Source organism: Pyxidicoccus trucidator (assembly GCF_010894435.1).
GTDB classification, from domain to species: domain Bacteria; phylum Myxococcota; class Myxococcia; order Myxococcales; family Myxococcaceae; genus Myxococcus; species Myxococcus trucidator.
On the sequence record NZ_JAAIXZ010000007.1, the window covers coordinates 215,010 to 272,680 of the forward strand.

At 72.4% G+C, this 57,671-nt stretch carries 39 protein-coding genes (2 of these 39 cut by a window edge); 20 read left to right on the forward strand and 19 right to left on the reverse strand.

Annotated features, from left to right (window positions below):
• The 3 genes in view from G4D85_RS21120 to G4D85_RS21130 are tightly spaced (at most 58 nt apart) and all read right to left on the reverse strand, a layout consistent with a single transcriptional unit that may run on beyond the window.
• A protein-coding gene (locus G4D85_RS21120; protein ID WP_164014714.1) for a type I polyketide synthase crosses the window boundary here: on the reverse strand, window position 1 shows a 1-nt sliver of it. 4,652 nt of this gene lie to the left of the window's left edge; only 1 of the gene's 4,653 nt is visible here; its start codon straddles the left edge of the window (only 1 of its three bases is visible, at window position 1); its stop codon lies beyond the left edge, outside the window.
• Window positions 2-59: 58 nt separating this feature from the next.
• A complete protein-coding gene (locus G4D85_RS21125) occupies window positions 60-4,778 on the reverse strand; it encodes a type I polyketide synthase (RefSeq protein WP_164014716.1) in 4,719 nt (1,572 codons plus the stop codon).
• Window positions 4,779-4,834: 56 nt separating this feature from the next.
• A complete protein-coding gene (locus tag G4D85_RS21130; RefSeq protein ID WP_164014718.1) occupies window positions 4,835-10,303 on the reverse strand; it encodes a non-ribosomal peptide synthetase in 5,469 nt (1,822 codons plus the stop codon).
• Between the two features lie 474 nt (window positions 10,304-10,777).
• Here G4D85_RS21130 and G4D85_RS21135 point away from each other — a divergent pair, with 474 nt between their 5' ends.
• Complete coding sequence (locus G4D85_RS21135; protein WP_164014720.1) at window positions 10,778-11,215, forward strand: DUF2383 domain-containing protein; 438 nt, start codon at window positions 10,778-10,780, stop codon at window positions 11,213-11,215.
• 370 nt (window positions 11,216-11,585) lie between these two features.
• On the forward strand, window positions 11,586-12,281 hold the full coding sequence (locus tag G4D85_RS21140) for a hypothetical protein (RefSeq protein ID WP_240359416.1): 696 nt from the start codon (window positions 11,586-11,588) through the stop codon (window positions 12,279-12,281).
• A 21-nt stretch (window positions 12,282-12,302) separates the two neighbouring features.
• Here the strand turns inward: G4D85_RS21140 and G4D85_RS21145 are convergent, their stop codons facing one another.
• Genes G4D85_RS21145 through G4D85_RS21155 form a run of 3 tightly spaced genes read right to left on the reverse strand, consistent with a single transcriptional unit; the run spans window position 12,303 to window position 14,641 of the window.
• Entirely contained in the window at window positions 12,303-13,397 is a 1,095-nt protein-coding gene (locus G4D85_RS21145; protein WP_164014724.1) for a hypothetical protein, read from the reverse strand.
• A gap of 10 nt (window positions 13,398-13,407) precedes the next feature.
• Complete coding sequence (locus G4D85_RS21150; protein ID WP_164014726.1) at window positions 13,408-13,968, reverse strand: DUF2378 family protein; 561 nt, start codon at window positions 13,966-13,968, stop codon at window positions 13,408-13,410.
• Between the two features lie 58 nt (window positions 13,969-14,026).
• Complete coding sequence (locus G4D85_RS21155) at window positions 14,027-14,641, reverse strand: hypothetical protein (RefSeq protein ID WP_164014728.1); 615 nt, start codon at window positions 14,639-14,641, stop codon at window positions 14,027-14,029.
• 982 nt (window positions 14,642-15,623) lie between these two features.
• Between G4D85_RS21155 and G4D85_RS21160 the strand changes: the two genes are divergently transcribed.
• The 7 genes from G4D85_RS21160 (at window position 15,624) to G4D85_RS21190 (ending at window position 24,716) form a co-directional block, all read left to right on the forward strand.
• Window positions 15,624-16,199, forward strand: coding sequence for a hypothetical protein (locus G4D85_RS21160; protein ID WP_164014730.1), 576 nt, complete (start codon window positions 15,624-15,626; stop codon window positions 16,197-16,199).
• 351 nt (window positions 16,200-16,550) lie between these two features.
• Window positions 16,551-17,804, forward strand: coding sequence for a hypothetical protein (locus G4D85_RS21165; RefSeq protein ID WP_164014732.1), 1,254 nt, complete (start codon window positions 16,551-16,553; stop codon window positions 17,802-17,804).
• The gene (locus tag G4D85_RS21170; protein WP_164014733.1) at window positions 17,794-19,401 is read left to right on the forward strand and encodes a Tox-REase-5 domain-containing protein; all 1,608 of its coding nucleotides are present in this window, start codon (window positions 17,794-17,796) and stop codon (window positions 19,399-19,401) included. Before G4D85_RS21165 ends, G4D85_RS21170 begins: the two co-directional genes overlap by 11 nt.
• Window positions 19,402-19,413: 12 nt before the next feature.
• Window positions 19,414-20,163 carry an immunity 52 family protein gene (locus G4D85_RS21175; protein ID WP_164014734.1) on the forward strand — a complete coding sequence of 250 codons (750 nt, stop codon included), beginning with the start codon at window positions 19,414-19,416 and terminating at the stop codon, window positions 20,161-20,163.
• A 384-nt stretch (window positions 20,164-20,547) separates the two neighbouring features.
• Window positions 20,548-21,987: a DUF2079 domain-containing protein gene (locus G4D85_RS21180; RefSeq protein WP_164014735.1), complete on the forward strand. Its 1,440-nt coding sequence runs from the start codon at window positions 20,548-20,550 to the stop codon at window positions 21,985-21,987.
• 112 nt (window positions 21,988-22,099) lie between these two features.
• Entirely contained in the window at window positions 22,100-23,398 is a 1,299-nt protein-coding gene (locus G4D85_RS21185) for a phospholipase C/P1 nuclease family protein (protein ID WP_240359417.1), read from the forward strand.
• Between the two features lie 106 nt (window positions 23,399-23,504).
• A complete protein-coding gene (locus G4D85_RS21190; RefSeq protein WP_164014737.1) occupies window positions 23,505-24,716 on the forward strand; it encodes an NAD-dependent epimerase/dehydratase family protein in 1,212 nt (403 codons plus the stop codon).
• 87 nt (window positions 24,717-24,803) lie between these two features.
• Here the strand turns inward: G4D85_RS21190 and G4D85_RS50335 are convergent, their stop codons facing one another.
• Both G4D85_RS50335 and G4D85_RS21200 read right to left on the reverse strand, forming a co-directional pair.
• Window positions 24,804-27,818 (reverse strand): serine/threonine-protein kinase, encoded by a 3,015-nt coding sequence (locus G4D85_RS50335; protein WP_164014738.1) that lies wholly within the window; start codon window positions 27,816-27,818, stop codon window positions 24,804-24,806.
• The gene (locus G4D85_RS21200; RefSeq protein WP_240359418.1) at window positions 27,815-29,290 is read right to left on the reverse strand and encodes an aminotransferase-like domain-containing protein; all 1,476 of its coding nucleotides are present in this window, start codon (window positions 29,288-29,290) and stop codon (window positions 27,815-27,817) included. Before G4D85_RS21200 ends, G4D85_RS50335 begins: the two co-directional genes overlap by 4 nt.
• A 425-nt stretch (window positions 29,291-29,715) precedes the next feature.
• On the opposite strand from G4D85_RS21200, the gene G4D85_RS21205 reads away from it, so the two are divergent.
• Window positions 29,716-31,512, forward strand: a complete 1,797-nt coding sequence (locus tag G4D85_RS21205) for a fibronectin type III domain-containing protein (protein ID WP_205525639.1) — start codon at window positions 29,716-29,718, stop codon at window positions 31,510-31,512.
• Window positions 31,513-31,542: 30 nt separating this feature from the next.
• Here G4D85_RS21205 and G4D85_RS21210 read toward each other — a convergent pair whose 3' ends face one another.
• The gene (locus G4D85_RS21210) at window positions 31,543-31,947 is read right to left on the reverse strand and encodes a hypothetical protein (protein ID WP_164014740.1); all 405 of its coding nucleotides are present in this window, start codon (window positions 31,945-31,947) and stop codon (window positions 31,543-31,545) included.
• A 339-nt stretch (window positions 31,948-32,286) separates the two neighbouring features.
• On the opposite strand from G4D85_RS21210, the gene G4D85_RS21215 reads away from it, so the two are divergent.
• The 4 genes from G4D85_RS21215 (at window position 32,287) to purL (ending at window position 39,174) form a co-directional block, all read left to right on the forward strand.
• The gene (locus G4D85_RS21215) at window positions 32,287-32,634 is read left to right on the forward strand and encodes a YciI family protein (protein ID WP_164014742.1); all 348 of its coding nucleotides are present in this window, start codon (window positions 32,287-32,289) and stop codon (window positions 32,632-32,634) included.
• Window positions 32,627-33,904 (forward strand): RNA polymerase sigma factor, encoded by a 1,278-nt coding sequence (locus G4D85_RS21220; protein WP_164014744.1) that lies wholly within the window; start codon window positions 32,627-32,629, stop codon window positions 33,902-33,904. Before G4D85_RS21215 ends, G4D85_RS21220 begins: the two co-directional genes overlap by 8 nt.
• 12 nt (window positions 33,905-33,916) lie before the next feature.
• Window positions 33,917-35,134 (forward strand): glycosyl transferase family 39, encoded by a 1,218-nt coding sequence (locus tag G4D85_RS21225; protein ID WP_240359419.1) that lies wholly within the window; start codon window positions 33,917-33,919, stop codon window positions 35,132-35,134.
• A gap of 131 nt (window positions 35,135-35,265) precedes the next feature.
• Complete coding sequence (purL, locus tag G4D85_RS21230; RefSeq protein ID WP_164014746.1) at window positions 35,266-39,174, forward strand: phosphoribosylformylglycinamidine synthase; 3,909 nt, start codon at window positions 35,266-35,268, stop codon at window positions 39,172-39,174.
• A 54-nt stretch (window positions 39,175-39,228) separates the two neighbouring features.
• Here purL and msrB read toward each other — a convergent pair whose 3' ends face one another.
• Window positions 39,229-39,651, reverse strand: coding sequence for a peptide-methionine (R)-S-oxide reductase MsrB (msrB, locus tag G4D85_RS21235; protein ID WP_164014748.1), 423 nt, complete (start codon window positions 39,649-39,651; stop codon window positions 39,229-39,231).
• A gap of 208 nt (window positions 39,652-39,859) precedes the next feature.
• Between msrB and G4D85_RS21240 the strand changes: the two genes are divergently transcribed.
• Both G4D85_RS21240 and G4D85_RS50340 read left to right on the forward strand, forming a co-directional pair.
• Window positions 39,860-40,276 (forward strand): CBS domain-containing protein, encoded by a 417-nt coding sequence (locus G4D85_RS21240; protein ID WP_164014750.1) that lies wholly within the window; start codon window positions 39,860-39,862, stop codon window positions 40,274-40,276.
• 447 nt (window positions 40,277-40,723) lie between these two features.
• Window positions 40,724-42,208 (forward strand): DUF7151 family protein, encoded by a 1,485-nt coding sequence (locus G4D85_RS50340; RefSeq protein ID WP_275900308.1) that lies wholly within the window; start codon window positions 40,724-40,726, stop codon window positions 42,206-42,208.
• 143 nt (window positions 42,209-42,351) lie between these two features.
• Here G4D85_RS50340 and thrS read toward each other — a convergent pair whose 3' ends face one another.
• The 4 genes from thrS to G4D85_RS21265 all read right to left on the reverse strand — a co-directional run bounded on the left by thrS (window position 42,352) and on the right by G4D85_RS21265 (window position 46,643).
• Complete coding sequence (gene thrS, locus G4D85_RS21250) at window positions 42,352-43,554, reverse strand: threonine--tRNA ligase (RefSeq protein ID WP_164014752.1); 1,203 nt, start codon at window positions 43,552-43,554, stop codon at window positions 42,352-42,354.
• A 277-nt stretch (window positions 43,555-43,831) separates the two neighbouring features.
• On the reverse strand, window positions 43,832-44,227 hold the full coding sequence (locus G4D85_RS21255) for a hypothetical protein (RefSeq protein WP_164014754.1): 396 nt from the start codon (window positions 44,225-44,227) through the stop codon (window positions 43,832-43,834).
• Between the two features lie 182 nt (window positions 44,228-44,409).
• Entirely contained in the window at window positions 44,410-44,658 is a 249-nt protein-coding gene (locus tag G4D85_RS21260; RefSeq protein WP_164014756.1) for a hypothetical protein, read from the reverse strand.
• Between the two features lie 122 nt (window positions 44,659-44,780).
• The gene (locus tag G4D85_RS21265; protein WP_164014758.1) at window positions 44,781-46,643 is read right to left on the reverse strand and encodes an OPT/YSL family transporter; all 1,863 of its coding nucleotides are present in this window, start codon (window positions 46,641-46,643) and stop codon (window positions 44,781-44,783) included.
• Between the two features lie 116 nt (window positions 46,644-46,759).
• Here G4D85_RS21265 and G4D85_RS21270 point away from each other — a divergent pair, with 116 nt between their 5' ends.
• On the forward strand, window positions 46,760-48,298 hold the full coding sequence (locus G4D85_RS21270; protein ID WP_164014760.1) for an MBL fold metallo-hydrolase: 1,539 nt from the start codon (window positions 46,760-46,762) through the stop codon (window positions 48,296-48,298).
• On the opposite strand, the gene G4D85_RS21275 is transcribed toward G4D85_RS21270, so the two are convergent.
• Complete coding sequence (locus G4D85_RS21275) at window positions 48,270-49,277, reverse strand: hypothetical protein (RefSeq protein ID WP_164014762.1); 1,008 nt, start codon at window positions 49,275-49,277, stop codon at window positions 48,270-48,272. The two genes, G4D85_RS21270 and G4D85_RS21275, sit on opposite strands and share 29 nt — an antisense overlap.
• Before the next feature lie 101 nt (window positions 49,278-49,378).
• Here G4D85_RS21275 and G4D85_RS21280 point away from each other — a divergent pair, with 101 nt between their 5' ends.
• The gene (locus tag G4D85_RS21280; RefSeq protein WP_164014764.1) at window positions 49,379-50,194 is read left to right on the forward strand and encodes a methylase; all 816 of its coding nucleotides are present in this window, start codon (window positions 49,379-49,381) and stop codon (window positions 50,192-50,194) included.
• Window positions 50,195-50,557: 363 nt separating this feature from the next.
• Complete coding sequence (locus G4D85_RS21285; protein WP_164015193.1) at window positions 50,558-51,856, forward strand: carboxylate--amine ligase; 1,299 nt, start codon at window positions 50,558-50,560, stop codon at window positions 51,854-51,856.
• Here G4D85_RS21285 and G4D85_RS21290 read toward each other — a convergent pair.
• The 3 genes from G4D85_RS21290 to G4D85_RS21300 form a co-directional block, all read right to left on the reverse strand.
• Entirely contained in the window at window positions 51,846-53,291 is a 1,446-nt protein-coding gene (locus G4D85_RS21290; RefSeq protein WP_164014766.1) for a type III PLP-dependent enzyme domain-containing protein, read from the reverse strand. The two genes, G4D85_RS21285 and G4D85_RS21290, sit on opposite strands and share 11 nt — an antisense overlap.
• Window positions 53,288-54,139, reverse strand: coding sequence for a glycosyltransferase family 2 protein (locus G4D85_RS21295; RefSeq protein WP_164014768.1), 852 nt, complete (start codon window positions 54,137-54,139; stop codon window positions 53,288-53,290). The genes G4D85_RS21290 and G4D85_RS21295 overlap by 4 nt, the downstream gene beginning before the upstream one ends.
• A gap of 213 nt (window positions 54,140-54,352) precedes the next feature.
• Window positions 54,353-54,577 (reverse strand): hypothetical protein, encoded by a 225-nt coding sequence (locus G4D85_RS21300; RefSeq protein WP_164014770.1) that lies wholly within the window; start codon window positions 54,575-54,577, stop codon window positions 54,353-54,355.
• A 204-nt stretch (window positions 54,578-54,781) separates the two neighbouring features.
• Between G4D85_RS21300 and G4D85_RS21305 the strand changes: the two genes are divergently transcribed.
• Entirely contained in the window at window positions 54,782-55,531 is a 750-nt protein-coding gene (locus G4D85_RS21305; RefSeq protein WP_164014772.1) for an arginyltransferase, read from the forward strand.
• Window positions 55,532-55,549: 18 nt separating this feature from the next.
• Here G4D85_RS21305 and G4D85_RS21310 read toward each other — a convergent pair whose 3' ends face one another.
• On the reverse strand, window positions 55,550-57,671 hold the 3' portion of the coding sequence (locus G4D85_RS21310) for a non-ribosomal peptide synthase/polyketide synthase (protein WP_164014774.1). The gene runs 14,843 nt beyond the window's last position; only the last 2,122 of its 16,965 coding nucleotides appear in the window; its start codon lies beyond the right edge, outside the window; it ends in the stop codon at window positions 55,550-55,552.

Here is a 57,671-nt window from a genome sequence, read left to right on the forward strand (position 1 = left end):
TGGCGACTTCCTGAGGGGGGACAGCGGGTTCCGCGGGGGGACGGCTCAGTTGCTACGGCTCAGCTCTCTTCTTCGGAGGTGTCGTCGGACGCCCCGCCCTGGCGCGCGGCCCGGCGGGCGCGACGGCGCGCACCCCGGTCCAGGCTGGCGTCCTCGTCCTCGGCGGGCGCCGCGTCGGGCGGCAGGGTGGCGGCCTTGATGAGCTTCGCCAGCGCCTGCACCGTGGGGCCCTCGTAGAGGCTGACGGCGGGGATGGAGACCTGGAACTGCTCGCGCACCCGGGCGATGAGCTTGATGCCCACCAGCGAGTTGCCGCCCAGCTCGAAGAAGCTGTCGTGGACGCCCACCTGGGAGATGCCCAGCGTGGACTCCCACAGGCGCGCAATCGACTCCTCCAGCGCGTCGCGGGGCGCCACGTACGGGTTCTGCAGCGTGGGGCGCGGGGTGCGGTCCGCCGCTCCGGCGTCCACCTGCACCATCGCGGCGCGGGCGCCTTCCGGCTTCGCCTGCTCCTGCTCCGGACGCGTCCAGCGCGCGGCGCGGGCGGACAGGGAGCTGGTGGCCACGGCCACCTGGCCCACCACGCCCAGCCCGAGCAGGTGCTCGAAGGCGCGGGCGCCCTCGTCCGCGGAGATGGCCAGCGCGCCGAACGGGGTGGTCGCCGCCAGCGGCGAGGCCGAGCCCTCCTCGAAGCGCCACGCGTCCCAGCCCACGCTCGTCCACGGCACCGGCGACTGCTGCGTGTGCCTCGCGGCGAACGCGTCCATGAAGCCCGTGGCCGCCGTGTACGAGGCCAGCCCCAGGCCGCCCAGCACCGCCGCCAGCGACGAGGCCAGGTGGCAGAAGTCGAGCTGCCGGCCCGCCAGCGCCTCCTCCAGCGCGTACAGGCCCTGGATGCGGCTCTGGAAGTGGTGGCGCACGTCCTCCGGGCGCGTGTCGGGGATGACGCGGAAGAGCGCCGGGTCCACGTCACCCGCCGCGTACACCACGCCGTGCAGCGCGCCGAAGCGCGACACCGCCGCGTCCACGGCCGCGCCGAGCTGCGCGCGGTCCGCCACGTCGGCGGCCACCGTGTGCACCTCGGAGCCCAGCGCCTCCAGCTCCCGCACCTTGTGGATGCGGCGGCTGATGGCGTCCGTGGCTCCGTGCGACGTCAGCCAGTCGTCCCAGCCGGAGCGCTCGGGCAGGGCGGTGCGGCCGGCGAGGACGAGCTTCGCCTTCACCTTCCGGGCGATGGCCCGTGCGTGCGCGGTGCCCAGGGTTCCGAAGCCGCCCAGCAGCAGGTACACGCCGCCCTCGCGCAGGGGCGTGGACTCCGGGCGGTGCGCGTCCTGGGGCACGGGCTCGAAGGCCTGCACGTGGCGCTGGCCGCCCCGGTACGCGACGGCGGCCTCCGCGCGGGAGGCGGCGGCGCACTCGGCGAGCAGCGCGTCCGCCAGCGCGGCCTCCTGCCAGCTCCCCGCCAGCGGGAGGACGACGTCCACCGAGCGGCAGGCGAGGTGCGGATACTCCTGGGGGATGACGCGGCAGGGGCCCAGCACCGTGGCCCACTCCGGACGGGGCAGCTCGTCCGCGAGCGCCTGCATGCGGTGGGTGACGGCCACCAGCGACACGGGCGCCGCGCCATCGCGACGGCCGAGCGCCTGCGCCAGGAACAGGAGGCTGGAGAAGCCCCGCTCCAGCGCCAGGTCGAGCATCGCCGCGCCGGAGGACTCCTCCGGCACCGCGCCCCAGAGGTGGAGGATGCGGTCCGGCGCGAAGCCGTCCGCGGTGAGGGACTCCAGCAGCGACGCGTAGCCCGCGGCGTCGCGAGGGTCCACCGTCCACTGGCGCGAGGCGACCTGCGCGGTGCGCGGGCCCGGCGTGAAGAGGATGACCTCCTGGCCCGCCTCGGCGAGCCGCTTCGCCACCCGGGCGCCCAGGCTGTCCTCGGTGCCCGGCGTGAAGAGCCACCAGCAGGACTTCGTTCGCGCCCACGGGCCCGAGGCCAGCGGCACCGTGCGCTTCCACGTGGGGAGGTAGAACCAGCGCGAGACGTCCTGCTTCGGGTCCGCTCCGGCGGTGGCGTCGGCGAGGGCCCGGCCCGCGTCGGGCGAGGGCTTCTTCGGCTCCACCCAGAACTTCTGGCGCTCGAAGGGCGCGGTGGGCAGGGGGATGCGGCGGCGGCGCTCACCGTCGAGGAAGGCGTCCCAGTCCGCCTCCACGCCCGCCAGCCACAGCCGGCCCAGGGCGCCGAGGAGGACCTCCATGTCCGGCTGCGACTCCTTCGGGTGGCGCAGCGAGGTGATGAAGGCGTGCCGCGCGCCCTTCGCCGGGTGCTGGCGCGACAGCGTGGCCAGCGTGTTGCCGGGGCCCACCTCCAGGAGGATGGCGTCCGCGTCCTTCAGCAATTCGCCCACGCCGTCCGCGAAGCGCACCGCGCCGCGCAGGTGCTTCGCCCAGTAGTCCGGGCTGGTGGCCTCCTCGGTGGTAATCCACTTGCCGGTGACGTTGGACAGGTACGGCACCTGGGGCGCGTGGCGCTTCACCTTCCGCACCGCGTCGCGGAAGGCGTCCAGGATGGGGTCCATCATCGCCGAGTGGAACGCGTGCGACGTGTGCAGCGGCGTGGTGGGCACCTTCCGGAAGGCGAGCTGCTCTTCGAAGGAGGACACCGCCGCCGCCGGCCCCGCCACCACGCAGGTGGTGGGGCTGTTCACCGAGGCAATCGACAGCTCCGGGGGCAGCAGGCCCGCCACCTCGGACTCGGGCAGGGACACGGCCAGCATGGCGCCCGCGGGCATGCCCTGCATCAGCCGGCCGCGCGCGGCCACCAGCGCCAGCGCGTCGTCCAGCGAGAAGACGCCCGCGAGGCAGGCCGCGACGTACTCGCCGATGCTGTGGCCCAGCATGGCGCGCGGCTTCACGCCCCAGGACATCCACAGCTTCGCCAGCGCGTACTCGACGACGAAGAGGGCCGGCTGGGTGAGGGCCGTCTGCTTCAGGCGCTCCGTCGCGGCCTCCCGCTGCGCCGCGGGCGGGTACAGCACCGTGCGCAAATCCAGGCCCAGGTGCGGCTGCAGCTTCTCCGCGCACGCGTCCACGTCGGCGCGGAAGGAGGCCTCCGTCTCGTAGAGCTGCCGGCCCATGTCCACGTACTGCGAGCCCTGGCCGGAGAAGAGGAACATCACCGGGCGGCCCGAGGACTCCTGCGCGCCGGTGAGGACGCGCTGCGGCTCGCGCGAGGCCAGCGCCTCCACCGCGTCCGCCACCGTGCGGCACACCACCGCGCGCCGCTTGCCGAAGCGCTTGCGGCCCACCTGGAGCGTGAAGGCCACGTCCGCCAGGGACGCCTCCGGGTTGTCGCGCAGGTGCGAGACGAGCCGGTCCGTCGCCAGCTCCAGCGCGGTGTCCGTGCGGGCCGACAGCAGCAGCAGCTGCGCGGGCCGGCGCGGCGCGTCCGTGGGGGCCAGCGGCGGGGCCTCTTCCAGGATGGCGTGGGCGTTGGTGCCGCCCATGCCCAGCGAGCAGACGCCCGCGCGCCGGGGCGTGGGGCCCTCCGGCCAGTCGCGCAGCTCCGTATTCACGAAGAAGGGGCTGTTGGCGAAGTCGATGGACGGGTTGGGCGTGTCGTAGTTGAGGCTGGGCACCAGCTTCTTGTGGTGCAGCGACAGCGCCGTCTTCATGAAGCCCACCGCGCCCGCCGCCGAGTCCAGGTGGCCGAGGTTCGTCTTCGCCGAGCCCAGCGCGCAGAACTGCTTTGCGTCCGTGCCCTGGCGGAAGGCCTGCGTCAGCGCCGCGACTTCAATCGGGTCTCCCATCTGCGTGGCGGTGCCGTGCGCCTCCACGTAGCTGATGGAGTCCGGCGTCACGCCCGCCACCGCCTGCGCGAGGGCAATCGCCTCGGCATGACCCTCCACGCTGGGGGCCATGTAGCTGACCTTGTTGGAGCCGTCGTTGTTGCACGCCGAGCCCTTCACCACCGCGTAGATGGTGTCGCCGTCGCGCACCGCATCGTCCAGGCGCTTGAGCATGAGGACGGCCGCGCCGTGGCCGGCGACGAAGCCCTGGGCCTTGGCGTCGAAGGTGTGGCAGTGCCCGTCCGGCGCCGTGGTGCCGCCCTCGTAGTAGAGGTAGCCCGCCTTCTCCGGGAAGTGGATGGAGACGCCGCCCGCCAGCGCCGCGTCACACTCGTACGCCAGCAGGCTCTGGCAGGCGAAGTGGATGCAGGTGAGCGAGGTGGACGAGGAGGACTGCACCGTGACGGCCGGGCCCTTGAGGTCGAGCCGGTACGCCACCTCCGTGGTGAGGCTGTCCTTGTCGTTGCCGATGGACGCCTGGAGGCTCTCCAGCGACGCCACGTGGGCCAGGTGCGCGTAGATGTTGTTGAGCAGGTACGTGTTCATGCTCATGCCGCCGAACACGCCCACGCGGCCGGGCTGCCGCTCGGGGCTGTAGCCCGCGCCCTCGAAGGCCTCCCACGCGCACTCCAGGAAGACGCGGTGCTGCGGGTCCATCAGCGCCGCCTCGCGGGGGTTGAGCCCGAAGAAGGCCGCGTCGAACATCTCCGCGTCGCCGAGGACGCCGCCCGCCTTCACATAGTTGGGCGCCCGCACCAGCGCCGGGTCGATGCCCTCGGCGATGAGCTCCTCTTCGGTGAAGAAGGAGATGCTCTCCACGCCGCCGCTGAGGTTCTTCCAGAACTCCGCCACCGTCTTCGCGCCCGGAAGCCGGGCCCCCATGCCGATGACGGCGATGCCTTCCAGCCCGCCGCCCGCTGTCTCAGTCTCGGTGCTCATGAAGCCGTCCCTGCTGTGGCCGCCCCGAGCGGCCTGGAAGTCATCGTCCTGATGCGCTACTTGCCGCGAGGCCCGCGTCCCCGCGCGGCCTGCTGCCGCCGGCCCATGGCCGCCCTGCGCCGCTCCGCCTCGTCCTTGATGGACCGGGCCTGCTCCTTCGCGGCCACGGAGTCCTCCCCAGATGCGTCCCCGGAGCCGGCTCCGCCGCTGCCCAGGTGTCGGGCCAGCGCGCTGACGGTGGTGAGCTTGAAGAGGTCCACCAGCGTGAGGTTCGCCCCCAGCTCGTCGCGCAGGCGGCGGTGCGCCTGGGCGATGAGCATGGAGTTGCCGCCCAGCTCGAAGAAGTTGTCGTGCAGGCCCACGTCGCTCACCTTGAGCACTTCCTGCCAGACGGTGGCGATGCGCCGCTCCAGCTCGCTCTGCGGCGGGGCGTAGGCGGCGGCCAGGGTGGGGCGCTCGCCCTCCGGCACCGGCAGGGCGCGCGTGTCCACCTTGCCGTTGGGCGACAGCGGCAGCGCCGGCAGCACCAGGAAGGCGGACGGCACCATGTACGGCGGCAGCGACTCCGCGAGGAAGCCGTGCAAGTCACCGTGGGTGGGCGCGGGCTCGGAGAGCACCACGTAGGCCACGAGGCGCCGGTCACCCGGGTTGTCCTCGCGCGCCATGACGCAGGCGTCGCGCACGGCCGGGTGGCGGCGGACGGCGGCCTCCACTTCGCCCAGCTCGATGCGGAAGCCGCGAAGCTTCACCTGGTTGTCCGCGCGGTGCAGGTACTCCAGCACGCCGTCCGGCAGCCACCGGGCCACGTCGCCGGTGCGGTACATGCGCTCGCCGGGACGAAAGGGGTTGGCCACGAAGCGCTCCGCCGTCAGCTCCGGCTGGCGCCAGTAGCCGCGCGCCACGCCCAGGCCGCCCACGTACAGCTCGCCCGCACAGCCCACGGGCAGCGGCTGGCGCCGCGCGTCCAGCACGTACACGTCCGTGTTGATGATGGGACGGCCAATGGGCATCCACGCGCGCCCCTTCAGGTCCTCGGGGCGCAGGGGGTGGTACGTGCTGCACACCGTGGTCTCCGTCAGGCCGTAGCCGTTGACCACCAGGGTGGTGCCCAGCAGCGCCTCCACGTCGCCGGCCACCAGCGCCTCACCGCCGCTGAGCACCAGCCGCACCGAGGGCAGCGTGTCCTTGCGCGCGTTGAGCCCGGCGATGACCGCGGGCACGGTGCTGACGATGCTGACCTCGTGCCGGGCGATGAGTCCGAGCAGCAGCTCCGCGTCCAGCACCTCCTCCTCGGTGGGCAGGACGAGCGCCGCGCCGGTGCACAGCGACGGGAGCACCTCGCCCACGAAGCTGGCGGAGGCCACGGACGTGAGCGGCAGCACCCTGTCTTTGGCGCCCGGCGCGTAGGACTCCACGAACGAGCGGACCAGGTTGGCCAGCCCGCCGTGCTCCATCATCACCCCCTTGGGCTGGCCCGTGGAGCCGGACGTGTACACGAGGCACGCCAGGTCTTCCGCGCGCACCGCCACCGGCTCGGGCGGAGTCACGGACGCCGCCGCGCCCCAGTCCAGCTCGCGGTCCAGGCTGACCACCCGCACCCGCTCGGTGCGCACGTGCGCGGCGAGCGGCGCGTGCAGGCGGGACTGGGTGAGCAGCAGCGGGACGCCCGCGTCGTCGAGGAGGAAGGTCAGCCGCTCCACCGGGTACGCCGGGTCGAGGGGCACGTAGGCCGCGCCCGTGGAGAGCACGCCCAGCACCGCGGCCACCATCTCCACCGAGCGCTCCAGGTGCAGGCCCACCACCCGGCCCGGCCCCACCCCCTGCTGGCGCAGCCACGCGGCGAGGAAGCCGGCGCGCTGGTGCAGCTCGCGGTAGGTGAGCCGCTCGTCGCGGAACATGACGGCGGCGGCGTCCGGCGTGCGCGCGGCCTGCGCGGCGAAGAGGGCCGGCAGCAGCGCGCCGTCCAGCGGCACGCGGGGCCCGGACTGCATGGCGACCAGCTGCTGGCGCTCCGCGGGCGGGAGCAGCGGCAGGTCCGCCAGCGCGCGGCGCGGGTCCGCCACGAGGCCGGCGAGCAGCGTGCGCAGGTGCCCGGCCAGACGGGCGATGGTGCCCGCGTCGAAGAGGTCGGTGTTGTACTCGAAGGAGGCCACCAGCGCGGCGCCGGCCTCGCCCATGGTGAGGGTGAGGTCGAACTGGGCGCCGCCGTGGTCCAGCGGGAGCGACTCCAGGGGGAGCCCGGCCAGCTCGGCGCGCGCGCCCGGCATGTCCAGCGCGAAGGCGGTGAGGCCGCGCTCGTCCAGGCGGGCCGCGCGCTGGTACACGAACATCACCTGGAACAGCGGCGAGCGGCTGTGGTCCCGCCCCGGCTGGAGCCGGTCCACCAGCACGTTGAAGGGCTGGTCCTGGTGCTCCAGCGCCTCCAGCACCGTGCGCCGCGTGGCGGCGAGGTAGTCGGTGAAGGACTGCGCTGCGGTGGGCCGCGTGCGCACCACCAGCGGGTTGACGAAGTAGCCCGCCACGGACGCCAGCTCGGGCCGGTGGCGGCCGGCGCTCACCACGCCCACCGTGAAGTCCTCCTGCCCGGTGTAGCGGTGCAGCAGCACCTGGAAGGCCGCCTGCAACAGCATGTTCAGCGTGGCGCCCTGCTCGCGCGCCAGCGCCTTGAGGGCCGCGGTGAGCGCGGCGTCCAGCGGCTCGGTGTGGACGCGGCCGGCGTAGGTCTGCACGGGCGGCCGGGGCCGGTCCGTGGGCAAATCGAGCACCGGCGGCGGCCCGGCGAGCTGCTCGCGCCAGTAGCGCTCCAGCGCCGCGCCGCGAGGGCTGGCCAGCAGCTCCGCCTGCCAGCGCGCGAAGTCCGCGTAGGTACGCGCGGGCTTCGGCAGCGCGAAGGGCTTCCCGGCGCGCAGGGCGGGGTAGAGCACCTCCAGCTCCTCCGCGAGGACGGCCAGCGTGCCGAAGTCGGTGACGATGTGGTGCATCGCCAGCAGCAGCGCGTGGTCGTCCGGAGCGCGCGAGTACAGGCGCACGCGCAGCAGCGGCCCGGTCTCCAAATCAAACGGACGGCGGGCTTCGGCGGACAGGCGCTCGCGCAGGGCGGCGTCGTCCCAGCCGCGGGCGTCCACCGGCTCGAAGTCCAGCGCAAGCCCCTCATGGATGCGCTGCACCGGGCCGGCCGCCGTCATGGCGAAGGTGGTGCGCAGCGCGGGGTGGCGGGCGACGAGTGTTTCGAACGCGCGCCGCAGGGCGTCCACGTCCAGCGCGGCCTTCACGCGCACGGCGACGGGGACGTGGTACGCGGCGCTGGCGGGCGCGAGCTGGTGCAGGAACCACAGCGCCTGCTGGCCGCCGGACAGCGGCGCGTCACCGGTGCCCTCGTGCGCCGCCACGGCGGGCCCGGAGGCCGGGGCCGGGGGCGCGGCGAGCAGCGCCAGCACGGTGTCCGCCAGCTTCTCCAGCGAGTCGCCCTGGAGGATTCCGCCCAGCGGCACGTCCACGCCGAGGCCCGAGTCGAGCGCGCTCTTGAAGTCGATGGCCATCAGCGAGTCCACGCCGTACGCGTGGAGCGGACTCTTCGGGTCCACCTGGGACGCGGGCAGGCGCAGCACCGCGGCGGCCTGCTCCTGGAGGAACACGGACAGCAGCGCGCGGCGCGCCGCCGGGTCCGTCACCGCCGTCAGCGCCTTCTGGATGAAGCTCGGCTCGCGCGCGGCGGGGGCCGTGCGCTCCGTCGGGGACGGCGGGGCCGTGGGCGCGGCCTGCGTGTCGAGCACGCTCTGGTGCAGGACCTCCAGCCCGCCGGAGAGGAAGTCGGCGCGGGTGGCGAAGCGCTGAATCTTGCCGCTGGACGTCTTGGGCAGGCTGCCGCCCTGGATGAGCACCACCGCGTACACCTGGAGCTCGTGCGCGTCCGAGACGGCCTGACGGATGGAGCGCGAGACGTCCTCCAGGTCCACGCCGCCCGACTCCACGGCGCGGCGGTCCACCTCCTGCACCACCACCAGCCGCTCCTCGCCGTCCTTGTCCACGGAGAAGGCGGCGCCACAGCCCGGCCGCAGCGCCGGGTGGACCGGCTCCACCGTGCGCTCGAGGTCGTGCGGGTAGTGGTTGCGGCCCCGGATGATGATGAGGTCCTTCAGCCGGCCGGTGACGTACAGCTCGCCGCCGTCCAGGAAGCCCAGGTCTCCCGTGCGCAGGAAGCGCGCGTCGTCCCCGGGCACCTTCGCGCCGAAGGCCGCCGCCGTCTGCTCCGGGCGGTTCCAGTAGCCCTGCGCCACGCTGGGGCCGGCCACCCAGACCTCGCCCACCTGTCCCGGCGGCAGCGGCGCCCCCGTCTCCGGGTGGGCGATGACGAGCCGCTGGCCGTCCAGGTTGCGCCCCGAGCCCACCAGCGTCTGCGCGCCCGGGCGCTCCGGGACGGACGGCTCCACGCGGTGGCCCTTCAGCGCGGCGGCGTCCACCGTGCGCAGCACCGGCGCCTCCGCCTTGAGCCCACCGGAGGCGATGAGCGTGCCCTCCGCCAGCCCGTAGCAGGGGTAGAAGGCCTCCATCTTGAAGCCGCACGGGCCGAACACGTCCGCGAAGCGGCGCAGCGTGTGTGGCTGGAGCGGCTCGGCGCCGTTGAAGGCCAGGCTCCACCGGCTCAAGTCGAGCGTGTCGCGCTCCTCCGGCGTCACCTTCCGGGCGCACAAGTCGTAGGCGAAGTTGGGCCCGCCGCTGGTGGTGGCCCCGTAGCGCGAGACGGCCTTCAGCCAGCGCAGCGGGCGCTTGAGGAAGTCCACCGGCGACAGCAGCACCACCGGGAAGCCCCCGTAGAGCGGCTGGAGGATGCCGCCGATGAGGCCCATGTCGTGGTACGGCGGCAGCCAGATGACACCCTGGCTGTCCTTCGAGTGCCCGAAGCACCCGTGGATGAGCGCCGAGTTGTGCATCAGGTTGGCGTGCGAGAGCACCACGCCCTTGGGCGAGGAGGTGGAGCCGGAGGTGTACTGGAGGAAGACGGTGGTGCTGGCGTCCGCGCCCGGGTGCTTCCACGCCTCGCCCATGGCCGTGTCCAGCGTGTCGGTGGCCAGCCAGTGCAGCGCGCGCAGCTCCGGCGCCTGCTCGAAGAGCATCTCCCCCAGGCCGAGGATGAAGTCGGTGGTGAGGGCGATGGTGGCCTGCGCGTCCTGGCAGATGGCCATCAGCCGGGGCAGGGTGCGCCCCAGCCGCATCGGGTCCGGCGGGTAGATGGGCACCGCGATGACGCCCGCGTAGAGGCAGCCGAAGAAGCCGGCGATGTAGTCCAGCCCCGGGGGGTACAGCAGCAGGGCCCGCTGCCCCCGCGCGCCCCGCGCCTGCAACGCCGCGGCGATGGCGCGCGCCTTGCGGTCCAGCTCCCCGTACGACAGGTGCGCCTCTTCCTCCTCGCCATCCACGAGGAAGGTGAAGCCGCGCTGCTCCGGCTGCCGCTCCGCGCGGACGCGAAGCAGCTCCAGCAACGTGTCACAGCGGGGGTCCAGGTCCGAGGGAAGACCGGTGGGCATGACGCCTCCTGAAGATGTATCGCGGTGTCAGCGTCGTGTTTCCCGTGAGGACACGTGCTGCTCGAGGGCCCTGGTGACGGGCCGGTTAAAACAAATGACACAAGCTCAAGGGAGTGACGACGGGTGAAGACTCCGGCTCACTTCGCCGCGCCCACGCGCCGATGCGCCCGTGGGAGGGACTCAGAAGGGGCGCGGAGTGAAGGGCAAGGGGCACGGTGCCGGGCCGTGGAGGGGGGGAGTCCGGGCTGTGGAGTCATGCCTGATGGAGGGGGGGCACGTGACGTCGTGTGCGACGCATCTTCACAGCCCGAACGCAGTCTTGCAAACAGAGCGACCTGGCGTTCGAGGTACCCGTCCCACGAGGGGGGGACGGCCGGGGGGGCAGGCTCTCGCTGACGGGGGGAGGGCCCTCGTTGACGGCGGGGGAGCAGGCATCACCTTTGCGCCAGACAGCTCTCACGAAGGAGTCCGTCCATGGCGAACATTGGCAAGGATGTCGACACGCTCAATTCCTTCCTCCGCGGGGAGATTTCCGCCGTGGAGACGTATCGCAAGGCGCTCGGGCACGTGTCGGATGACCGGGCGCGGGGCGCGCTGGAGGACTGCCAGCATGACCACGAGCACCGCGTGGAGGAGCTGCGCGAGCGCATCCGGAAGATGGGGGGCGAGCCCGCGGAGGGCTCGGGCGTCTGGGGCACCTTCGCGAAGGTGGTGCAGGGCGGCGCGGACGCGCTCGGCGAGAAGGCCGCCATCCTGGCCCTGGAGGAAGGTGAGGACCACGGGCTCCACGACTACCAACGGGACGCGGACCAGGTGCACGGCGACGCCCGCCGCTTCGTGAAGATGGAGCTGCTGCCCGCCCAGAAGCGGACCCATGAGCGGATGAGCCGCCTCAAGCGCACCCTGCACTGAGGGACGACCTGCCACGTCGGGTGGTGCCCCCTCCGGGCTCCCTCGCACGGAGGGGGACGGTCGTCCCCTCTCCCGGCCCCGGGCTCGGGTGAGCCCGGGGCCGGCGTTGAATGCGGCGCCGCACGGTGCGTCAGGACTCCACACGTCCCCCGCCGCCGAGGCGTGTCCCAGGGGCTCCGCCCCTTCCAGGCCGCCCGGGGACTCGGGTGGGTCTGGAGGTTGTGGGGGCGGCATGCGATAAACCGAGGTCCCCCAGGTGAGCTCCGGGAGGCGACACATGTGGCTGGGCAGCGGTTCATCGGAACGTGATTCGAGCTCCGGGACTGAGACCGCCAGCACGCCCTCACGGGCCGAGCTCGCGCAGTCGCCCGTGCTCGCGTCGTCGTCCGTGGACACCAGCCACGCGGGCGCCCTCAGCACCGGCTGCGAGGGGCTGTTCCGCTCCACCGAGCGCGCCCTGGACTGGGCGTGGCGCCTGTTGCAGCTGACGAAGAGCGGCTCCGAGGCGGGCCCCCTGGTGGGCGCGGCCCGGACGTGCGCGCTCGACTTCCTCGACCGCGTCCCCCCGCATGTGCGCCGCGGCGTCGCGGAGCTGCTGGGCTACAGCAACCTGTGGCAGGCCGTCTGCACCCGCCTGGGCCGCCCCGTGGCCCGCTCCCACGAGGAGCTGATGCACGAGGTGGGCGCGGACCTCCAGCTGCTGCTGCGCGGCGCGCAGGCCCGTCTGGGCACCGCCGCCGCCCTGGAGCAGGGCCTGCTGGTCCACGTGGGCCGGCTGCGCGAGTCGCGCGGCGCAGAGCCCGGCGCGCCCCTGGAGCTGCGGGCCGCGCTGGATGCCTTCACCCACGCCGTGTCCGAGGTCATGGCCGCGGCCAGCGCCTACCGCCGCGCCTGGGAGTCCGCCGAGGCCGAGCTGTCCGAGTGGGCCGCGTGGCTCGGCGCCGGAGACCCGGGCTTCTGCACCTGGCTGGCCGAGCACCTCTCCGGCACCGTCTTCGCCTGGCGCCAGGCCCACGCCGCCGTGCGCCTGCTGCGAGAGCTGGGCGCGCTGGCCGGACAGCCGTAGCGGCGGGCGGCCCCGGTCGGCTCACGCCTCCACGAGGATGCGGTGGCGGTACAGCTCCAGCAGCACGTCCTCGGACAGGTCCGCCTGCTTGGCGTCCCGGAGGTGCTGGCGCACCGCCTCCACGGGCTGGCGGCCGGTGAACTCCACCAGCAGGCCGTAGGCCTCGCCGGGCAGGGCCACCGCGTCGTACTCGTTGTACGCACCCAGCGCGACGCTGCCGTCCGGCATCCACTGCACCGTGGCGTCCGCGTTGAACTTGAGCGTGCGCGGCAGCTTCGGCGACACGGCGGTGTCGTGGAGCTTCTCCAGCGTCTTCAGCTCAATGGTGCCGTCCAGGCCGAGCAGCTTCTCCAGCCCGTCCCCGGGCAGCTCGCGCACGAGCTTGAAGCAGGCGCGGTAGTAGTCCGCCTCGCGGCCCGCGTACTCCTTCCACAGCTCCGCGTACGCCTTCGCGGGCGGCGCGGTGTCGTCCAGGTCCTCCACGCTGAGCGGGACGGCCTGCGTCTCCGCGCGGTCTCTCCCGGACAGCACGTAGTCCGGCAGCAGCTGGAGCGCCGTCCAGCGCGAGAGCTGGATTTCCGCCAGCGTGAGGTACGTCTTCATCGACATGTAGAACTTGCGGCCGTCCGCGCCCGCCACGTACTTGCAGAAGAAGGTGGAGCAGACCGCCTCGCGGTAGGGCCAGATGGTGCAGCCGCCCGTCTCCACCGCGAAGTAGGGACAGCGCAGCGACGCGGCCCGGCCGAAGAACTGGTGCCCGTTCTTGTAGAGGAAGTGGAACTTCGCCGGAGGCCGCACCCACTGCGGCGTCACGCCGATGCGGCTGGCGAGCTTCTCCTCCATGCGGCGCCGGCCCTCGGCCAGCTCCGGGCGCGTGTCGGAGAGCAGCGCCCCCACCAGGTAGTTGGGCAGGCGCGGCGAGTACGTGCAGCACTTGGTGTCCGGGCGGAAGAAGCGGCTCACCCCGTCCACGGAGTCCACGGCGCCCCGCGCGTTGTCCTTGCACATGGCGCAGTTCGAGCAGGTGGCCTTGGTCTCCTCGGGGACGTCCTGACGGAAGAAGTCGGGGAGGAGGTCCCGGTAGAGGGCGGGGAGGGTGTCGAGGAGGCGGGGCATGGGGGGAGGGTCAGCGCGTCGAGGCGTCGTCCCACTGGACGCGGTAGGTGCAGGAGTCGGGGCCGTGGCGGGTGCAGGTGAGGGTGAGCCCCTGCACGCCGATGCGGCGGAGGCCCTCCTCGAGCACGCCCTCGACGAAGCCCTCGGTGACCTCGGGCTCGTTGAACCAGAGGTCCGCGGCGGAGGGGCCCACCACCGTGAGGCGCGTCTCGGTGAAGTTGTTGCCGCTGCGGAAGTTGTGCGTCATCCGGCCCAGGGAGCGCATGGGGCCGAGCACCCGCGCCATGGCCAGCACGGCCGCGCCCATCAGCGTCTGGGCGTAGCCCTCAATCATCCGCCGGGCGAGCCGGCGGCGCGCCTCGACCAGGGGCACTTCCGGGTGGAGCGCGCGGCCCACCTCGTCCAGACAGCGGACCCAGACACCGTGGGGATAGGCGGCGAGCAGCGGCGCGTCCAGGTCCATGCCGAGCTCCTTGAGCCGCGCGCGGAGCTCCGGAAGCAGGTCGCCGTCGAGCGTCCTGCGGTACAGGCTGTCCACCGTGTTGCCGAAGATGACGCGCTCGTTGCTCATGGGGGGCGCATTCTTCCCAGACCCCACCTCGCGAGGCCAGTTCCCTGGTGCTGCCGTGTCAGGTGGGTGGACTGTGCGGGGCACGCCCCGGTTCTTGGGGGGAGGGGGGAGGCGGTGCTGGGGCCGGGTCGGACGCGGGTGGTGCGTCGGGAGCGGGAATGGGTGCGGGTGGGGTGGCCGCCGGCTGCGAGGGCTCCACGGTGGGAGGCGGTGTCTGGTCGGGCTGTGGTGGTGGACCAGGGGGAAGCGGCGGGGGCGCGAGGGTGTCCTCCGCGGGCGGCGGCGGTGCCTTCCCGATGACCTCTCCCTGGGGCGTGACGGCGTATTCGTACCAGCCATCGAGGACGCGCACGCTGGGCCCGCCGCATCGGTCGAAGCGTTGGTCGACCAGCACGTAGTACACGCCTGGCGTGGGGCCGGTGAAGACGGCGACATCCAGTCCCTGCTCCGGGCTGGCACAGCCCGAGAACAGGTCTGGATAGGGATTCTGTTTCACCATTTCCCGAACAGCGGCGGCCGCGGCGAGCGCCGTCCCTGCCTCGGTGAAGGGAACGATGTTCTTGCGCGCCGCCCCGGTATCCGGCCACTCGACCTTGCCCTTCCACGTGGCGGAGGGCGCGGTACACCCGCTGAGCAGCATCACCAGCACCGCGTGCAGACACGCCTTGAGCATCTTTCTCTCCTGAAGCATCCGGAGGCGCACCGCGCCTACTCGCTCAGCAGCCGCAGCGGTTGATCGCATTGTGGCGCGCGGTGGGTTCTCAGAGGTGAGCAACGGCCGAGGGTCACCCAGCCGTCCTGGCGGATACTCCATTGTTGGATCTCCCCCGTGGGGAAATAGCGCAGGAAGACGCGCACTCCATCCTGCCGCTCAGCAACCAGGGCCGATGCCATCTCGATGCTCGTCCCTTTGTAGACCGCCGGAGCGGGGTTGCCTGGAATGAGGCGAACCTCCGCCATGGCTACATGGGGTTTGAACGTGTCCGTTGGCCACGCCCTGAGGTCCAGCGAGGAGGGTGGGGCGCCACACGGGTGGTTGTGAATGTACCCCACGACCCAAACCCGGGCGGCCGGGTAGTCGTCGTCCTGAACCTCGGAGTACGGGCGGCAGGACTCATGGTTCCCCCGAGAGGGTTCAGACACCCGCCATGACATCGTGTCGTGGTCTCCCGCGACGTAGACCGTCGCGCAGTACTCCGTGGACAGGCCCGCGATGGGCCGCTTCGACATTGGATCGCACACCCTGGCGCCTGGGCGCTTGAGGAGTGCATCGGCCACGTCCCGAAGCAGGTGGATTGGAATGGAGGCATCCCCGGTGGGCATTTCCACGGCCGGCACTTCCGCCCATGGGCCTCGCGCGATGCTGGCGTCCTGTGCGGTGGTGCCCGCAAGGGGTGGGCTGGCGCAACCCACCAGCACGCAGCTCGCGAGCAGGTGAAGGCGAAACGCGTGCCTCATGGGCCCGCTTCCGAGTGAAGGTGTCCTCGTTCGGTGGATGTCGGCAAGGTTTCTAAAGCTACCAGGGATGCAGATGCACAGTGTTGCCTCGGGCGATGGATGAGGGGCACCGACTGGACAGGGCCCCGGCGCGCGTGCTCGGCTTCCGGGTGAGGTCGACCCTTCACTCCCCCCGAAGTCCGAGGAGGCGCCGCCCCATGCGATTCTTCGAGGTGAACACCGAGGCTCCGCCAGGTGTCGACATGGGCAGCCACCTTCCGCTGCGCTTCACCTGGCGGCCCCTGCTCGGTGACGTGGTCTACGCGCTCCTCCTCGGCACGTGGTTCTGTGTGCTTCCCGCGGCGTACCTGCTGGACCAGGGGCTGACCCTCTCCTTCATCCTGGAGAACTGGTGGTGGGCCCTCCTGTTCGTCCTGGGCGGGACGTTCAGCGTGGTGGCCACCCTGCGGGGCGTCCTGACACGGCTGGAGGTCGAGGTGACGGACTCCCAGGTCCGCCAGCGCGGTGGCGGGACGCTCCGTGACAAGACGTGGAGCGAGCCCCTGGAGCGCTACACCGCCCTGCGCGTCGAACACCGCCACCACCCGGACTGGCTTGGCGCCCGGGACGAGTTCGGCATCCACCTCTGCCATGGCGAGGATGACTCGCGCTCCGTCGTCCTGCACTGGGGGCGCAGCCGGCGCCACTTCCAGGCGCGACTGGCGCGGTACTCGGAGTTGCTGGGCCTGAGCGTCGAAGAAGAGGCGCGCGCCGCACGTCGCCTCGCGGGGTGAGCCAAGCGAGGTGCAGGCGGTGCAGTCCCCTGGAGGTACCTGGGTTATCAGCCCGCTGTCCCATGAAGGTTGCGGCAGGGGGGCAATGGACTACTGCTGCCATTCGCGCAACAACATCCCGTCTACCGGGGCGCCTCAGTGCCGCATGGGGGCCATGGGCACGCGCTCAGCAGGGATCGGCCACCGATTCAAGAACACGCGAGTCCTGGAGACCATCACCAGCGCCGGTTGGAGGTAGCACGCACACAGGCTCTTGGAAGGGCCTCAACGTATCGGTTTGGCGCCTTCGCGTCGGACCGGGAGGGGATGCTGTGTCCTCTCCTCGCTTGAGGGTTTGTCCAGGGGACGTGGATGCTCGCGAAGCAATCCGGGGCCGTGCTGCTGTGGCTGGTGTTTCTCCTGCAACCAGGTCGGGCATTGGCGGAGGTGCCGCGCGCGGAGGTGGGCTCGGACGGTCCTGCCGCTGCCGTGCCGCCGGATGCAGGGGTGAACCCGCCTGCCCTCGGGCCGAGCCCTCGGTGGGGCTACCTGATGCGGCTGGAGGGCGCCACGCTGGCACTGCTGCCTCGGCCGGGCGCGGGCGAAGACGCCGGGTATTTGCAGGTGACGCCCATGTTGGTGGCGGAGCTGGGCGAGGACTTCGGCGTCAATCTGGGCGCGCCGCTGCGGGTACGGCTGTGGGGCGGGGACGGCGGCTGGGTGCGGCGGGAGGGCTGGGACAGCCTCTCGGACTTCGGGCAGGTGGTGCGCGCCCTCAAGCTGGGCTCCGACAACGCGCCGCTGGGGGTCTGGTTGGGCGCGTTGGAGCGCTACAGCCTTCTCTCCGCGCATCTGGTGCGGCGCTACTCCAACCGGGCGAATCCCGACTACCACCCGGCGGGCGCCCTGCTGACGGGCTGGTGGGCGCCCCTGTACGTGGAAGCCTTCACCTCGGACATGCTGGGCGCGCGCCTCATGGGCGCCGAAGTCGAAGTGGACGTGGAGCACGTCCTTTTCGGCCGGCCGAAGCAACGTCAGCACTACACGCTGTCCCTCTCCGCCGTGCATGAGTGGGGCAAGACCGGGGGCGCCTCGCCCGCGATGACGCTGGCGCACCTGGACACCGCGGCGGTGGTGCTGGTGCGCCCGGGCTACGAGCTGCACGTCCTGGCGGGCTGGGGTGGCAGGCCGGGAGACGGCGGCGCCTGGGGCGCGGTGGCGGGCGTGGGCGCGGACTCGCACACGCCCACACGGGTCATGACGCTCCGGCTGGAAGCGCGGCGGCAACACGGCGGCTTCCGTCAAGCCTTCTTCGGTCCGGACTACGAGGTGGGGCGCTTCCTGGCGGCGGGCTCCGCTGTCGTGCCGCTGGCCTTGGCGCCCTTCCCGGACGGTTATTCAGCGTATGGAGAAGCGGCGGTGACCTGGGACGCGGAAGCGTTGGGGGGCGTGCTCCAACGTCACCTGGGTCCGCGCTACCTCGTCTCCGGTGAGGCGCGCTGGCGGTTCGCCGGGAAGCTCTACGCGCTGGCCAGCGGTGGCACGCTGCTGTTTCCGGAGGCCGGCGGCACGCTGCGCCCGGGTGCGTTCGCCTCCTTCGGCCTGGGGGTGGACCATGCCCGCTAAGGCCCTGCTGCTGGGCGTGGTGCTGCTGGCCACCGGCTGCGCCTCGCGGCCTCCGCCCTCCGGCCGTGCGGGCCTGATGATTCCGCGCCAGCTCGCCGCCGCGCCTGGGCTGCAGGACAACGGGCACGGCTCCCCCGCTTCACCACCGACCCACACGGCGACAGGTGAGGAAGCGCGCAGCCGCCACCGCCGGCCCGTGCGCCTGCCCAGCACGGCGGTGCTCACCTTCAGCGCGGAGGAGCGGACGCGGCGGGCGGTGGAGCTGGGCCTGCTTGACGTGGACGCCTTCGAGGCCTTGCTGGTGCGCGCGGGCCTGGAGGACAGGGACACACTGCTCCCGCGAAACGGGCCGCTGACGCCCGAGGACGCGGCGCGGCTGCTGATGCTGCTGGGGCAACGCCCCGTGACGCCAGGCACCTTCCCGCCGCGCATGGCGGCCGGCCACCTCTTGCGCGAGGTGCTGGAGGGCGGTGCATCCTCACGCGGGGAACTCCTGCGCCGGGTGGAGCGCTTCACGCTGGTGGCGGTGCTGCGCCCGGACGGCTGCCTCGCCTGGACTCGTAGTGGGCGCACCCAGCAGCGCGTGGGCCCGGTGGAGTGGAGAGACGGTGCCCTGCGCGCGGGCCCCTTCGAGCTGGGACGCTTCTACTCCGGCCGGGGCGGCGCCTTCCGCGCCCTGGACGCGCGGTTGGGGGCGGCGGACGGAGGCGTGCTGGCGGAGGTGTACGACGACGCGGATTACCTCTCGCGCACGCTGGACGGCGCCGAGGAGGCATTCGTGGGGCTGGCCGTGGCCGTGGGCCAGCTTCTCACCACCCATCCTGCTGACACGTTGGCCGCATTGCGCCAGTTGCCCTCGGGACTGGCCGCCCTGGTGGCTTCCTCGCCGGAGTACCTGGAGCGCTTCCGGTACATGACGGAGGGCGAGCAGGTGAGGGAAGTTTCCCGCCTGCTCACCAACCTGATTGCCACCTGGGGAGCCGCATCAGCCACCACGCGCACGCTCATGGGGGCCCTGGCGGGCGCGGAGGCCACGGTGCCCGCGCTGTCGCTCACGGCTGAAGGCGCACTGGTGCTGGAGCGCGTCGCGGTGCCTGTGGGCCGAGCGGCGGCGGTGCTGGGCGGCGGGCCCGGGGCCGTCGTCATCCTCCACCGCGCCAACACGGCGGCCAAGGCCCCCGCGCCCTCCGGCGGCCCGGGAAAATGGGGACCGGCGAAGGAATCCATGAAGCCACGCTCCCGCGCCTACCAGGAGCAGATTACGGGGCACTCGGCCGATGACGCCTACTGGGTCGGCGGCATGAGCACGAAGGAAGGAGGCGTGAAGTTCGATGGCTTCAAGAACGACGTGCTCCTGGAGGCCAAGGGCCTCGGCTATGCGAAGTTCTTCGAGGGGCTGGAACCCAAGACGTGGTTCCAGAACTCGGGAGCCAAGGCACTCATTGAACAGGCCGACCGTCAGCAGAAGAAAATAAAGGGCATGAAGTTCCGCATCGAGTGGCACGTGGCCGAAGCTGATGCAGCGAGGGCCATTCAGAAGCTATTGAGCGAAGCCAGGATTGGGGAAATCAAGGTCGTCTACACCCCGATGAAGTAAGGAGCGCACAGCGTGAGCGACAAGCCCTACCCGGAAACCTACTACGCGGGTGCCTATTGGGGACCTCGTAAGGAGTCTCCCGAGGCGTGCGCCCAGCGTGCGGCGGACTTCCTCAACCTGTTGGCCCCGGCCGACCCCTTCCTGGCTCACTGGTACAAGCCCGCGAAGTCCCAGAAGGATGCGCGCAAGCACCCGCTCATGCCGCCCGACTTGACCACCCTCACCGAGTTGTTCCGGCGCGGCGTCAACCGCGAGAAGGGAGGACCCGTCTTCGCGGACCTGGGCTTCACGTTCTGGTTCGACAACGGCGGGCCGACTGGTGACTGTGCGGCCCTGCGCATCAAATGCGGTGATTACTGTGGGACCAGCCCGAACTCCTGTGTCCTCAAACTGCCCTGGCGCGGGCCGAACGCCGACCGGGTGCTCACCGCTACCGTACTGGTCCATGCGATGCGCAGCATGGCCCTCGCCTGGGAGCCGGATTGGGCGCTCGCAACGTCGTCTGCATACGAGAACGAGTACCCAGAGCCTGACTCGGCACCTTTCTCTCTCGGCTGGGTGACGTACCTGTCACATCGCTTCGGCAGAGTGCCACCGCTCCCTGCTCCGGTGCGAATCGAGCCGGTGGACGACAAGGGCATGCTCATCGTTCTCACCCCTGAGCGCTTCACGATGACCAACGCGGACCATGTGATGCTGGCGCGGCGCGTGCGCGAACTGTTGGCCAGAGCCGGGCTCATGCCGTCTGTCATCCCTAAGTGACAGCGGAGCCCGACGCCGTTGCGCTCCAGGAGAGAACCACCGAGCCGGGCCGCCACGGGCGCCAGCGGGCTCCAGGCGGGCGCAACCGGCCCGGGCCGCCCTCGCTTTCCATTGACCCGCAGGCCGGCAGGCATGCTCCAGGCGAGCACTGCCGACCCGGGCGCCTCCTCCCGCGCGCTCCGGCTCGCTGGACGCGGATGCCGCTGCGTAACGGCTGGACGCGCTCCCGTCCCCCATGCCGAAGCCGTGAGCCTCGCGGGCCCCTGAGGTCCGGTGTCGCTGGCCCACGCCGCCCTGCTATCTTCGCGCGCCCCGAAGCAGGGGACCGGACACGGCTCACGCAGTCTCGCGTGGACGCGGTCTGGCTCGCGGAGCCGTGGAACGATGACCCCGACTGTCGTTGAACCCGGAGCCAGCCGCTCGCGCCGAATCCTGGGGGCGCTCGGGCTGGCCCTGCCCTTCGTCGTGTGGATGGGACTCGTCGTCCTTCCCATCTGGCTCCAGTCCGTGCACGGCTGCTTCTCCCACTATGACCTGGGCATCTACACCCAGGCCCTGGCGCGGCTGTCCCTGGATGACCCCAACCCGTGGCTCAGCGCGCGGCAGATTCGCATCTTCAATGACCACTTCGACCCCGTGCTCTGGCTGGCACGGCCGCTCGTCGGAGTGCTCTCGCCCATGTGGGCCGCCCTCGTCGCGGAGGCGCTCCTCGTCCTGCTCTCCACCGCGCCCCTGCTGTGGCTCCACGCGAAGGGCCGGTTGGACCGCACCTCCACCGCCCTGCTGTGCGCGCTGCTCCTGCTGAGCCCCAGCGCCGTGGACGCGGTGATGTTCCCCATCCACCCCACCACGTGGGCCATGCCGGCGTTCGTCCTCCTGGGCCTCGCCTTCCACTTCCGGAAGGACGGCCTGCTGGTGGCCTCGCTGCTCCTGCTGTTCGCCTGCAAGGAGGAGTTCCCCTACGTGGGCCTCATGCTCGCGCTGGCCCTGTGGCTTCGGGGGGACCGCCGGCTGGCCGTGGGCGTGCTGGTGCTCTCCGTGGCGTGGCTCGCCTTCGTCATCGGCGTGCGGCCGAAGTTCGGCTTCGTGGAGGACTACGGCGAGCGCCTCAAGCGCGGGCTGCAAGCGGGCGTCGTGCCGTTCCTCGTCGAGCGCCTGTCGCCGCGCCAGCTCTCGCGGGTGGGCACCCTGCTGCTGCTGCTGTCCCCCCTGGGCTTCTGGGCCTGGCGCGAGCGCCTGAGGCCCGACTGGAAGTGGCTGCTGGTCCTGCTGCCCATGCTCGGCATCCGCTTCCTCGGCATGGCGTGGCGTCACCAGTACGGCGCGCCCCTCATCGCCGCCATCGTCGTCGCCCTGGTGCCGATGCTGTTCTTCCGCCGCCTCCCCCCGTGGGTGCTGGCCACCACCGGCCTGCTGCTCGTCACCACCAATCAGACCAACCTGCGCCAGTTGGTGCGCACGCTCGCGTCCCCGTCGACGTACCCGCCCAACTGCCCGGGGAACGCCGCCCGCCTCGCCAGCGTGAGCCGCGCCGTCGACTTCCTCTCCACGCACCGCGAGGGCAAGGCGCTGTTGGGCGGCAACTTCGTCACGCCCCTGGCCTCGCGTGACGAGGTGTACGCCATCGGCGGGCCCCAGTCCGACCTCCACCTCGTCTACGACTGGGTGCTGGTGGAGAAGCCGCCCATGGGCAACATCGAGCCCGTGCCCTACGCGTACGTCGCGGCGCTCGTCGCCCGGTGGCGCACCCAGGAGGGGGCCGAAATCATCATCGACGACGCCCACGTCTTCCTCGCGCGGGGCCGTTTCACCGACAGTCCCTGAGCTGGAAGAGGCGGAGGCGGCGTAGGGCCCGGTGGCAGGGACGGGGTGCGAGCAGCCACCCCGGGGAACGCGCGGAGCCCACCGCGCGTTCCCGTGCCCTACGATGCGTGGTGTGACTCGGGCCCTGCTTGCCTCCTTGCTGCTCCTGGCCGTGGGGCTCTCCCCGCGCGCGGAGGCCTTCTCCGTCGAGGACCACCGCGCGCTCACCCAGGCGGCCCTCGACTCGGCTGCCGCGGCGGGTGGGGCGGCGGGGCTCGCGGAGCACCGGGAGTCCGTGCTGCACGGGGCCACCGCGGAGGACCTCAACCTCCACGTGAAGTGGACCGGCTGGCACCACTTCTACCGGCCGGAGGGGCACGTCTACTCGTCCCTGCGCGAGGGCTCGGACGCGCGCGTGCGGGACTTGTGGGACGAGGCGCTGGATGCGGCCCGTTACGGAGACATGGCCCGCGCGTGGGACAGGGCGGGGCACCTCGCTCACCACCTGCAGGACATGGCGTCGCCGCCGCACGTGGTGCCGGTGATGCACGGCCTGGGGGACGGCTTCGAGGACATTGGCGCTCGCGCCGCGCTGGGACGGCGGCCCCAGCGCGAGGTGGCTCCCCTCTCCGGTGCCGAGGCGCAGCTCGCCCTGGCTCGCGAGACGCTGGAGGCGGTGCGCTCGCAGACCCTGTCCACCCGGGAGGGCGCGGTGATTCCGTGGAGCGCCTTCTGGGCCGAGCCGGAGGCCGGGACGCCGGGCGCCTTCGGGGCCTATGGCGCCGTGGGCAATGCGTTCGGCCAGTCCGAGGTTCGCTGGCGGGGGCGCCTGCACCCGGTGGACTCCGCCAGCGTCGACGCCTTCATGGATGCCCGCGTCGCCTCCGCCGTCGCGTACACCCGGGCCTTCCTCGAGTGGGCCGCCGCGCGGTTCGAGGCCGTGTCGGCGCCGGACTCGCCGGGCCTGTTGCTCCGGGGCTTCCGGCCTCCTCCCGAGCTGTCGCTGCAGGGGCTGGGGGGACTGTCGCGGGACTCGCGCGGCACGGCCCCCGTCGCGGGCCTGCGGGCCACGCTGCCGATGCCCCATGCGCTGACGCTGTCGGTGGACTGGACGCGGGGGCTGGAGGGGGGCGCACGGCCCCGGCCTTCGGGCGGGTGGGCGCTGGCCGTGCAGTCTCCGCCGCTGCTGGCGTGGCGGCCCGGGTACCGGTTTGGCGTGGACCTGCGGGCCTCCCTGGGTGTGGGCCTGGTCTCTTGGGAGGGGGGCTCGCGCCTCGGCGTGCCCGTGGGGCTGCGCGCCCATGTGTCCCTGGGCGGCCCCTTCGTCGCCAGCACCGAGGTGCTCTACCAGGGGGTGCGCCCTCCCGGCGCGGCCTGGGGCCATGGCGTGTCGTGGACGGTGGGCTTCGGGGTGGCGCTGGGCGACAGGTGAGGCCCGCCGCCGGGCCCCGGTGCCCCGCCCGGGAATGGAAATTCCGCCGCGCGGTTCCCTGCCTGCTCCCCCCCGAGCGCTCCAAGTCCCCCTGGAGCCGCCACTCATGTCCTCCTCTCGCAGGAAGTTCCTGCAGTACTCCCTCGCGGGCGCGTCACTGCTCGCGCTCGGCCCTACGGCCCTGGCCGCTCCCTCCAACAAGGGCGCCGCGCCGAAGAAGGGCGCGAAGAAGAAGATTCTCATCCTCGGAGGCACCGGCTTCCTCGGCCCCGCCGTGGTGCAGGCGGCCCAGGCTCGCGGGCACTCGCTGACGCTCTTCAACCGCGGCAAGACGCGCCCGGAGTTGTTCCCCAACGTGGAGAAGCTGCGCGGGGACAGGGACCCGGCCAAGGGCGAGGGCCTCAAGGCACTCAAGGGCCGCAAGTTCGACGCCGTGGTGGACACGTCCGGCTACTACCCGCGCATCGTCCGCGCCTCCGCGGAGCTGCTGGCGCCCAACGTGAAGCAGTACCTCTTCATCTCCAGCGTCTCCGCCTACGCCAGCGACAAGACGGCCGGCGAGGACGAGAGCGGCCCCACCGCGAAGATGGCCGACCCCACGCTGGAGACGATGGGCAAGGACTACGAGTTCTACGGCGCCCTCAAGCGACTGTGCGAGGAGGCCGCCGAGGCCGCGCTCCCGGGCCGCGTCGCCAACGTGCGGCCGGGCTACATCGTCGGCCCCGAGGACCGCTCGGACCGCTTCACGTACTGGCCGGTGCGCTTCGACCGGGGCGGGGAGATGCTCGCTCCGGGCACGCCGAATGACCCGCTGCAAATCATCGACGTGCGCGACCTGGCCGAGTGGCTGGTGCTGCTCATCGAAGGCAACACGAATGGCGTCTTCAACGCCGTGGGGCCGGGGCACGCGTGGACGATGGGCGCCATGCTCGACACGTGCCGGCAGGTGTCCGGGAAGGACACGAAGGTGACGTGGATGCCCGCGGACTGGCTGGAGAAGCAGGGGGAGACGGGCGATGTCAGCCTCCCCATCTACATGCCGCCTGCGGGCAACAGCGCGGGCACGCACCTGCGCAGCAATGCGAAGGCGGTGAAGACGGGGCTCAAGTTCCGCCCCGTGGACGTCACCGTCCGCGACACGCTGGCGTACTTCAAGAGCCTGCCCGAGGAGCGCCGGAACAAGATGCGCGCGGGGCTGACTCCGGAGCGCGAGGCGGAGCTGCTCACGCTGTGGGCGAAGGCGCTGGCCGACGGGAAGAACACGCCCGCGACTCCCTCGGCGCCTGCCGCTCCGGCGGCTTCCGGCAAGGGCGGGTAGGGGAGGTGTCGTCGCGACGGGCGGCCGGGCCCCTGGCATCGGGGGCCCCTGCCTGGCGGCCGGGCGCGCGGGGCCCCCCGAGACGCGCTAATGCAACCGGGCTTGCAGCGACTTGACCCACGCCATCCGGCCGTTCCGCGTCCGGGCCTGCTCGAGTGTGGCGCGTGCGCCTGCGAGGTCCCCCGACGCGGCGAGCACGTGGCCGCGGAGGGCGAGGAGGCGCGGGTCCTCCGGCATGAAGGTCAGGGACTTGTCGATGGCGGCGCGCGCCCGGGCGAGGTCGGCCGCCAGCGGCGAGGGCCGCGCGAGCACGACCTCCGTCTCGAGGCGCCAGCCGTCGGGGCTGCTCGCATCCTCCGCCTTCATGAGCTGCGCGTACCGGTCGGCGGCGGTGAGCGCCGGGAGGGGGTCGAGGCCGCGGCCGGCCAGCCACGCCGCGCGGTGCAGCTCGACCTCCGCCATCCGGCCCCGCATCGCCGGGTAGACCCCGGCCTTCACCACCTTCTCGAGCAGCGGCCAGGCCCGGGCGAGCTCAGGCCCGGGGTCCCGTCCCGCCAGCACCGCGGCCTGGACCTCGAGCACCTCGAGCTCGGCGAGCTGGGCGGCGGCGATGATGTCGGTGTCGAGGCGCGTCCGCAGCATCGCGGCCCAGGGAGCCACCGCGGCCAGCGCGGCGTCTGGCCCCCGTCCCTCGAGGAGCACGGACTCGGCCCAGAGGACTGCAACCTGCACGCCGAAGCCGGCGAGCGCCGACTGGCCCTCGCCCCTCGAGAAGGCCTCGCCGATGATGAGGGCCGCCTCCGCGAAGCGCGCGTCGGCCGCCTCGCCGGCCGCCCAGCGCCGGGTGGCGTCCTCGCGGATTGCCTGGGCGAGCATGATGCGCGACACGATGGGGCGGTCTCCAATCTCCGCCACCCGGCGCGCCGCGACGAGCGCCGCCTCGATGTCCTTGGTCGAGTCGCCGCCGCGGATGCCGGTGGTCTCGGCGCGGTCCGTGTACATCTGCGAGAGCAGCGAGGGGGGGATGCTCGACTCGGGAGAGAGCTCGCCCGCGCGCGTCGCCGCCGCGATGCCCTTCTCCCAGGCCCAGCCCACCTCGTAATGGGCATCGCGCAGCTCGCGAGCGTAATTGAGGCACGCCCAGGCGAGCCGCTCCCATGCGGAGCGGTTCGCCGGCGCGGCCCGCGTCGCGGCGTCAGCGGAGGTGACCGCGGCGAGCAGGCCCGGGCCCGGGTCGGTGCCGAGCATGCGTGCGAGCCGCCCCTTCTCCGCGAAAATCTCGGAGCGAACGACCAGCAGGTCCGGGTCCCTCGGGTCCAGGGCGAGCCCCTCGGCGAGGACCGCGAGCGCCGGTTCGAAGCGGTCGGCGCGGATCGGCTCGCGCTGCTGGCGGACCATGCCCTCGTGCAAGAGCGCCTGGGCGAGCAGGAGGCGGGGGCGGGGGGCGCTGCGTCCAATCTCCGCCGCGCGCCGGAGCGCCGGGAGGGCCTCGGCGAGGGGCGTGAGCGTCCCGTCATGGTCTCGCGTCTCGTAGACCTCGAGGGAGCGGCGCAGCCAGGCCTCGCCCTCGAGGGTGCTCGCCTCGAGCGGGTCGGCCCCGGCCTCGCGCGCCCGCCGGGCGAGCGCGGCGGCGTCGGCATGGCGCTCCTCCACGAGCGCGATGCGGGCCTCGAGGAGGTCGCGGTCGGCGTCAGTCGTGCCGGGGACGAGTCGCAGGCGCGCGACGGCGGGCTCGCGGAAGCGCGCCCGGAGCGCGGCGATGCGGCCTTCCTTCCGCTTCGGGTCGTCGATGCGCGGGAGCTGCGCGCGCTCGCGCGCGTAGCGCTCGCCGTCCAGCAGGCCGAGCGCGAGCGCCGCCTCGGGGTGATGGAACCCGAGCGTCCACGCCCGCTCGAGCGCCTCGCGGGCCGGGTCGGCGTCATGGAGGAGCTGGAGGCCGCGCCCGATGGCGAAGGCCCGCGCGGCCGCTCCGGCGCTGCCGTCCGCGCGCCGCAGCCCGTCCACGGTGGAGCGGATGGCCGCGTACACCGGCGAGAGGTCGTGCGCGGGCGACAGGTGCGCGATGCGCATCGCGCTCTCCATTCGCTGCGCCTCGGCGCCCAGCCGCGCGGCCTCGAGCGCGTCCAGGCCCGCCCGCCGCTCTGCGAACGCGGCCCACGCCACGCCGAGCACCACCGCCGCCGCCGCCACGGCGGCGGCGCGCGCCGCCACCGGGTTGCGCCGCGCCCACTTGGTGGCGCGGTAGGCGAGCGTCGGCGGCCGCGCCAGCACCGGCTCGCTGCGCTGGAAGCGGCCGAGGTCCTCGGCGAACGCGAGCGCCGAGGGGTAGCGCGCGGCCGGTTCCCGCTCCATCGCGCACGCGGCCACGAGCGCCAGCTCGCGGGGGACCGCGGCGCCGAGGGCCGGCGGCTCATCGGCGAGGATGCGGCGGAGCAGGCTCGCTGGCTCGGAGCGCCCCGTCGCCTCGGCGAGCCCGTGGAACGGCGGGTGCCCGGCGAGCACCGCGTAGAGGGTGGCGCCGAGCGCATAGACGTCGGCGCGGAAGTCCACCGGGCCCGCGCTGGCGAGCTGCTCGGGGGCCATGTACTCGAGCGTGCCCGCCGGAAAGCCGGAGTGGGTGAGCCCGCCCTCCTCACCGCGGGCGAGGCCGAAGTCACCGAGCCTCGCCAGCGGCACGCCCGGCCCCTCCTCCACCAGCACGTTGTCGGGCTTCACGTCGCGGTGCACGAGCCCCTGGCGGTGGGCGGCGTCGAGCCCGAGGGCCGCCTGGCGCACCAGCTCGACCCGGGTGGCGAGCGTGAGGCCCGCGGCGAGGTCCGCGAGCGTCTTCCCCTCGACGAGCTGGAGCACGAGGCACGCGCGGCCCTCCAGCGAGCCGACCGCGTGCACGCGGACCACGTTCTCGTGCTCCACCCGCGCCTGCAGCCGCGCCTCGAGGACGAGCCGCTCAGTCTCGCGAGGGTCGTCGCCGCGCAGGAACTTCACCGCCACCGCGCGCTCAAGCGTGGAGTCAAAGGCGCGGTGGACGTGGCCCATCCCGCCCTCCCCGAGCAGCCCCTTGAGCACGACGCGTCCGTCCAGCGGCTGCAGCTCCACCGTCATCGCCCCTCCGGGAGGGCCTCGCCCATACGCCGCGCGACCTCGACCAGCTCCGCGTCGCCGTAGTTGGAGAACCCGATGCGCAGCCCCGGGACGGCGCCGCCGTCGAAGGCGAACTGCCGGCCGGCCTGGAAGGCGACCCCGCGCTCGAGGCCGCGCCGCGCCCAGGCGTCCACGTCGAGCCCCTCTCGCGTGCGGGCCCACAGGGCGAGGCCGCCCGTGGGCGGGTCGAAGGTGAGCGCGGCGCCGAGGTGCTCCGAGAGCGCGTTCGCGAGCACGTCGCGGCGGTGGCGGTAGACGGGGTGCATGCGGTTGAGGTGGCGCTCAATCTCGCCGTCCTCGAGCAGCTCCGCCATCGCCCGCTCGAGCGCGGGGTCACCGTGGCGGTCGAGGGCGTCGCGGGCGGAGCGCAGCTGCGCCACGAGCGGCGCGGGCGCGTGGACGAAGCCGAGGCGGAGCCCGGGGCTGAAGATTTTCGAGAGGGAGCCCACCAGCACCACCACGCCCGCGCGGTCCTCCGCGGCGAGCGGCAGGGGCAGCGTTCCTTCGAACTGGAACTCGGCGTCGTGCTCGGACTCCAGCACGGCGAATCGGTGGCGCGCCGCGAGGGCGAGCAGCCGCGCCCGGCGCTCCGGCGAGAGCGCGACCACCGAGGGGTATTGGCGCACCGGGGTGATGAGCACCGCGCGCAGCTGCTCCGTCGAGAGGAGCCGCTCGAGGGCGTCCACGTCAAGCCCCTGGGCGTCCACCGGCACCGGCAGGCAGCGCGCGCCGGCGCGGGCGCACGCCTCCCACGCGTCCCGCGCGCCGAGCGCCTCGACCGCCACCGCGTCGCCTGGCCCGAGCAGGGCGTGGGCAACGAGGGCCAGCGGCAGCTGCCCGCCGCGGGTGACCACCAGGCGCTCAGGCGCGGCGGCGACGCCGCGGGCCGCGCGCAGCGTGCGCGCGAGCGCCTCGCGCAGGGCGGGGTGGCCCTGCGGGTCGTCCACCGCGAGCGTGCCGCGCGGGTTCACCGTGAGCGCGCGGCGGTAGGCCCGCGCGAGCGCGGCGCCAGGCAGGAGGCGCGGGTCGGGGTTGCCGGTGGCGACGCGGAGCAGATTGCGGGCGGCGTCGGGCACCGCGGCGTCGGCGGGCCGGCGGAGGTCGAAGCCCATGCCGGCGCCCGTGAGCTCCGCCGCGGGCCCGGGCGGAGTCTCTGAGGCGCCCGGAAGGCGCCGCGGCGGCGTGGGTGCGACGGTGCTCCCTTCGCCCGGCGCCGCCACCAGCCAGCCCTCGTCGGCGAGCTCGCGGTAGGCGGCCATCACCGTGTTGCGGGACACGCCCAGCCCCTGCGCGAGCGTGCGGTAGCCCGGGAGCGCGTCGCCGGGCCGGAACCGGCCGCGGTGAATCTCGGACATGAGCGCATGCGCAATCTGCAGGTAGACCGGGCGGTTGGAGCGCGGGTCGAGGGTGATGGTGGGGATGCCGGGGGGCACGGCTGCTCCGGTCGCTGGCGGCGTGGCCACAGGATACGTCGCGGGCGGCCGCTTCGCTCGCAGTGAAGGTGAGCCAGCCTCCTACCCCCACTCAGGGGTGGCCCAGCCGACTTGTCGCCAGTGCACCTCCCCCGTGCCGCGGGCGAGGGGAATAGTCGGCCTCGCTGTTCCTCTCCACCGGAGTCTCCATGCCTCGCGCCTCGCCCCGCACCTGCCGTGCACTCCTCCTGGTCGCGCTCGCGGCGCTTGCCGCGTGCGGCGGCGGGTCCACCGACGGGACCGACGATGGAGAAGCAGACAGCGGCCGAGGATTCGCCGGGGACGGAGGAGACGGTGGTGGAGCAGGCGGCGGCGATGGGGGTGGAGGAGACGGCGGCAGGGGAGACGGCGGCGGGGGAGACGGCGGCGGCGGAGACGGCGGCGGCGTGGCAGCGCCAGCCGCGCCCACGAACCTCGTCGCGCGGGCCACGAGCTCCCAGGGCGTGGAGCTCACCTGGATGCCGCCGTCCGGAAGCTTCACCGGCTTCGAGGTCGAGCGTTCCCTTGCGAGCGGCGGGCCCTTCGCGCTCATCGCGAGCCCACCTGCCTCGGCCCTGGGCTACGGCGATACGGGCCTCGCCACCGGGAGCACCTACTTCTACCGGGTGCGCGCGGTGAATGGCGCCGCCGCGTCGGCGTTCACCTCCGTCGTGGGTGTGAGCACGGCCGCGGCGGCGCCGCCCAACGCGCCGACCGGCCTCACCGGCGTGCAGGAGGTGGTTGCCTCCGCCGGCGTGGCGCGGCTCTCCTGGACCGACGCCGCGACCGACGAGACTGCCTACGAGGTGCAGCACTCCAGCGAGTTCATCTCCTGGGGCTCGACAGTCACGCTCCCCGCGGGCTCGACCGGCTGGGTGCACGAGAGCCCGGTCTTCGGCAGCAACAACTACCGCGTGCGGGCCGTGAGTGCCGCGGGCGCCTCCGCCTGGGTGCAGGTCGCCGTCTACAACGGCCCCATCGTCATCGCCACGTTGTGCCCGGCCACGGAGGGCACGTCGGCTTCCGCGCTGTCGCAGACCTCGCTCCGGCTCGGCTGGACCTGGAACATCTGCGGCGGCGTCGCAATCGAGCGCGCGCCGTCCGCCACCGGCCCCTGGGCCGAGGTGGCCCGCTTCGGCAACTTCGTCTTCGGCGGGCCGCCCAACGGCACGTGGGATGACACGGGCCTCGCGCCGGGCACCCCCTACCACTACCGGTTCCGCACGCTCCCCCTCTTCGCCCCCTCGCCCTCCGGCGGGCCGCCGTGGTCACCCTCGGGCTACACGGCGCCCGTCTCGGCGACGACGGAGTCGCCTGTCATCATCGTCGCCACGCCCACCGGGCTCACCGCGACAGTCACCTCCGCGACGAGCGTGAGCCTCGCCTGGACCGACGTGGCCCAGGACGAGACGGCGTACTCCGTGGAGTACGCCACCGCGGCGGCGGGGCCCTTCACCGAGGCCTTCCGCCTCGGCGCCAATATGAGCGTGACGAGCGTGAGCGGTCTCACGCCCGCGACGGCCTATTGGATGCGCGTGCGCGCGGTGAAGGGGACGACGAGCTCCGCGCCCTCCAACGTGGTTTCGTTCACCTCCGCGACCCGCGCCGTGCTGCGCACCACCGGTGACGCCACCGTGATGGAGAGCACCGCGCTGCTCGCCAACCAGAATGTGACGCTCCCCTCCGGACCGAATGAGGTGGGCTGCTTCTTCACCTGGACCATCGGCCCGGGCGGGCAGGCCCTCTTCCACAACTGTGGTGGTTCGGCGCTCCGGTTCGACACGGCGGCGCTCTCGGGGAGGAACGTGCTCGTGGCGGCGCTCGTGATGTACCCCTGCGCCCTCGCCCCCCACCCTGTGTCCGACGCGCGCTACCTGGTCCGGGCGCTCGCCGGGCCCTGGAGCCCGTCCACGGTGACCTTCAACACGCTGCCGCAGGTCTACCCGGCAGGCTCGTGGTGGCTGCCGGCGCCGACGGCCGGCGGCGCGCAGGCCTGGGACGTGACGACCCTCGTGAAGAACTGGGCGAGCGGGACCTGGGCCTCGAACGGCCTCTACGTGGGGCAGTCCCCCATCACGGATCGCGTGCCGAGCTGGGGCGGGCAGACCTGGGACAACCAGAACCAGGTCACGAGCTACTGCAGCCTCGAGCAGACGGGCGGCTCCATCGACTTCGTCCCGGCCCTGCACGTGGACTACCGGTAAGGGGATGGCCCCCCCGGCGCCGGCACTTCCTCACGGCGTGGAGTAGTCGACCGTCCCCGTCAGTCCCTCCACGTGCCCGCCGAGGGGCTCGAAATACAGCGTGAACGAGCGGCTCTCGCGGTGGAGGCGCGTCTGCATCTCGATCGATGCCGGCGACGCCGGAGTCACGGTGAGCTGCTTGTCGCCGTCGAGATCGCGGTAACTGACCCGCAGCGTCCCCTGGGTGATTTTCATGGTGAACTTCACCTGGGCGACGTGGTTCCTCGACTTCGTGTCGAACGCGATCGACGACGCGCGTCCGATTCGCTCACCGCTGAGCTTGCACTCCCACGGCTCGTGCGTGGCCATCATCACGCTCTGACAGGACGTCCGCGCGATGTCGTTCGGAGCGCAGGCGGTCAAGAGCGTCAATCCCAGCCAAGCGTGACGAGTCATGCGACGGGATTAGCTCCGCGGTGGTGTCGACACCAGTGTTTTGACAACCGCCGCCGCTGAGAACGTCCGAGGGCCGGAAGCCAGCGCTCCTTCCCAGGCTGGAACTCCCCACTGCGACACTCGCGGGCGCCTTCGGGGCCTATGAGGCCGTGGGCAATGCGTTCGGCCAGTCCGAGGTCCGCTGGCGGGGGCGCCTGGCGCGATGGTGGTGGGGCCTTTCAGCGGGCTGCCGGTAGAATCCGAGCGGGGGATGTCGATCCTTTTTCGCTCCCGCCGTCTTCATGGGTGAGTGCCCCGGAACAGTCCGGGCTCACACCTACCCACAACCTGGAGACACCCATGGCCCGCTACCTGATGCTGCTGCACGAGACGCCTGCCACCTACGCGAGCTGGTCGCCCGCCGACATGCAGGCGTGCGTCGAGGACTACCTCGCCTGGAGCGACCGGATGCGCAAGGAGGGGAAGATCCTCCAAGGCGAGAAGCTGAAGGACGAGGGCGGCCGCCGCCTCACGCGCCAGGGCGAGAAGGTGCTCGTGTCCGATGGCCCCTACGCCGAGGTGAAGGACATTGTTGGCGGCCTCTTCATCCTCTCCGCGGGCTCGTATGAGGAGGCCGTGGCCATCGCCCAGAGCTGCCCCCACCTGCGCTACGGAGAAGTCGAGCTGCGCGCCATCGACGATGTCTGACGCCGCTCGCAGCGCCCTGGAGACCGCCTTCCGCCGCCTGTCGCCCCAGCTCGTCGCCGCGCTGGGACGGCGGGTCGGCCCCGGGCGACTGGACCTCGCCGAGGATGCCGTGCAGTTCGCCATGCTCCAGGCCGCCCGCACCTGGGGATTCCATGGCGCGCCCGACCAGCCCCGCGCGTGGCTGCTGCGCGTCGCGTCCAACCGGCTGGTGGACCTGCTTCACCTCCAGTCCCGTGAGGCGCCCTCGGAGGACGCTGGCTCCGAGGAGTCCGGGCCCGTGGAGGACGCGCCGGAGCCACCGGCCTTCGCCGCCGAGCTTCCCGATGACGAGCTGCGGCTGCTCTTCGCCTGCTGCCACCCCGCGCTCTCGGAAGAGGTGCAGGTGACGCTCACCCTCAAGGTGGCGTGCGGCTTCTCCGTGCGCGAAATCGCGCTCGCCCTGCTGGCCGATGAGCCCGCCGTGGCCCAGCGTCTCGTGCGTGCGAAGCGGACCCTCCGCGAGCGGTGCGCGGCGCTGGAGGTGCCCGGCCCCGAGGAGCTGCCCGCGCGCCTGTCCTCCGTTCATCAGGCGCTCTACCTGCTCTTCAACGAGGGCTATGAGGCCTCGGGCGGCGAGGACCTGTCCCGCGTGGAGCTGTGCGAGGAGGCCCTGCGACTCGTGGAGTTGCTGCTCTCTCATCCCCGCACCGCGACGCATGAGGGCCAGGCCCTGGCCGCGCTGTTCTGCTTCAGCGCCGCCCGGCTGCCGGGACGGGTGGACGCGGAAGGAACGTTCGTTCCACTGGAGGCGCGGGGGCCCGGGGCGGTGTCGGCGGGGCTGTTCTCTCGCGGCGAGGCCCACCTGCGGGCCTCCATGGGCGAGGCGCTCACCGCGCTGCACCTGGAAGCGGAGATTGCGTTCCTGCATGCGCGCTCGGCGGGGCCGGACGCGGTGGACTGGCCTCGGGTCCTGGCGCTGTATGACGACCTGCTCGTGCTCAAGCCTTCGCCCACGGTGGCGCTCAACCGGGTGGTGGCGCTCGGCCGGGCCCGGGGACCCGGGGAGGCGCTCGCGGCCCTGGCGCCGCTTCGCTCGGAGCCCTCGCTGGTCCGCTACCCGTGGCGCTTCGCCGTGGAGGGCGCGCTGCGGGAACAGCTCGGCGAGCGGGGGCGGGCGGCGGATTGCTTCCGTCAGGCCGCGGCGCTGGCCCGGACTCCGCCGCAGCGGGAGTTCCTCCTGGCGCGGGCTCGCGCTCAGTCTCCCATTGCCGAGCCCGGCGACCGAGAGTAATTGCGGCGGGGCATGCGCGACGCGACGCTCTCCCGCTGGAAGACGCCTGGAGTCTGGCTCCTGGGCCTGCTCGCGCTCGGACTCGTGCTGAGCCACAAGACGCGGCTGGACGAGCCCAACCTCTACGCCCTCCAGGCCGAGGCGTGGCTGCAGGGGCGCATGGATGTCCCCCAGGGGCCTCATGACCTGGCGCTTCATGGCGGCAAGGCGTGGGTGCCCTTTCCCCCGTTCCCCTCCGTGCTGCTGCTGCCCATCGTCGCGGTGACGGGGCCCGAGCGCGCCCCGGTCCGCGCCGTCGCCGTGCTCCTGGCGCTGCTCGCGGGGTGGTCCCTGTGGCGCCTGCTCACGCGACTGGAGCTGCCTCCTCCGGAGCGCGCCTGGCTGGCCGCCGCGTTCCTGCTGGGCACCGGGTTCTGGTCCTGTGTCCTCTGGAGCGGCGGCGTCTGGTTCTTCGCACACGTGGTGGCCACCACCTGCCTGGTGCTGGCCGTCACCGAGGCGCTGGGCCGCGGGCGCGCGGTGCTCGTCGGGCTGCTCGCGGGGAGCGCCTTCCTCTCCCGGCAGCTCGCCGTCTACAGCCTGCTCTTCCTGCTGGTGGTGCTGTGGCGGCGCGCCGAGGAGTCGGGCCGGCGGCGACAGGTGCTCCAGGTCTTCGGCGGACTCTTCGGCTTCGGCCTCTGCGCGCTCGCGTACCTGGCCTTCAACGCCGCGCGCTTCGAGGGGCCCTTCGACACCGGCTACGCGTACATCCCCCTGGGCGACTACCTCCAGGCCCGCGTGGAGAAGTACGGCCTCTTCCACCCCGCGTACCTGCCCTTCAACTTCATCACCATGTTCCTGGAGGGGCCGCACTTCATCTTCTCCGCGCCCCGCCAGCTCCAGCCGGTGGCGGTGGATGGCATCGGCACCTCCCTCACCATCGCCAGCCCCTTCCTCTTCGTCGCGCTGGCGGCGCGCGGAAGCGGGACGGCCGTGCCGGTGCGGGCCGCGTGGGCGAGCGTGCTCCTCGCCCTGACGCACATGCTGCTCTACTACAACAACGGCTTCGTCCAGCTGAACGCGCACCGCTTCGCCCTGGACTTCCTGCCGGTGCTGATGGTGCTCGTCGCCCTCGGCGCGAAGCGTCTTCCGGCGGACCGCTGGAAGCCCCTGGTCGCCTGGGCCGTGGGCCTCAACTTCTTCGTGCTCGCCGTCTTTCCCTATCTGTCACGAGCCCTTCGCAGGCTCTGACGTACGGGCGGCTCCCACCGTGGCTCCTGCCCGTCCGTGCAGCGGGCAACCCGGCGTGAAGTCTTCACTCGCCGTGCCGACCCACGGTGATAAGGACGGCCCCGCTGTTACCCAGAGCCACTCCCATTCCCATGTCCAGCATGCACATCCTGCGTGGGGCTCCGGCCCTCTCTGAATTCCGGCTCGCCAAGCTCCTTGCCCGCTGCCGCGAGCAGGTGCCCTCCGTGTCGTCCGTCTACGCGGAGTTCGTGCACTTCATCGACGCCTCGGCGCCCTTCTCCGAGGGTGAGCAGGGCACGCTCGGCCGCCTCCTCGAGTACGGCCCCCGCGTGGCCCCCGGTGAGCGGACGGGCAGCCTGCTGCTGGTGGCGCCCCGGCCGGGCACCATCTCCCCCTGGTCCTCCAAGGCCACCGACATCGCCCACAACTGTGGCCTGGGCGACAAGGTCCGCCGCATGGAGCGCGGCACCGCCTTCTACGTCGCCGGCCCCGCCGGCCGCGCGCTGGAGCCCGCCGAGCTGGCGCGCCTGTCGCCCGTGCTGCACGACAGGATGACGCAGGTGGTGCTGGGCCGCCTGGAGGACGCCGCCGTCCTCTTCGAGGCGCACACCCCCCGGCCCCTCACCACCGTGGACGTGCTGGCCGGAGGCCGCGCCGCGCTGGCCACCGCCAACCGCGAGCTGGGCCTCGCCCTGGCCGACGACGAAATCGACTACCTGGTGGCCCGCTTCTCCGAGCTGAAGCGCAACCCCACCGACGTCGAGCTGATGATGTTCGCGCAGGCCAACAGCGAGCACTGCCGACACAAAATCTTCAACGCGTCGTGGACCATCGACGGCAAGCAGCAGGAACGCTCGCTCTTCCAGGCCATCAAGAACACCTACGCACTCCACCCGGAGGGCGTGCTGTCCGCCTACAAGGACAACGCGGCCGTCATCGAGGGCTTCGAGGTGGACCGCTTCTTCCCCCACCCGGAGTCGGGGGAGTGGGGCGCCGTGCGCGAGCCGGCCCACATCATGATCAAGGTGGAGACGCACAACCACCCGACGGCGATTTCTCCGTACCCGGGCGCCGCCACCGGCGCGGGCGGAGAGATTCGCGACGAGGGCGCCACCGGCCGCGGCGCCAAGCCCAAGGCGGGCCTCACCGGCTTCACCGTCAGCCACCTGCGCATCCCCGGCTTCGAGCGCCCGTGGGAGCAGCCCTACGGCAAGCCGGACCGCATCGTCTCGCCGCTGGACATCATGATTGACGGCCCGCTCGGCGGCGCCGCCTTCAACAACGAGTTCGGCCGCCCCAACCTCTGCGGCTACTTCCGCAGCTTCGAGGTGCAGGTGCCCACGCCCGAGGGCGTGGAGGTGCGCGGCTACCACAAGCCCATCATGATTGCCGGTGGCCTGGGCAACATCCGCGCGCCGCACGTGAAGAAGGGCCGCCTCCAGCCGGGGGACAAGCTCATCGTCCTCGGCGGGCCGGCCATGCTCATCGGCCTGGGCGGCGGCGCCGCGTCCTCCATGGCGCAGGGCGCGAGCGCGGCGGACCTCGACTTCGCCTCCGTGCAGCGGGACAACGCGGAGATGGAGCGGCGCTGCCAGGAGGTCATCGACCGCTGCTGGGCCATGGGCGACACCAACCCCATCCGCTCCATCCACGACGTGGGCGCGGGCGGCCTGTCCAACGCGGTGCCGGAGCTGGCCCACGACAATGATTTGGGCGGCCGGCTGGAGTTGCGCGCAGTGCCCAACGCCGAGCCCGGCATGGCCCCGGTGGAGATCTGGTGCAACGAGGCCCAGGAGCGCTACGTGCTCGGCGTGGCCCCGGAGGACCTGGCCCGCTTCGCCGCGCTGTGCGAGCGCGAGCGCGCCCCCTTCGCCGTGCTGGGTGACGCCACCGGCGAGCAGGTGCTGAAGGTGGGCGACACGCAGTTCGGCAACGCCCCCATCGACCTGCCCATGGACGTGCTGTTCGGCAAGGCGCCGCGCATGCACCGCGACGTGAAGTCCCGCCCGCTGGCCCTGCCGCCGCTGAAGCTGGACGTGCCGCTGAAGGACCTGGCCGAGCGCGTGCTGGGCCACCCGACGGTGGCGGACAAGTCCTTCCTCATCACCATCGGCGACCGCACGGTGTCCGGCCACGTCAGTCGAGACCAGATGGTGGGCCCATGGCAGGTGCCGGTGGCCGACTGCGCCGTGACGCTGTCCACCGTGACGAGCACCACCGGCGAGGCCATGTCCATGGGCGAGCGCACGCCGCTGGCCATCGTCGACGCGGCCGCCTCCGCCCGCATGGCCGTGGGCGAGGCGCTCACCAACATCGCCTCGGCCCGCATCGGCAAGCTGTCCGACGTGAAGCTGTCCGCCAACTGGATGGCGGCGGCCGGCAGCCCCGGCGAGGACGCCAACCTCTTCGCCGCCGTGCACACCGTGGGCATGGAGCTGTGCCCGGCCCTGGGACTCACCATTCCCGTGGGCAAGGACTCCATGTCCATGCGCACCGTCTGGGAGGAGCAGGGCGCGCGCAAGGCCGTGACGTCTCCGGTGTCGCTCATCATCTCCGCCTTCGCCCCGGTGCTGGACGTGCGCCAGTCGCTCACGCCGCAGCTGGTGGAGGTGGCGGGGGACACGCGGCTCTTGTTCCTGGACCTGGCGCGCGGCCGGCAGCGGCTGGGCGGCTCGGTGGCGGCGCACGTCTACGGGCAGGTGGGCCCCGAGTGCCCCGACGTGGAGGACCCGGCCCTGCTGCGCGGCTTCTTCGCGGCGGTGCAGGCCCTCAACTCCGAAGGCCGGCTGCTGGCCTACCATGACCGCTCCGACGGCGGCCTGTGGGCGACGCTGTGCGAGATAGCCTTCGCCGGCCACTGCGGCCTGGACGTGGACGTGTTCTCCCTGGGCAGCGACGGGGTGGCGGCCCTCTTCAACGAGGAGCTGGGCGCGGTGGTGCAGGTGCGCACGGCCGACGTGGCGCGCGTGCGCGAGGTGCTGGGACAGCACGGCCTGGCGGCGCACTGCCATGACCTGGGCCGGCCCACGGCCGCGCTGGAGGTGCGGGTGCGCCACGGCGGCGGCACGCTGCTGGCCGAGAGCACCACGGCCCTGCGCCGCGCCTGGTCCCGCGTCAGCTACGAGATGCAGCTGCTGCGCGACAACCCCGTCTGCGCCGAGCAGGAGTTCGCCGCGAAGTGCGACGCGACGGACCCGGGCCTGTCCCCGCTGCTCACCTTCGACCCGACGCATGACGTGGCCGCGCCCTTCGTCGCGAAGGGCGCCCGGCCCCGCGTGGCGGTGCTGCGCGAGCAGGGCGTCAACAGCCAGCAGGAGATGGCCGCCGCCTTCACCCGCGCGGGCTTCGCCGCGGTGGACGTGCACATGAGCGACATCCTCGCCGGGCGCGTGTCGCTGAAGGACTTCCAGGGCGTCATGGCCTGCGGTGGCTTCTCCTACGGAGACGTCATGGGCGCGGGCGGCGGGTGGGCGAAGTCCATCCTCTTCAACCCGCGCGCCCGGGACGAGTTCGCCGCCTTCTTCTCGCGGCCGGACAGCTTCGGCCTGGGCGCCTGCAACGGCTGCCAGATGATGTCCCAGCTCAAGGACATGATTCCGGGTGCCGAGCACTTCCCCCGCTTCGTGCGCAACGCCTCCGAGCAGTTCGAGGCGCGCCTGACGCTGGTGGAGGTGGCCGACACGCCGTCCCTCTTCTACCGGGGCATGGCCGGCAGCCGGATGCTCATCGTGTCGTCGCACGGCGAGGGCCGCGCGGAGTTCCCCAGCGACGCGGACGCCGCGCGCGTCAACGGGCTGGGCTTCGTCACCACCCGCTTCGTGGACAACCACGGCCGCGTGACGGCCACGTACCCGGCGAACCCCAACGGCTCGCCCCATGGCATCGCCGGGCTGACGACTCGCGACGGGCGCTTCTCGATTACGATGCCGCACCCCGAGCGCGTGCACCGCTCCGTGCAGCACTCGTGGCGGCCGCGCGAGTGGGGCGACGACGGCCCGTGGATGCGGATGTTCCGCAACGCCCGCGCCTGGCTGGGCTGAGCGTCACGGCACGGGCCGCGAGGGTGCGGCCCGCCCGGTTTGCTGCCCGCGCGGCTAGGCCTTCACGAGCTCCAGCGGCTGCCCTTCGGGCACGTGCTTCATCGCCACCGAGTTCATGCAGTAGCGCAGGCCCGTGGGCGGCGGGCCGTCCGGGAAGACGTGGCCCAGGTGCCCGTCACACCGCGCGCAGCGGACCTCGGTGCGCACCATTCCGTACGAGCGGTCATGCACCTCCGTCACCGAGTCCGTGTTCAGCGGCTGGGTGAAGGACGGCCACCCGGTGCCGGACTCGAACTTCGTCCCCGCCTTGAACAGCGGGTTGCCACAGCCGGCGCACACATAGGTGCCAGGCGTCTTCGTCCCCAGGAAGCAGCCCGAGCCGGGGCGCTCCGTGCCGTGCCGGCGGAGGACGTCGTACTCCTCCGGGCTCAGGCGCTTGCGCCACTCGTCGTCGCTGAGGGTGAGCTTGTCCGCCATGCCGTCATGCTCCTTTCAGGCCCCGGGAACGCCCCGGGAGCTTCTTGGATGCGCATCCTGCCCTGCCGTCGCGCCCGGTGGGCAACCAGGCGGGTGTCGCGTTGTCGACTGCCCTGCTCAACAGTCGTGTTCCGGGCCCCTCCAGCACGTGCCCCCCGTGGCATCCAGGGTAGGTTCGAGGGGACGTCTCGCAGAGGAGGCAACACCGATGCGGATTGGCGAGTTGATGACGAAGAACCTGGAGACCATCGAGGCGGCCGAGCCCGTGCGCGTCGCCGCGCTGAGGATGCGGACCTGCAACATCGGCTCGCTCCCCGTCATGGAGGGTGGGCAGCTCGTGGGCATGCTGACGGACCGGGACATCACCGTGCGCTGCACCGCCATGGGCCAGGACCCCAACACCACCTCCGTGCGGGAGGCCATGACGGCCAACGTCATCACCTGCGAGGCCGATGCGACGCTCGTGGAGGCCGAGCGGCTGATGGAGGACAAGATGGTGCGCCGCCTGGTCGTCGTCGACGGACAGCGCAACCCCGTGGGCATCCTCAGCCTGGATGACCTGGCCACCGTGCCCGAGGAAGTCCTCCACGCGGGCGTGGTGCTGGAGCGCCTCCAGAAGGCCTGACGCCTTCACTTCCGCCCGCCCGCCTTCCGCGCGGGCGGGCGCCGGCCTCCGTCAGCCCCGGTGGCTCCCACCAGGCGCGGCGGGGGCACGGTGACGCAGGGGCGGCGTGTGGGAGTCGCTCCGCTGCGCTGCCCCTTCCAGACTCTTCATCCGGTATGTCCCGCCCTGGCGCCTGGCGTGTAGGAGTCGTTCCGCTGCGCCGCGCCACCCATCCAGGCGCCTCAGTCGGTGTGGCCGCCCCGGCGCCTGGTGTGTAGGAGGCGCTCCGCCACGCCGCGCCGCCCCTTCCAGACTCTTCAGCTGGTGTGTCCGCCCTGGCGCCTGACGTGTGGGTCGGTCCAAAATGCCTGGTCGACGTTTTTGGGCCTGTGCGCGGCCTCGCACCGGTTCCCACTGCGCTGGCCGCGCTTCATGCCGGACCGTGCGCTCTTCTTCACGGGGGTTGGTATGCGCGTCCTTTCGTCGTTCTGTGTTCTCGGAGTGCCGGTGCTGCGGGCCACGCTCGTGGTGGGCCTCCTGGGCATGACTGCCTGCAAGGGGGGCGAGGGCGTGGAAGGGGCCGTGGGGCCACCGGGGCCCCAGGGACCCGAAGGTCCTCCGGGGCCCGCGGGCGGGCCTCCCGGGCCCCAGGGACTGAACGCGCTGATGCTCACCACGCCGGAGCCCGCGGGGGAGAACTGCGCCTTCGGCGGCGTGAAGATGGAGGCCGGCATCGACGCCGACCGGGACGGGGCGCTGCGGGAAAACGAGGTGAACGCCGCGAACACGCGCTACCTCTGCAACGGTGTGGCGGGTGCGGTGGGGCCCCAGGGGCCGCAGGGCCTGGTGGGGGCCACGGGCCCGCAGGGTGAGCGCGGCGAGACGGGAGCGGCAGGGCCGATGGGGCCGCAGGGGCTCCGGGGGGACATCGGTCCCGAGGGCCCGCGCGGTGCCACGGGGGATGTGGGCCCGGCGGGGCCCACCGGTTCCACGGGCGCGCAGGGGCCGCAGGGGGAGCATGGCGCGCTCGCGCTCTACGGGGACGGCTCCGCCGGGGACCTCACCCTCTTCTCCTCCAGCCCGTTGCGGAACCTGGCCATTGGCTACGGCTCGCTGCCGGGTGGCGCCAACCTCATGTTCCGCAACGTGCGCATCGACGGCACCCTCATCGTCGCGAGCGGGACGGTGATTCGTGCCACCGGTGACATCATCATCGGTCCGACAGGCATCATCGCCGCCAACTCGGAGCCGCAGGTGCAGAGCGTCAACCCGCCGGGAACGGGCCTCGCCATCTCCGCCGCGGGAGGCTACCAGGGCGGCCGGGGCCTGGACCTGGGCCGGTCCGCGCTGCTCACCCGCTTCGACCTGCGCGGCGGCGGCGGAGGCTTCCGCCCGATGGCCCATCCCACCTTCATCTCCGGCGGCGAGGCCGGCGGACGCATCATCCTGGCCGCGCGGGGCAACGTGACGGTGAACGGCACCATCGAAGTCGATGGCCGCAACGCACGGAACACCGGTGCCGCCGGGCAGGCGCTGGCGGGCGGTGGCGGTGGCGGTGGCGGTGTGGTCTCCATCGTCTCCCGCGGCACCATCACCCTGGGCTCGAACGGCTTCATCCGCGCCAACGGAGGCAATGGCGCCAACGGCGTCTCGGGCGTCAGCGGCACGCTCTACGGCGCGGGTGGCGGTGGCGGTGGTGGCATCGTCCAGTTCCTCACGGCCAACACGCCCGTCATCGCCAACGTCGCCAACATCCAGGTGGCCGGCGGCGCCGCGGGCACGCCGGCCGTCCAGGGCACGGCCACCTCGCTCGTCGCGGGAGGCGGTGGCGGCGGCTCGGGCGGAGATGGAGGAGAGGGCACCTTCGCGCTCACCAACGGCGCCGCCGAGGCGGGCACGACGGGAGACACCAACACGACTGTCACCCCGCAGCCCGAGCTCCTCTTCTACTGAGCGGTGCTCCTGGCGCTCCGGCGAGGTGCGGGGGCGTGCCCCGCGTGCGGGAAGGTGCTTCGGCGGCACGCGCGCCCTCCGGGGAGCGCCGGCACCCGGACAGCCCGCCCCTCCACATGGGAAGGGGCGGGCCGTCCCTCGACTCAGGCCTCCGCCGCCGGACGGCACGCGGCGACCAGCTCCGCCACTGCCTCGTCCCACGGCAGGTCGCGCTGGGCACCGTCGCGCTGGCGCAGGCGTACGCCGCCGGCCTCCACCTCGCGTTTACCCACCACCACCAGCCACGGCGCGCCGACGCCGTGCGCGTCGACAATCTTCCTCGACAGCGACTCGCCCCGGACGTCCGCCCGGGCACGGCAGCCCGCCTCGCGCAGCCGGGCGGAGAAGCGCTCCGCGTAGTCCCCGGCGGCGTCACCCACCGACGCCACCACCACCTGCTCCGGGGCCAGCCACGCCGGCAGCGCACCGCCGTGGTGCTCCAGCAGCACGCCGATGAAGCGCTCCAGGCTGCCGAGCAGCGCACGGTGAAGCATCACCGGACGGACCTTCGCACCCGAGGCGTCCACGTAGCGCAGGTCGAAGCGCTCCGGGAGCACCAGGTCGAGCTGAATCGTCCCGCACTGCCACGCGCGCCCCAGCCTGTCTTTCAGCACGAACTCCAGCTTGGGCCCGTAGAAGGCGCCCTGGCCCGGCTGCATCAGGCACTCCAGCCCCGCCTCCTTCGCGGCGGACAACAGCCACGCCTCGGCCTTGTCCCAGACGGAGTCCTCACCGGCGCGCACCTGGGGCCGGCTGGAGAAGGCCACCTGCACGTCGTCGAAGCCGAAGCCCGCGTAGAAGTCCTTCAGCGAGCGCGCGAAGCGGACCACCTCCCGCTGCACCTGGTCCTCGGCGCAGAAGATGTGGCCGTCATCCTGCGTGAACTGGCGTAGGCGGAACAGGCCGTGCAGCGCGCCACCCGGCTCGCTGCGGTGCACGAGGCCGAACTCACCCAGCCGCAGTGGCAAGTCCCGGTAGCTGGGCGCCATGCGCTGCACGATTTCGATGTGGCCCGGGCAGCTCACCGGCTTCAGCGCGAGGTGCCGCTCTCCGTCCGGCACGAGGAACATATTCTCGCGGAAGTTCTCCCAGTGGCCGCTGCGCTCCCAGAGGGGCTGCGCGTAGAGCTGCGGCGTACGGACTTCGCGGTAGCCCTCGCGCTCCATGCGGCGGCGGACGTGCTCCTCCAGCAGCCGGTACAGCATCAACCCGCGGGGGTGCCAGAACACCATGCCGGGGGCCTCTTCCTGCAGGTGGAAGAGGTCCAGGCGCTGGCCCAGCGAGCGGTGGTCGTGTTCGTCAAGCATGTGCGTCTCCGTTTCGGAAGTGGTGAAAAGCCCATCCGGACGGAGCGCTGAAGCGAGCGCACGGTTGCCCCGGCCGGAGAAGGCGGGGCAGGGAACCGTGCGTTCGTCAGCTCACCACGCGACGCGCACCGCTCCACGCCCGCCGAAGCGAGTCGTGGTGGTGGTCGCAGTGGTGAAATTGACGATGCTCACGCTGAACAAGGTGCAGGCCCGCGCACGGAAAGTCAAGTCGACCTCCAGGGCTGGAGGGCGCCCGAGCGCGGGCCCACGGAGTGCCTCAGTAGAGCCAGCGCAGCTTGGGGGAGAAGCTGTTGCGGCCGCAGGTCAGGAGGCCGGTGGCGCCGCCCGAGCAGCACTGCTGCTCCGCGCCCTCGACGGAGCAGGACGTGCCTGCAAGCGAGGTGCACGTGGGCAGGCCCGAGCACGTCGCGGGACAGGCGGTGAACACGCCGTTGCAGGTGACGCCCTGGTAGTTGGTCGAGGAGCAGGTGGTGCCCGAACAGGAGACGGACTGCCCTCCATTGCACAGCGCGGTACAGGTCGCGAACTGGGAGACGGTCGCTTGCTCACCCATCTCGGGCGCCGCTCCGGCTTCCGTCTCCGTGGCTGCGCCTCCACAACCCAGGAGGGAGAGGCTGAGGAACGCCACCAGCACCGCGAATGAATGCTTCATGAGAAGACCCCGGCAGGTTGGAGGGAACCGGCCCAGGGTATTCGAGTTACTGGTGCAATGACAGACGCCCGGGGCTCTGGACCCACGCCAGCGCGGAGGCGGTGCGCGGTGGGGGCGGCGCGGCGTCGCCCCTCACTCGCGGGTGGGCCCCGGGGCGGTGCGCGCCCCCGAGGCCCCGGACATCACGGACAGGCCCAGCCGGCGCTCGTGCAGAAACAGGAGTAGGTGTTCGTCCCGAAGCAGCAGCTCGTCGTCAGGCCCCGCTTCCCACAGTACGTGAGGTCGAGGTCATCGCAGTGCGGAGTGCCGGCGGCACAGAGCGCGTCGGTGGCCGTTCCGAAATCCTCGGGGAGGACCTCGGCGTCGGCTCCGCCACAGCCCAGCAGGGAGGCACCGAACAGCACCGCCATCGCAACAATGGAACGCTTCATGGGACACCTCGGACAGGTTGAGTGAGACAGCTCAGTGTATCCAAGCCTCTCCTGCCTGTCTGGAGTGTCCGTGCCGACCTCCCCGCGTCTGTAGGGAGGTCCGTGAAGTCATGTGACGTGTGTCACGCCAGCAGCGACACGAGGCCAATCAGCCCGGCGATGAGGAAGAAGAGCGACTCGCCGGCGATGAGGCCACCGCCCACCAGGGACATGCTGCTCATGTCCTCGGGGAGCGCCTCGCCCTCGCCGGGGCTGCCCGCGGCGTGCGACGTCTGGCCCCGCTTCGCCACCGTGTTCCACACCGAGGTGAAGATGCCGCCCGCGCCGAACCACAGCGCCACCGGGAAGGCCACGAAGCCGCCGAAGGACGAGGCGTACGGGCTGGCCAGCAGCAGGGAGTCCATCGTCCAGCCCACCGCGAAGCCCGCGCGCGAGCTCTTCACGTAGCGTTGGTAGCCGGCGTGGCGCTGCAGGAGCTTGCGCGCCGCCTGGATGGTGAAGCCGATGGCCAGGCCGATGAGCAGCAGCTTCACCGTGGAGTCCGACAGCGTGCCCAGCCCGCGGATGGCGCCCACCAGCTTGTACGTCATGGCGGAGCCCCACTGGCCCACCTCGGCCTTGGGGTTGTCGAGCTGGTTGATGGTCAGGGCGGGGTAGGCGGCCATGAAGACGCGCGCGAGGCCCACGCACAGCAGCGCGCCCATGATGACGCCGAGCACCTGGTAGCGGAACTGGAGGACGCGGTTGGTGCCCAGGCGCCAGCCGGTGGAGCGGTCCTGCTGCATGTCCACGCCCACCGAGGTGGAGACGAGCAGGATGGTGGCCCCCATCAACCCCACCAGCGGGTTCTTCAGCCCCATCAGCGACATCACCATCACCGAGATGACGAAGGCGCTGGAGATGGGGTTCTGGTCGGTGATGCCGTAGGAGATGCCGTTGATGAGCACGAACAGCAGCGCCAGGGCGATGCCCAGCAGGAGCCAGCCCACGGGTTGATTCAGCACCAGCGTCCCCACCAGCAGCGTCGCCGCGCCCCAGCCCACCACCCACGCCACCAGCCGGGAGACGTTGACCTTCTTCCAGGACTCCTCCTCGCCCGAGTCCGCCTCGCCAGTCCTGGCGCGGATGCGCGTGGCCGCCTGCACCGCGAGCAGCGACAGGTCCACCGCCGCCGCGCCGCAAATCATCGCCAGCCCCAGCAGGAAGCCAATCTTGCGGAACGGGTCATTGGGCCCCAGCCAGCCAAGCTCCCGGAAGTACGGCGTCATCAGCGCGCCGATGACGGCCAGGATGATGGCGGGCACGGTGATGCGGCTGCCCACAATCATGCCGGCGCCCACCGTGGCGGCGCTGGTGCCGATGGAGCCCACGAAGGCCACCTTCTCCGTCATCCACGCGGCCACCGCCCCCAGCAGCGTGCCGCCGCCGAGCTTGGAGATGGACACCTTGAGCAGCCGCTTGTCCGTGAGCGCGCGGAGGATGTTCGCCACGGCCAGGCCCGACGGGTAGTCGAGCTGGAGCTTGTCCACCAGGAGGGGCGTGTAGAGCATGCCCACGCCCACGGCGAACATGCCCACGCAGCCGACGAAGAGCATCAGGTGCCAGGCGGGCGGCATCTCCATTCCCAGCCACACCATGGACTGGATGAGCACGGACATGGCGCACAGCGAGGCCACCGACGCCGCCATGGTCTGCATGTAGTTGGCGCCGTGCTTGCCCTCCGCGCCGTAGCCGTAGGTGACGGCGCTGCCGAGGATGCCCGCCAGCACCTGGCCGCCCACGAAGAAGCCCACGCTGAAGTTCATGTACGAGGCGGCGACGCCGCCCAGCGGGCCGAGGACGAGGAGTGCCACCGCGCTCAGCAGCGCGTGGTACTTCCACGTGCCCACCGGGGGCAGCCAGCTGAAGCGGGGCTGGACGTGCTCCGGAGTGGAGGCGCCAGGGGAGGACGGAGTCGGGGGGAGCTGCTGGGCGGGCTGTGCCATGCGACGCGCAGGGTACCGGCGTTCCTCCCGGCTGTCTCGCCGAGGGCCCTCCCACGGACGGTGCGTGGAAGGGAAAGGCCCCCGCCCTCACGCGGCGCGGCATTAACATCCCCTCCATGCGAATCACCCTGCACCGGGGCGTCAGCCTGGCCGTGCTCGCGTCGGCCCGGACGGAGGCCGACCACCACGAGGACCTGGGCTGCAGCATCCAGGGCCCCACTGCTCGCCCCGTGCGCCGCGCCCACCTGCCCCTCAAGCGCCAGGTCGCGGCGCTGGGCCGCGAGGGCACCCTGCGCGAGGCGGACGCGCTGGTGCGCTGGCTGGAGGAGACGCCCCGCTACGCGGCCCTGTGCGAGGACGGCCGGCGACGGCGCGGCCGGCGCGTGCTGCGGCGCGAGGTGCTCTTCCCGGATGCCACCCGGCACCGCCCGCGCGTGCTCCACCTGCGCCAGGAGTCGCTGGGCCTGGACGTCCCCGTGCGCGCGGCCGAGTGGCCCGCGGTGGCGGACCTCTTCGCCACCCTGGCCCGGGGCGCCACCCGCGCGGAATTGCGCGCCCTGGCCGTCGTACCCGTGGTGGCCCAACTGCTGGCGGACCTGGGGCAGGCGGGCTGGCTCGTGCGCCACGAGGCCCCGGTGGAGGTGCCCGCGCCCGGGGCGCTCTTCGTGGGACACAACACCGTGCTGGTGTCCGGCCGCGAGGCGCGCGTGCTGGTGGACCCGTACTTCCGGCCCCAGGGGCTGGTGGACGCACGGGGCTATGCGCCCATGCAGCCCCGGGACGTGGGGCGGGTGGACGCGGTGGTGATTACCCACTCGCACGGGGACCACTTCCACCTGGGCTCGCTGCTGCCGCTGCCGCGCGACACGCGCATCTTCGTGCCGGCGGTGGAGCGCGAGAGCCTGTTCTCCACGGACTGCGCGCTGCGGCTGGCACAGCTCGGCTTCACGCGCGTGGAGCCGCTGCGCTGGGGCGAGTCACGGCAGGTGGGCGACGTCACCGTGCGCGCGCTGCCCTTCCACGGCGAGCAGCCCACGGACGAGGCGGGGCCATACCCGGACCTCTTCAACGAGGGCAACGCGTGGCTGGTGCGCGCGCCGGGGTTCTCCTCGGCCTTCTTCGCGGACTCCGGGCATGACGTGCGCGGAGACATGGACGCGGTGTGCCGGCGGGTGCTGCGCGAGGAGGGGCCGGTGGACGTACTCTTCTGCGGCGTGCGCGGCTTCCGGCTGGCGCCCATCTTCTTCGGCTTCACCACGCTGGACGCGTTCCTCGTCAACGTGCCGCGCGGGGCGCTGACGAAGCCGCAGCAGCTCATGGCCGGGCCCGAGGAGGCGCTGCGCTACGGCGAATTGCTGGGCGCGCGCTACGTGGTGCCGTGCGCGGACGGCGGGGCGCCCTGGTACTGGCGCGAGGGCATGGGGCCCCGGTACGAGGGCTACCCGGGCCAGCCCGTGAGCGGCGCGAGCCTCATGGACGAGAATCCGGACGCGGACCCGTACCCGGAGCGGCTCGTCGAGGTGCGGCGCGAGGTGAAGCGCGGGCCCCAGGCGTTGCTGCTGCGGCCCGGTGAGTCCCTGGCGTGGAAGGGACGGCGCAAGCCGGAGGTGGTGCGCTACCCCGGCTTCACGTGGCCGTTTGCCGCGGTGGGGTGAGGCGCCGCCGGCCCTGGACGAGCTTCACCGTGTAGAGGACGGCGAGGAAGACGAGGCACGCCACGCCCAGCGCCACGTAGCGGCGGATGAGGGCTCCCTCGTCCCAGCCGTGCTCGTCCACGAGCCGGCTCGCGTCGCTCAGGCCCACGCCTTCGTTCTGCCCGAAGGGGATTTCCGCGAAGTCCGTCCGGGCCCGCCACCAGGTGAGGAAGCCGTCCATGAAGCTGGTGCCGCCGATGACGACGAAGCCCCAGCGCAGGCCGTGCTCGTGGAGGTAGCTCCCCGGGCGCGCGTACATCGTGGTCATCAGCGCCGTGCCCAGCAGCATCATCCCCGCGTCCCCTCCGAAGCTGAAGACCACCATGGCCGAGGGCCAGGACAGGAACAGCGTCCCCACCAGCTGCACGAAGAGGAGCCCGCCGCCCGCCGCCACGTGGTTCCACCGCCGCGCCTTCCATGCCCGGAAGACCCAGAACCCGAGCCCCGCCGCCGCCAGCGCCGCGGCCAGGTACGAGCGCCCCAGGTTGAGCGTCTTCCACAGCGTGGGAATCGCGACGATGCCGCACAGCCACCCGCTGACCGCATGGCCCAGCTCGTGAAGCGGCATGGTGAACAGCCGCACCACGAACCCCAGCGGCCCCTCCACGGCGCCGTAGGACACCAGCAGCACCACGGGAATCACCCACATGTGCAGCTTCCGCTCGTAGGCGGCCTCGTCGGCCCCGGCGTCCCAGTCCGGCGTCGCCTGGGGGAGCACGTCCGAGCGCAGCTCCCCGGGCCGTACCAGCCACGCGGGGTCGACGAGGAACGGCTCCTCCGGTGTCGGCGCCACCGCCTCGGCAGGGGGCGCGGCCTGCTTCGTCGCGGCCTCCCGGGCGGCCCGGGCATCCGCCTTGGCGTAGATGACGCCGCACCGGGGACACTCCGGCCCGGGGCCACGCGGCGCCTGACAGCGGGGACAGGAAGGGGAGGGGTCCACGGTGACAGCCTAGCGGCCCCTGTCCACTGGAGGGAACCCACCCGCGTCCCAGGGCCTCCGGGCGCTTGACGGCCGGGCGCCGCTCGCCCATGAGCAGGCCCATGTCGTCGCTGGACACCCAGACGCGCGGGAGGACTTCGCGCGGCCGCCTGCGCGCGCTGGACGCGTACCTGTGTCACGCCGAGCGCGAGCTGCTCTCCCGCCGCGACGGCCCGTGGGCCCGCGCCGTCTTCGTCGACGTGGGCTTCGGCGAGCACCCGTGGACGACGCTGGAGAGCGCCGAGGCCTTCCGCGCGCTCCAGCCGGAGCTCACCGTCGTCGGCGTGGAGCTGGACGCGGAGCGCGCCCTCGCCGCCCGCGCGCACGCGGACGCCAAGACGCACTTCCGCCAGGGCGGCTTCGAGCTGCCGCTGGGCGACGACGAGCCCGTCCGCCTGCTGCGCGCCATGAATCTGCTGCGGCAGGGCCCACCGGAGCGCGTGCCCGAGGTCCACCGGACGCTGGGTCGCTACCTGCTGCCCTCCGGCCTGCTCGTGGAGGGCAGCGCCGACCCGACGGGTGCCATCCTCACCGCGCACCTGCTGCGTCGGGCCCCGGAGGCCGACGCGCCCCTCGTCCGCGAGGCCCTGCTCTTCCACACGGACTTCAGCCATGGCTTCGCGCCGCTGCTGTTCCGCGACTGGCTGCCGCGCGACTTGCGCCGCCGCGTGCGCCCCGGAGAGCCCGTCCACGCCTTCTTCGCCGAGTGGGGCGCCGCCTGGGAGGCCGCCCGGGTCTCAGGCCACACCGCGCCCCCCGACGCCTTCCATGAGGCCGCCTCACGCCTGGCGGCTCGCACAGGAGACGTGGAGGCCGATGCGTGGCTTCTCGCCCGGGGGTATCTCGTTTGGAGGCCAAGGGAAGGCATCAGCCCCTGAGGATGACGCGACGCATGGCCCTCAACGGAGTCGCTCAGTCCCAGGCTGCGAGAAGATGAGCGGCAGAGGGGGGGCGCCAAAGCGTCAGCCGAGAGGCTATCCTGCTCCCGACATCTTCCAGGTCCTTCCAGGGTTTGCGTGGCAAATCAGGTAGGACCCCACACCTTCATGAAACGGCACATCGTCTCCCTCCTCACCGCGAGCCTCGCCGCGAGCAGCCCCGTCGCCGGGGCCGCCATGCTCCAGCGGGGCCCCCGCTCCGGGCTGGCCACGCAGGTACTGGCCGCGGTCCGCGGCACGGCGCAGCGCTCGCGCCGTGGGGAGACGGGGACGCCGGAGTCGCAACAGGAGATTGAGGACGCCATGGTGGAGCAGGTACCCCGGACGCACGTGGAGGGCCGGCCGCCCGTGCTGCTCTTCTCGGCGGGCTTCTACGGCACGCTCGCGGCCGCGCGTTGCTTCGGGCGCAACGGCATCGACGTCACGGTGGCGGACCCCACGAAGCTGGGGCCCGCGAGCTGGTCCCGCTTCGTCGGGCGCCGCGTCCAGTGTCCGCCCGAGTCGCGGGCCGAGGACTTCATGGCGTGGCTGCTGGACTTCGGCCGCCGCGAGCCGCTGAAGCACGTGCTCTACCCGACGAGCGACGAGCTGGCCTGGCTGGTGTCCGTCCACCGCGAGGAGCTGGCGAAGTACTTCCACCTGTATGACCCGGGCGTGGAGGCCGTCTACGGCCTGCTCAACAAGCGCAAGCTCTTCGAGGTGGGCCAGGAGGTGGGGCTGCGGCTGCCGCGCACCTGGTTCCCCGAGTCCGAGACGGACCTGGACGCGGTGGCGCGCGAGGCGCGCTTCCCCGTGCTCATCAAGCCCACCACCCAGATTCTCTACTCCACCCACCGCAAGGGCCACCCGGTGGCCGAGCCCACGCAGTTGGTGGAGGAGTACCGCTCCTTCGCGCGTGACGGGTACGCGGACATGCTGGTGCGGTTCGACCCGGCGGTGTCCCGCCCCATGGTGCAGGAGTTCCACCCGGAGGCGGCGCAGGGCATCTACAGCCTGTCCGGCTTCGTGGACGAGTCGGGCGAGCTGTTCGAGGTGCGCGGCGCCATGAAGGTGCTCCAGCGCCCGCGGCGCCTGGGCGTGGGCGTGTGCTTCGAGTCCGCCCCGGTGCGCGAGGACCTGGCCGAGGGGCTGAAGCGGCTGTGCAGGCGCCTCAACTACCACGGCGTCTTCGAGGTGGAGTTCATCCAGACGAAGGACGACTTCCTCCTCATCGACTTCAACCCCCGCTACTACGGGCAGATGGGCTTCGACATCGCCCGGGGCCTGCCGCTGCCGCTGCTGGCGTACCACGCCGCCCTGGGAGACCGGGACTCGCTGCAGCGCGAGGCGAAGGCGGCGCGCGAGTGGCGCGGGCGGGGCGAGGTGTTCTGCAACCGCATCGCCCTGGAGATGCTGCTCAACCTCCAGCGGCTGTCCGGCGCGCTCCCGGGAGACGAGGCGCGCCAGTGGCGGCAGTGGCTGGACGCGCACCGGGGGCTGTCGGTGGACCCGCTCATCGACTCGGATGACCTGGTGCCCACCGCCGTGGAGCTGGCGCAGATTCTCTACGGCTCCGCGCGCCACCCCCGCGCCTTCGTGCGCTCCATGGTGCTCAACCGCTGAGCCTCACGGGCTCGACGGGCGGCGCGTCGAACGTCACCAGGTCCTCGAACGTCTCGGCGCGGCGCAGGAGCCGCTCCTGGCCGCCGTCCAGCGCGAGGATGGCCGGCTGCGGATAGGAGAAGGACGTGGCGAAGGGCACGAAGTAGGCCCCCGCGTCCATGATGGCCAGCGTGTCCCCCACGCTCAGCTCCGGCAGCCGCTTCGCGTGGTACAGCGTGTCGCCCGGGGTGCAGATGGGGCCCACCACCGTGTACACGCGCGAGGCCTCCGCGTCCGGCCGGTCCACGTGGAAGAGCTGGTGGTACTCGTTGCGCACGCACTCGGCGTGGTTGATGCCGGCGTCGAGCACCGCCCAGGTGCGGTCCTCGCCCGCCTTGAGGGCATGGACGCGGGCCAGCAGCAGCTGGGTGTCGCCCGTCATGGCGCGGCCCGGCTCCAGGAAGATGCGCGGGCGCTGGCGGCCCCGGCGCGCGTAGTGCGACTCCACCAGCTCCACCACCAGGGGCACGTAGCGCTCAATCGAGAGCGAGGCCGCCGGGTCCGGCGCCGGCACGTCGCGGAAGAAGGTGAGGTTGAGTCGCCAGTCGCGCTCGGCGATGTGCTCCACCGTCGGCGTGCACAGGCTGCCGCCGAGGTCGAGCACCTCGAGGTCCAGCCCCAGCTCCTGGTGCAGCGTGTCCGTGAAGGCGAGCACCGCTTCCACGAAGCCCGTGAGGTCGCCCTCGGTGCGGATGGTTTCGCCGCGGTGGGCGTGCAGGCCCACCACGTCCAGGTGCTTGGAGGCGCGCGCCTGCTGGTAGGCCCGCAGCGCGGCGCCCCCGGCGATGGGCGTGCCGAACTGCCCCGTCCAGCCGGCGTCCGTCGTGACTCGCACCGCCACGCGCGGGCGGCGGCCCACCTCGGCGGCCAGCCGCGTGAAGACGGCCAGCTCCTCGGTGTGGTTGGCGGCGAGCAGGCCGATGCCGCGGGAGATGGCCTCGCGCACGGAGGCCTCGGACTTCACCGGGCCGTTGTAGACGATGCGCTCGGGGGCCACGCCCAGCTTCAGCGCCAGCCACATCTCATAGGCGGAGATGACCTCCGCGCCCACGCCCAGGCCGTGCAGGAAGGACAGCACGCCGGGCACCGGGTTCGTCTTGTACGAGTAGTACACCTCGCAGCCGCCAGCGCGGCCCGGGGGCGCCGCGAGGAAGCGCTTCGCGTTGCGGCGCAGCGCGGCCAGGTGCACCACGTGCAGCGGCGAGCCGTACCGGGCCGCGAGGTCCTTGAGGGGCACGCCCTCCAGGCACAGGCCCTGGCCGGGACGGTGCTCCAGCCCCCAGTGGGAGGCGGGCACGGAGGTGCGGGCGGGCGCCAGGGCCTTCTGGAGCACCGGGCGCAGCGTCTCCTTCACCTGCCGCTTGGCGGTGCCGAGGAGGCGGCTCTTGAGGCTCACGAGGCCCGTCCCTGCTTGGGCAGCCACAGCGGCAGCTTCTTGGCCACGTCGAAGGGCAGCGCGCGCATCAGCAGCTGCAGGGCGCGGTACTCCAGCATGCCGTTCGTCTTGCGGTACTTGCCGTGAATCATCTCGTTGGACTGCATCACCAGCGTGCCGTCCTTGCCCAAATCATGCATCAGCGAGGGCCGGCCGGTGCGGTAGTGGAGGATGGGGCGATTGACGTACACGTGCCCGTAGGCGCGGATGCCCCGCAGGTAGAAGTCCACGTCCTCGTAGACGGGGATGGAGCCGTCGAAGCCGCCCAGCGGCGCGAAGTGCTCGCGGCGCACCATGCACGCCGAGTTCACATACAGCGTGCCGCGGAAGAGGATGTGCGCCACCGTCCAGGCGCTGTTGGGCGTGCTGGAGCCCACCTTCGCCGCCCACTCGAAGTACTCGCTCTTGTCCTTGAGCCAGTCCGCGTCGTCGCCGAAGGGCACCACCCAGCCCACCGCGACACCTGCGTCCGGCCGCGCGTCCAGCGCGCTCACCATGGCGTGCAGCGCGCCCTCGGCCAGCATGTCGTCGTCGTCGAGGAAGTGCAGGTAGCGGCCCTTCGCCAGCGTGGCGCCATGGTTGCGCACCACCGCCGGACGGCCCTTGGAGGGCGGGTCATTCACGAGGTAGCGCACCCGCGCGTCGCCCAGGCCTTCCACTGCCTCGCGCGCCGTGCCCGCGGGCGTGTCGTCCAGGACGATGACCTCGACACTCACCCCCTCCTGCCGCAGCACGGAGCGGATGGCCTCCAGGACTTCCTTCTCTCGCTTGTGGGTGGGCATCACCACCGAGACATCAATCGCTGACATGCCCGGACTTATATGCGGTGGCGCCCACAGCCGGGAAGCCGGCTTCCCAGGTGTGAAGCGCGGGTGCCTGCATGCTCCCGCGCTTTTCCCATCGGGTCTGCCCGCCTGCTCGGCCTCTGAGAATTCCGGGCCGGTGCGCGACGCGCAGAAGCTGCGCGGACCCGGCACGGCGTGCGTCCGGCTTCGACGCGCCCCCGTCACCGGTGAACGCGATCAGTAGCTGGCCACCAGGAAGTCGAAGTCGTCGGTGTCGTCTTCGACCTGGAGGGAAACAGTGGCGGGTATGGCAGAGATGTCGGGGTTTGCGGGGCGCCGGTAGGAGAGGGCGTCGCTGTCCCAGTCCCGGGAGCCGAGCGCCGAGCGGGCGGAGAGGCCCGTCACCTCGAGCTCTCCGAGGGAGAGGCGGTCCATCCAGGGCTGCATGCTGTCGCGCGCCATGTGCTTCCTCCTGCGCCCCCCCGAGGGCGGCACAGGGATGTTTTGCAGTTGGCATGCCAGCCCGTCCTCCGGGGTAGGAGCCCCGGTGGTGCGGTCAGGACCCCCTGGCTGGCGAGCCGCATGAGGCCCTCCGGACGCAGTCCCCCCGGGCGGGCGTGCCCGACTTGACGCCGGACGGAGGCCCGGACAGGAACGAGGACGCACATGGCGCTCCTCCTGGCACACGACGTCGAGTCCCCCCGCCCCTGTAGTTACCTGCCGGAGCGGCAGGCCTCCCTGGAAAATCTACTGATGCAGGACGTCTCGTCGGAGGAGTACGAGCACCTGCTGGTGCGCGGGTGGCGTCGCTTCGGCCCGGTGTACTTCCGGCCCGCCTGCGCGGACTGCAACGCGTGCGTCTCGCTTCGCGTCCCCGTGGAGGGCTTCCGCCCCAACCGGAGCCAGCGCCGGGCCCGGGCGGCGTGTGCCCACCTGCGCGTGGAGGTGGCGACACCCCGGGTGGACCCGACGCGGCTGGCCCTGTACCGCGCGTGGCACGCCGAGCGGGAGCTGGCACGGGAGTGGACTCCGTCGCCGATTACGGCGCGGGACTACTCGCTCCAGTTCTCGTTTCCGCACCCGTCCGCGCGGGAGGTGGCCTGGTACGACGACGGCGCGGAGGGCGGGCCCCGGCTGGTGGGCGTGGGCCTGTGCGACGAGACGCCGCGCGCGTGGAGCGCCGTGTACTTCTTCTATGACCCGGCCTACGCGCACCTGTCGCTCGGCACCGCCAACGTGGTGCGCCAGGTGGAGCTGGCGCGCGAGCGCGGGATTCCCCACGTGTACCTGGGCTACCGCGTCCAGGCGTGCGCGTCGCTGCGCTACAAGGGCGGCTTCCGCCCGCATGAGTTGCTGGAGGAGCGCCCCGCGCTGGACGCGCCTCCGCGGTGGGTGCCGGCGCCTCCGGAGCCGTGAGGCCGGGCCGGGCTGGGGCTATCGGTCGAGGCCTGGGGCGTCCGCGTCCTCCTCGGCGCCCGGCAGGTCCGCGAGCCGCTGGTCGGGGTTGGCGAGGAGGGACTCCAGCACCGCGCGCCAGTGACGGGGGAGTCGCTCGATGACGGCCGAATCCAGGCGCTCCGGGGCGTAGGAGAGCTCGAGCTTCAGCTCCCGTCCCGGCAGGACGACGGCGTCGAGCGCGGTGAAGGGCTGCTCCAGCGAGTGGATGCGGCGCAGGCCCAGGTGCTGCGCCCGCGAGCCCACGGCCGCGTCCCGAGGGTAGTTCTCGAAGACGTAGAGCGTGTCGGGCAGGCGCGCGCTCCGGGGTGGCTCGGTGTGCGCGTGCTCGGCGAGCTCGAGCTGGCGGGACTGGAGGTCCTGGAGCCAGGGCAGGCACTGCGCATGGCCGGGCATGGGGATGCGCAGCGGCAGCGTGTCGATGAGCGGGCCGATGAGGGACTCCACCCCCGGTAGCTCCGGAGGACGGCCGGCGACGATGACCTGCGTGAGGACCGTGTCCACGCCGGTGTGGTGCGCCAGCACCGTTGCCCACGCGCCCAGGGCCAGCGTGTTCAGCGTGAGCTGGTGCCGCCTCGCGAAGGCCGTGAGGGCGGACGTCAGGGCCTCTGGCAGGACGTACAGGTGCTCCCGCCAGGGGACGGTGGGAGTGCTCGGGCCCCGGTCTCCCGGGAGTGGCGTGGGGCCGGTGAGGGTGTCTCGCCACCAGGCCTCGGAGGCGGAGGCGTTGCGGCGCTTCGTCCAGGTGATGAAGTCGCGGTAGGGCGGGCGGCTCGGGGGCGGGGTGTGCTCGGCCTGGTAGGCGGCGAGCAGCTCGTCCATCAGCAGGCCCACGCTCCATCCGTCCATCAGCAGGTGGTGGAAGCTCCAGGCGAAGCGGAACGTGTCCGTGTCCGTGCGGGCCACGGTGAGGCGCAGCAGCGGCGCGACGGCCGGGTCGAAGCCCTGGACGCGGTCCTGTCGCAGGAAGGCGTCCCAGTGCTCGTGCTGGGACTCGGCGGTGAGGGTACGCCAGTCGTGCTCCTGCCAGGGGACGTCGACCCGGGCGTGGACCTGCTGGGTGTCGTGGTCGGCCGGGAAGGACGTGCGGAGGATGGCGTGACGGCGGACCAGGGCCTCCCACGCGCGGCGGAAGGCGGGCACGTCCAGGCCCTGGTGGAACTCCCAGGTGAGCTGCGTGACGTAGGCGCCTGTTCCCGGCGCGAGGCGCGTGTGCCGCAGCATCCGCCGCTGGAGCGGGGAGAGGGCGTAGGTGTCCTCGACCTGGAGCGCGGGGCTCGCCTGTGCCGGGCGGGTCTGGATGAGGGCGCGGAGCGCGTCGAGGCAGCCGTGGGCGAGGCGGTCGATGGTGGCGCGCTCATGGAGGTTGTCGCTGTAGGTCCAGCGCAGGACGAGGCGCCCGTCCATGACGTGGCCATTCACGTCCAGCACGTGCTGGCGGTGGCCCTGGCCGCCGTGGTCCGGACCGGGTGACTCCCAGGTGAGGCCGAAGAGGGCGCCGGAGTCCGCGAGCGAGTCGAGCTGGCCGAGGTAGTTGAAGCCCACCTCGGGCAAGGGCAGCGCCGCGAGCGCGCGGGTCGCTGGGTCCTGGGCGTCACGCAGGTAGCTCAGCAGGCCGAAGCCGAGGCCCTTGTTGGGGACGCTCGTGAGCGCGTGGTGGACGGCGCTTACCGTGTCTCCAGGCGTGGCGTGGGCCGGGGCCGGGAGGACCACGGGGTGGACGGTGGTGAACCAGCCGGTGGTGCGAGAGAGGTCCACGTCATCGAAGAGGTCTTCACGGCCGTGGCCTTCGAGATTGACGGCGAGGGCGGCGTGGCCCGTCCAGGTGCAGAGGGCTTTGGCGAGGGCGGAGAGGAGGATGTCGTTGATGTGCGCGCGCCAGGCGGCGGGAGTGTCCTGGAGCAGCAGTCGGGTTTCGTCCGGGGAGAGGGAGACGGAGAGGTGGCGAGCGGAGGCGAGGGAGTTGTCGGCGGAGGGCTTGTCGCGAGGCAGGGAGTGGACGAGGTGCCAGGGGAGGCCCGTCCAGAAGGAGGCCTCGTGAGTGAGGGAGTCGGAGAGGGCGTGGGAGTGGAGGCGGCGTGCCCAGGCCTGGAAGGAGGTG

What these genes read in the sequence shown, in the direction of transcription:
- G4D85_RS21125 (WP_164014716.1), bottom strand. Translation starts at nt 4,778, where the DNA reads ATGAGCACCGAGACTGAGACAGCGGGCGGCGGGCTGGAAGGCATCGCC.
- G4D85_RS21130 (WP_164014718.1), bottom strand. Translation starts at nt 10,303, where the DNA reads ATGCCCACCGGTCTTCCCTCGGACCTGGACCCCCGCTGTGACACGTTG.
- G4D85_RS21135 (WP_164014720.1), top strand. Translation starts at nt 10,778, where the DNA reads ATGGCGAACATTGGCAAGGATGTCGACACGCTCAATTCCTTCCTCCGC.
- G4D85_RS21145 (WP_164014724.1), bottom strand. Translation starts at nt 13,397, where the DNA reads ATGCCCCGCCTCCTCGACACCCTCCCCGCCCTCTACCGGGACCTCCTC.
- G4D85_RS21150 (WP_164014726.1), bottom strand. Translation starts at nt 13,968, where the DNA reads ATGAGCAACGAGCGCGTCATCTTCGGCAACACGGTGGACAGCCTGTAC.
- G4D85_RS21155 (WP_164014728.1), bottom strand. Translation starts at nt 14,641, where the DNA reads ATGCTCAAGGCGTGTCTGCACGCGGTGCTGGTGATGCTGCTCAGCGGG.
- G4D85_RS21160 (WP_164014730.1), top strand. Translation starts at nt 15,624, where the DNA reads ATGCGATTCTTCGAGGTGAACACCGAGGCTCCGCCAGGTGTCGACATG.
- G4D85_RS21165 (WP_164014732.1), top strand. Translation starts at nt 16,551, where the DNA reads ATGCTCGCGAAGCAATCCGGGGCCGTGCTGCTGTGGCTGGTGTTTCTC.
- G4D85_RS21170 (WP_164014733.1), top strand. Translation starts at nt 17,794, where the DNA reads ATGCCCGCTAAGGCCCTGCTGCTGGGCGTGGTGCTGCTGGCCACCGGC.
- G4D85_RS21180 (WP_164014735.1), top strand. Translation starts at nt 20,548, where the DNA reads ATGACCCCGACTGTCGTTGAACCCGGAGCCAGCCGCTCGCGCCGAATC.
- G4D85_RS21190 (WP_164014737.1), top strand. Translation starts at nt 23,505, where the DNA reads ATGTCCTCCTCTCGCAGGAAGTTCCTGCAGTACTCCCTCGCGGGCGCG.
- G4D85_RS50335 (WP_164014738.1), bottom strand. Translation starts at nt 27,818, where the DNA reads ATGACGGTGGAGCTGCAGCCGCTGGACGGACGCGTCGTGCTCAAGGGG.
- G4D85_RS21210 (WP_164014740.1), bottom strand. Translation starts at nt 31,947, where the DNA reads ATGACTCGTCACGCTTGGCTGGGATTGACGCTCTTGACCGCCTGCGCT.
- G4D85_RS21215 (WP_164014742.1), top strand. Translation starts at nt 32,287, where the DNA reads ATGGCCCGCTACCTGATGCTGCTGCACGAGACGCCTGCCACCTACGCG.
- G4D85_RS21220 (WP_164014744.1), top strand. Translation starts at nt 32,627, where the DNA reads ATGTCTGACGCCGCTCGCAGCGCCCTGGAGACCGCCTTCCGCCGCCTG.
- G4D85_RS21225 (WP_240359419.1), top strand. Translation starts at nt 33,917, where the DNA reads ATGCGCGACGCGACGCTCTCCCGCTGGAAGACGCCTGGAGTCTGGCTC.
- purL (WP_164014746.1), top strand. Translation starts at nt 35,266, where the DNA reads ATGTCCAGCATGCACATCCTGCGTGGGGCTCCGGCCCTCTCTGAATTC.
- msrB (WP_164014748.1), bottom strand. Translation starts at nt 39,651, where the DNA reads ATGGCGGACAAGCTCACCCTCAGCGACGACGAGTGGCGCAAGCGCCTG.
- G4D85_RS21240 (WP_164014750.1), top strand. Translation starts at nt 39,860, where the DNA reads ATGCGGATTGGCGAGTTGATGACGAAGAACCTGGAGACCATCGAGGCG.
- G4D85_RS50340 (WP_275900308.1), top strand. Translation starts at nt 40,724, where the DNA reads ATGCGCGTCCTTTCGTCGTTCTGTGTTCTCGGAGTGCCGGTGCTGCGG.
- thrS (WP_164014752.1), bottom strand. Translation starts at nt 43,554, where the DNA reads ATGCTTGACGAACACGACCACCGCTCGCTGGGCCAGCGCCTGGACCTC.
- G4D85_RS21255 (WP_164014754.1), bottom strand. Translation starts at nt 44,227, where the DNA reads ATGAAGCATTCATTCGCGGTGCTGGTGGCGTTCCTCAGCCTCTCCCTC.
- G4D85_RS21260 (WP_164014756.1), bottom strand. Translation starts at nt 44,658, where the DNA reads ATGAAGCGTTCCATTGTTGCGATGGCGGTGCTGTTCGGTGCCTCCCTG.
- G4D85_RS21265 (WP_164014758.1), bottom strand. Translation starts at nt 46,643, where the DNA reads ATGGCACAGCCCGCCCAGCAGCTCCCCCCGACTCCGTCCTCCCCTGGC.
- G4D85_RS21270 (WP_164014760.1), top strand. Translation starts at nt 46,760, where the DNA reads ATGCGAATCACCCTGCACCGGGGCGTCAGCCTGGCCGTGCTCGCGTCG.
- G4D85_RS21280 (WP_164014764.1), top strand. Translation starts at nt 49,379, where the DNA reads ATGTCGTCGCTGGACACCCAGACGCGCGGGAGGACTTCGCGCGGCCGC.
- G4D85_RS21285 (WP_164015193.1), top strand. Translation starts at nt 50,558, where the DNA reads ATGGTGGAGCAGGTACCCCGGACGCACGTGGAGGGCCGGCCGCCCGTG.
- G4D85_RS21295 (WP_164014768.1), bottom strand. Translation starts at nt 54,139, where the DNA reads ATGTCAGCGATTGATGTCTCGGTGGTGATGCCCACCCACAAGCGAGAG.
- G4D85_RS21300 (WP_164014770.1), bottom strand. Translation starts at nt 54,577, where the DNA reads ATGGCGCGCGACAGCATGCAGCCCTGGATGGACCGCCTCTCCCTCGGA.
- G4D85_RS21305 (WP_164014772.1), top strand. Translation starts at nt 54,782, where the DNA reads ATGGCGCTCCTCCTGGCACACGACGTCGAGTCCCCCCGCCCCTGTAGT.